The sequence below is a fragment of the bacterium genome, from assembly GCA_030693425.1.
Taxonomy (GTDB): Bacteria; Patescibacteriota; Minisyncoccia; order Minisyncoccales; family GWA2-46-15; genus GWA2-46-15.
Genome location: JAUYAM010000002.1, coordinates 279,939 through 336,301, shown reverse-complemented (window position 1 = coordinate 336,301; position 56,363 = coordinate 279,939). Strand labels below are relative to the sequence as shown.

The 56,363-nt window shown below is 44.3% G+C and carries 57 protein-coding genes and 1 tRNA gene (1 of these 58 only partly in view); 45 read left to right on the top strand and 13 right to left on the bottom strand.

Annotated elements, in window-relative coordinates; translation table 11 throughout:
• Position 1: 1 nt before the first annotated feature.
• From Q8N16_02260 to Q8N16_02210, 11 genes are all read left to right on the top strand, one after another.
• The gene (locus Q8N16_02260; GenBank protein MDP3093564.1) at positions 2–502 is read left to right on the top strand and encodes a DUF1097 domain-containing protein; all 501 of its coding nucleotides are present in this window, start codon (positions 2–4) and stop codon (positions 500–502) included.
• Positions 503–544: 42 nt separating this feature from the next.
• A complete protein-coding gene (locus Q8N16_02255) occupies positions 545–1,102 on the top strand; it encodes a nucleotidyltransferase family protein (protein ID MDP3093563.1) in 558 nt (185 codons plus the stop codon).
• Positions 1,090–1,692 (top strand): 4-vinyl reductase, encoded by a 603-nt coding sequence (locus tag Q8N16_02250; GenBank protein ID MDP3093562.1) that lies wholly within the window; start codon positions 1,090–1,092, stop codon positions 1,690–1,692. Before Q8N16_02255 ends, Q8N16_02250 begins: the two co-directional genes overlap by 13 nt.
• A 160-nt stretch (positions 1,693–1,852) precedes the next feature.
• Entirely contained in the window at positions 1,853–3,649 is a 1,797-nt protein-coding gene (locus Q8N16_02245; protein MDP3093561.1) for an ABC transporter ATP-binding protein, read from the top strand.
• A gap of 226 nt (positions 3,650–3,875) precedes the next feature.
• On the top strand, positions 3,876–4,202 hold the full coding sequence (locus tag Q8N16_02240) for an RNA-binding protein (GenBank protein MDP3093560.1): 327 nt from the start codon (positions 3,876–3,878) through the stop codon (positions 4,200–4,202).
• Positions 4,203–4,268: 66 nt separating this feature from the next.
• Positions 4,269–5,474 carry an MFS transporter gene (locus Q8N16_02235; GenBank protein ID MDP3093559.1) on the top strand — a complete coding sequence of 402 codons (1,206 nt, stop codon included), beginning with the start codon at positions 4,269–4,271 and terminating at the stop codon, positions 5,472–5,474.
• A gap of 159 nt (positions 5,475–5,633) precedes the next feature.
• Positions 5,634–6,044, top strand: coding sequence for a hypothetical protein (locus Q8N16_02230; protein MDP3093558.1), 411 nt, complete (start codon positions 5,634–5,636; stop codon positions 6,042–6,044).
• A 261-nt stretch (positions 6,045–6,305) separates the two neighbouring features.
• Complete coding sequence (locus Q8N16_02225) at positions 6,306–6,503, top strand: cold shock domain-containing protein (GenBank protein MDP3093557.1); 198 nt, start codon at positions 6,306–6,308, stop codon at positions 6,501–6,503.
• 746 nt (positions 6,504–7,249) lie between these two features.
• Positions 7,250–7,954 (top strand): phenylalanine--tRNA ligase beta subunit-related protein, encoded by a 705-nt coding sequence (locus Q8N16_02220; GenBank protein ID MDP3093556.1) that lies wholly within the window; start codon positions 7,250–7,252, stop codon positions 7,952–7,954.
• Positions 7,955–7,957: 3 nt separating this feature from the next.
• A complete protein-coding gene (locus tag Q8N16_02215; GenBank protein MDP3093555.1) occupies positions 7,958–8,803 on the top strand; it encodes a GRP family sugar transporter in 846 nt (281 codons plus the stop codon).
• A 7-nt stretch (positions 8,804–8,810) separates the two neighbouring features.
• Entirely contained in the window at positions 8,811–9,455 is a 645-nt protein-coding gene (locus Q8N16_02210; protein MDP3093554.1) for an endonuclease, read from the top strand.
• Here Q8N16_02210 and rimI read toward each other — a convergent pair.
• Both rimI and Q8N16_02200 read right to left on the bottom strand, forming a co-directional pair.
• Positions 9,452–9,904, bottom strand: a complete 453-nt coding sequence (rimI, locus tag Q8N16_02205; GenBank protein ID MDP3093553.1) for a ribosomal protein S18-alanine N-acetyltransferase — start codon at positions 9,902–9,904, stop codon at positions 9,452–9,454. The genes Q8N16_02210 and rimI overlap by 4 nt on opposite strands.
• Before the next feature lie 11 nt (positions 9,905–9,915).
• Positions 9,916–10,950 carry a GNAT family N-acetyltransferase gene (locus Q8N16_02200; protein ID MDP3093552.1) on the bottom strand — a complete coding sequence of 345 codons (1,035 nt, stop codon included), beginning with the start codon at positions 10,948–10,950 and terminating at the stop codon, positions 9,916–9,918.
• Positions 10,951–11,050: 100 nt separating this feature from the next.
• Here Q8N16_02200 and Q8N16_02195 point away from each other — a divergent pair, with 100 nt between their 5' ends.
• From Q8N16_02195 to Q8N16_02170, 6 genes are all read left to right on the top strand, one after another.
• Positions 11,051–11,914: a hypothetical protein gene (locus Q8N16_02195; protein MDP3093551.1), complete on the top strand. Its 864-nt coding sequence runs from the start codon at positions 11,051–11,053 to the stop codon at positions 11,912–11,914.
• A 25-nt stretch (positions 11,915–11,939) separates the two neighbouring features.
• The gene (locus Q8N16_02190) at positions 11,940–12,731 is read left to right on the top strand and encodes a lycopene cyclase domain-containing protein (protein ID MDP3093550.1); all 792 of its coding nucleotides are present in this window, start codon (positions 11,940–11,942) and stop codon (positions 12,729–12,731) included.
• 121 nt (positions 12,732–12,852) lie between these two features.
• Positions 12,853–14,016: a methionine adenosyltransferase gene (gene metK / locus Q8N16_02185; GenBank protein ID MDP3093549.1), complete on the top strand. Its 1,164-nt coding sequence runs from the start codon at positions 12,853–12,855 to the stop codon at positions 14,014–14,016.
• Positions 14,017–14,180: 164 nt separating this feature from the next.
• Positions 14,181–14,900, top strand: coding sequence for a sulfite exporter TauE/SafE family protein (locus tag Q8N16_02180; GenBank protein ID MDP3093548.1), 720 nt, complete (start codon positions 14,181–14,183; stop codon positions 14,898–14,900).
• An 87-nt stretch (positions 14,901–14,987) separates the two neighbouring features.
• Entirely contained in the window at positions 14,988–15,941 is a 954-nt protein-coding gene (locus tag Q8N16_02175) for a glycosyltransferase family 2 protein (GenBank protein ID MDP3093547.1), read from the top strand.
• Positions 15,942–16,931: a glycosyltransferase gene (locus Q8N16_02170; protein ID MDP3093546.1), complete on the top strand. Its 990-nt coding sequence runs from the start codon at positions 15,942–15,944 to the stop codon at positions 16,929–16,931.
• A 396-nt stretch (positions 16,932–17,327) separates the two neighbouring features.
• Here the strand turns inward: Q8N16_02170 and Q8N16_02165 are convergent, their stop codons facing one another.
• From Q8N16_02165 to Q8N16_02140, 6 genes are read right to left on the bottom strand one after another with little or no spacing between them, the layout of a single operon-like run.
• Positions 17,328–18,968: a tetratricopeptide repeat protein gene (locus Q8N16_02165; protein MDP3093545.1), complete on the bottom strand. Its 1,641-nt coding sequence runs from the start codon at positions 18,966–18,968 to the stop codon at positions 17,328–17,330.
• Positions 18,955–19,779: a class I SAM-dependent methyltransferase gene (locus tag Q8N16_02160; protein MDP3093544.1), complete on the bottom strand. Its 825-nt coding sequence runs from the start codon at positions 19,777–19,779 to the stop codon at positions 18,955–18,957. The genes Q8N16_02165 and Q8N16_02160 overlap by 14 nt, the downstream gene beginning before the upstream one ends.
• A 7-nt stretch (positions 19,780–19,786) precedes the next feature.
• Complete coding sequence (locus Q8N16_02155) at positions 19,787–20,902, bottom strand: glycosyltransferase (protein ID MDP3093543.1); 1,116 nt, start codon at positions 20,900–20,902, stop codon at positions 19,787–19,789.
• Positions 20,899–21,513, bottom strand: coding sequence for a class I SAM-dependent methyltransferase (locus Q8N16_02150; GenBank protein MDP3093542.1), 615 nt, complete (start codon positions 21,511–21,513; stop codon positions 20,899–20,901). Before Q8N16_02150 ends, Q8N16_02155 begins: the two co-directional genes overlap by 4 nt.
• A complete protein-coding gene (locus Q8N16_02145; GenBank protein ID MDP3093541.1) occupies positions 21,510–22,577 on the bottom strand; it encodes a glycosyltransferase family 1 protein in 1,068 nt (355 codons plus the stop codon). Before Q8N16_02145 ends, Q8N16_02150 begins: the two co-directional genes overlap by 4 nt.
• Positions 22,574–23,563 carry a glycosyltransferase family 2 protein gene (locus tag Q8N16_02140; GenBank protein ID MDP3093540.1) on the bottom strand — a complete coding sequence of 330 codons (990 nt, stop codon included), beginning with the start codon at positions 23,561–23,563 and terminating at the stop codon, positions 22,574–22,576. Before Q8N16_02140 ends, Q8N16_02145 begins: the two co-directional genes overlap by 4 nt.
• Before the next feature lie 92 nt (positions 23,564–23,655).
• On the opposite strand from Q8N16_02140, the gene Q8N16_02135 reads away from it, so the two are divergent.
• On the top strand, positions 23,656–24,708 hold the full coding sequence (locus tag Q8N16_02135; GenBank protein MDP3093539.1) for an SPASM domain-containing protein: 1,053 nt from the start codon (positions 23,656–23,658) through the stop codon (positions 24,706–24,708).
• Between the two features lie 315 nt (positions 24,709–25,023).
• Here Q8N16_02135 and Q8N16_02130 read toward each other — a convergent pair whose 3' ends face one another.
• Both Q8N16_02130 and Q8N16_02125 read right to left on the bottom strand, forming a co-directional pair.
• Complete coding sequence (locus tag Q8N16_02130; protein ID MDP3093538.1) at positions 25,024–25,248, bottom strand: hypothetical protein; 225 nt, start codon at positions 25,246–25,248, stop codon at positions 25,024–25,026.
• A 201-nt stretch (positions 25,249–25,449) separates the two neighbouring features.
• On the bottom strand, positions 25,450–26,430 hold the full coding sequence (locus Q8N16_02125) for a glycosyltransferase family 2 protein (protein MDP3093537.1): 981 nt from the start codon (positions 26,428–26,430) through the stop codon (positions 25,450–25,452).
• A 92-nt stretch (positions 26,431–26,522) separates the two neighbouring features.
• Here Q8N16_02125 and Q8N16_02120 point away from each other — a divergent pair, with 92 nt between their 5' ends.
• Positions 26,523–27,986 (top strand): radical SAM protein, encoded by a 1,464-nt coding sequence (locus Q8N16_02120; GenBank protein ID MDP3093536.1) that lies wholly within the window; start codon positions 26,523–26,525, stop codon positions 27,984–27,986.
• Between the two features lie 60 nt (positions 27,987–28,046).
• On the top strand, positions 28,047–28,292 hold the full coding sequence (locus Q8N16_02115; protein MDP3093535.1) for a hypothetical protein: 246 nt from the start codon (positions 28,047–28,049) through the stop codon (positions 28,290–28,292).
• Positions 28,293–28,350: 58 nt separating this feature from the next.
• On the opposite strand, the gene Q8N16_02110 is transcribed toward Q8N16_02115, so the two are convergent.
• Entirely contained in the window at positions 28,351–29,376 is a 1,026-nt protein-coding gene (locus Q8N16_02110) for a PIG-L family deacetylase (GenBank protein MDP3093534.1), read from the bottom strand.
• A gap of 117 nt (positions 29,377–29,493) precedes the next feature.
• Here Q8N16_02110 and Q8N16_02105 point away from each other — a divergent pair, with 117 nt between their 5' ends.
• From Q8N16_02105 to Q8N16_02080, 6 genes are all read left to right on the top strand, one after another.
• Positions 29,494–29,937, top strand: a complete 444-nt coding sequence (locus Q8N16_02105) for an NUDIX domain-containing protein (GenBank protein ID MDP3093533.1) — start codon at positions 29,494–29,496, stop codon at positions 29,935–29,937.
• Positions 29,938–30,013: 76 nt separating this feature from the next.
• Complete coding sequence (locus tag Q8N16_02100; protein ID MDP3093532.1) at positions 30,014–30,775, top strand: PD-(D/E)XK nuclease family protein; 762 nt, start codon at positions 30,014–30,016, stop codon at positions 30,773–30,775.
• A gap of 75 nt (positions 30,776–30,850) precedes the next feature.
• The gene (locus tag Q8N16_02095; protein ID MDP3093531.1) at positions 30,851–33,298 is read left to right on the top strand and encodes an HAD-IC family P-type ATPase; all 2,448 of its coding nucleotides are present in this window, start codon (positions 30,851–30,853) and stop codon (positions 33,296–33,298) included.
• Between the two features lie 128 nt (positions 33,299–33,426).
• Positions 33,427–34,125 carry a hypothetical protein gene (locus tag Q8N16_02090; GenBank protein ID MDP3093530.1) on the top strand — a complete coding sequence of 233 codons (699 nt, stop codon included), beginning with the start codon at positions 33,427–33,429 and terminating at the stop codon, positions 34,123–34,125.
• Positions 34,126–34,308: 183 nt separating this feature from the next.
• Positions 34,309–34,626, top strand: coding sequence for a hypothetical protein (locus tag Q8N16_02085; protein ID MDP3093529.1), 318 nt, complete (start codon positions 34,309–34,311; stop codon positions 34,624–34,626).
• Between the two features lie 142 nt (positions 34,627–34,768).
• Positions 34,769–35,131 (top strand): MTH938/NDUFAF3 family protein, encoded by a 363-nt coding sequence (locus Q8N16_02080; protein MDP3093528.1) that lies wholly within the window; start codon positions 34,769–34,771, stop codon positions 35,129–35,131.
• A 56-nt stretch (positions 35,132–35,187) separates the two neighbouring features.
• Here the strand turns inward: Q8N16_02080 and Q8N16_02075 are convergent, their stop codons facing one another.
• The gene (locus Q8N16_02075; GenBank protein MDP3093527.1) at positions 35,188–35,427 is read right to left on the bottom strand and encodes a hypothetical protein; all 240 of its coding nucleotides are present in this window, start codon (positions 35,425–35,427) and stop codon (positions 35,188–35,190) included.
• A gap of 188 nt (positions 35,428–35,615) precedes the next feature.
• On the opposite strand from Q8N16_02075, the gene Q8N16_02070 reads away from it, so the two are divergent.
• The gene (locus Q8N16_02070) at positions 35,616–38,453 is read left to right on the top strand and encodes a UvrD-helicase domain-containing protein (protein ID MDP3093526.1); all 2,838 of its coding nucleotides are present in this window, start codon (positions 35,616–35,618) and stop codon (positions 38,451–38,453) included.
• A 28-nt stretch (positions 38,454–38,481) separates the two neighbouring features.
• On the opposite strand, the gene Q8N16_02065 is transcribed toward Q8N16_02070, so the two are convergent.
• Positions 38,482–38,763 (bottom strand): hypothetical protein, encoded by a 282-nt coding sequence (locus tag Q8N16_02065; protein ID MDP3093525.1) that lies wholly within the window; start codon positions 38,761–38,763, stop codon positions 38,482–38,484.
• A 183-nt stretch (positions 38,764–38,946) separates the two neighbouring features.
• Here Q8N16_02065 and ychF point away from each other — a divergent pair, with 183 nt between their 5' ends.
• The 18 genes from ychF to Q8N16_01975 all read left to right on the top strand — a co-directional run.
• Positions 38,947–40,020, top strand: coding sequence for a redox-regulated ATPase YchF (gene ychF, locus Q8N16_02060; protein ID MDP3093524.1), 1,074 nt, complete (start codon positions 38,947–38,949; stop codon positions 40,018–40,020).
• Positions 40,021–40,069: 49 nt separating this feature from the next.
• Positions 40,070–40,345 (top strand): ATP cone domain-containing protein, encoded by a 276-nt coding sequence (locus Q8N16_02055; GenBank protein ID MDP3093523.1) that lies wholly within the window; start codon positions 40,070–40,072, stop codon positions 40,343–40,345.
• 50 nt (positions 40,346–40,395) lie between these two features.
• Entirely contained in the window at positions 40,396–40,965 is a 570-nt protein-coding gene (locus tag Q8N16_02050; protein MDP3093522.1) for an RNA polymerase sigma factor, read from the top strand.
• 24 nt (positions 40,966–40,989) lie between these two features.
• Positions 40,990–41,763, top strand: a complete 774-nt coding sequence (locus Q8N16_02045) for a hypothetical protein (protein ID MDP3093521.1) — start codon at positions 40,990–40,992, stop codon at positions 41,761–41,763.
• A 73-nt stretch (positions 41,764–41,836) separates the two neighbouring features.
• Complete coding sequence (locus tag Q8N16_02040; GenBank protein ID MDP3093520.1) at positions 41,837–42,640, top strand: peptidoglycan-binding protein; 804 nt, start codon at positions 41,837–41,839, stop codon at positions 42,638–42,640.
• Between the two features lie 78 nt (positions 42,641–42,718).
• Positions 42,719–42,985, top strand: coding sequence for a DUF5661 family protein (locus tag Q8N16_02035; protein MDP3093519.1), 267 nt, complete (start codon positions 42,719–42,721; stop codon positions 42,983–42,985).
• A gap of 25 nt (positions 42,986–43,010) precedes the next feature.
• The gene (locus Q8N16_02030) at positions 43,011–45,020 is read left to right on the top strand and encodes a beta-propeller domain-containing protein (GenBank protein ID MDP3093518.1); all 2,010 of its coding nucleotides are present in this window, start codon (positions 43,011–43,013) and stop codon (positions 45,018–45,020) included.
• A gap of 145 nt (positions 45,021–45,165) precedes the next feature.
• Positions 45,166–45,237, top strand: a tRNA-Cys gene (locus tag Q8N16_02025).
• Between the two features lie 8 nt (positions 45,238–45,245).
• The gene (locus tag Q8N16_02020) at positions 45,246–46,232 is read left to right on the top strand and encodes a hypothetical protein (protein MDP3093517.1); all 987 of its coding nucleotides are present in this window, start codon (positions 45,246–45,248) and stop codon (positions 46,230–46,232) included.
• A gap of 196 nt (positions 46,233–46,428) precedes the next feature.
• Positions 46,429–48,090: a hypothetical protein gene (locus Q8N16_02015; protein ID MDP3093516.1), complete on the top strand. Its 1,662-nt coding sequence runs from the start codon at positions 46,429–46,431 to the stop codon at positions 48,088–48,090.
• A gap of 389 nt (positions 48,091–48,479) precedes the next feature.
• A complete protein-coding gene (locus Q8N16_02010) occupies positions 48,480–49,286 on the top strand; it encodes a glycosyltransferase family 2 protein (GenBank protein MDP3093515.1) in 807 nt (268 codons plus the stop codon).
• A 26-nt stretch (positions 49,287–49,312) separates the two neighbouring features.
• Positions 49,313–50,965 carry an efflux RND transporter periplasmic adaptor subunit gene (locus Q8N16_02005; protein ID MDP3093514.1) on the top strand — a complete coding sequence of 551 codons (1,653 nt, stop codon included), beginning with the start codon at positions 49,313–49,315 and terminating at the stop codon, positions 50,963–50,965.
• Between the two features lie 2 nt (positions 50,966–50,967).
• The gene (locus Q8N16_02000; GenBank protein MDP3093513.1) at positions 50,968–51,846 is read left to right on the top strand and encodes a DMT family transporter; all 879 of its coding nucleotides are present in this window, start codon (positions 50,968–50,970) and stop codon (positions 51,844–51,846) included.
• The gene (locus tag Q8N16_01995; GenBank protein ID MDP3093512.1) at positions 51,843–52,529 is read left to right on the top strand and encodes an ABC transporter ATP-binding protein; all 687 of its coding nucleotides are present in this window, start codon (positions 51,843–51,845) and stop codon (positions 52,527–52,529) included. Before Q8N16_02000 ends, Q8N16_01995 begins: the two co-directional genes overlap by 4 nt.
• A gap of 7 nt (positions 52,530–52,536) precedes the next feature.
• Positions 52,537–53,775, top strand: coding sequence for an ABC transporter permease (locus Q8N16_01990; GenBank protein MDP3093511.1), 1,239 nt, complete (start codon positions 52,537–52,539; stop codon positions 53,773–53,775).
• A gap of 15 nt (positions 53,776–53,790) precedes the next feature.
• On the top strand, positions 53,791–54,834 hold the full coding sequence (locus tag Q8N16_01985; GenBank protein ID MDP3093510.1) for a YbhN family protein: 1,044 nt from the start codon (positions 53,791–53,793) through the stop codon (positions 54,832–54,834).
• Positions 54,835–55,254: 420 nt separating this feature from the next.
• Positions 55,255–56,133: a slipin family protein gene (locus tag Q8N16_01980; GenBank protein ID MDP3093509.1), complete on the top strand. Its 879-nt coding sequence runs from the start codon at positions 55,255–55,257 to the stop codon at positions 56,131–56,133.
• A gap of 1 nt (position 56,134) precedes the next feature.
• Positions 56,135–56,363, top strand: the 5' portion of a protein-coding gene (locus Q8N16_01975) for an EF-Tu/IF-2/RF-3 family GTPase (protein MDP3093508.1). It continues 29 nt past the right edge of the window; the window shows 229 of its 258 coding nt (coding positions 1–229); the start codon lies at positions 56,135–56,137; the stop codon falls past the right edge of the window.

Here is a 56,363-nt window from a genome sequence, read left to right as displayed (position 1 = left end):
GATGAGATTTGTCCAGCTTTTGCCAACGGCCGTCGCGATTGCCCTAACAGCCGCTGTTTATGTTTTAATCGCTCAATATTTTCAAGTCAGCGCCCTCTGGCTCCCATTCATCAGCTGGGCATTATATTTTATCGCTGGCGGGAAACCATCTGAACTGCCCAAAGAAATAGCCGGGCTTACAAACGGAATGATCTTCGGCTATTTAACGCTGATTGCCGTTCTCCCCATCTCTAATTTAACCGGGGAAACCCTGGCGATGCCTGTGGCGGTATTTTTTGCGGCTCTATTTATCCTATTGCTGGAACCGATCAAACTGTTTAGCATGACGCCCGCCTATTTCCTCTCTTATACGAGCTATTTTGCTTATTTTTTCGGCGGGTTCGGAGGAGAGAAAGCGACTTCGTTTAACATCATACCCATGTTTTGGATATTATTGATGGTTGGCCTTGGATTGGGATTTTTTACCGCCGAATTAAGAAAAAAGATTTTACCTCGTATCTAAAAAGACTAAAAATCTTTGGCCAGGTAAAATCGATATTGAAATATGCGAAAAAGAGAGTTAAAAACGGTAATGGAGGCAAAAGATGTCCTTGATACCGTAAGACTGCTGGAGGCTAAAAATATTGATGTCTGGCTCGACGGCGGCTGGGCCGTTGATGCTCTTTTGGGCAAGCAGACGCGCTCCCACAGTGATTTGGATATAGTCGTTCAGCGCAAAGACGTGCCAAAACTGCGTGGCCTGCTTGAAGAGCGCGGCTACAAAGACGTGGAAAGAGACGATACCAGCGCCTGGAACTTTGTCTTGGGCAACGATAAAGGACGCCAAGTAGATGTACACGCGATTGCTTTTGACAAAAAGGGCAACGGACTCTACGGGCCTAAAGAAAAAGGGATGATGTATCCGGCGGCCTCGCTTGCCGGATCGGGCATAATTCGAGGGTATGCCGTAAAATGCGTTTCGGCAGAGTATTCAGTTAAATCCCATACCGGTTATAAGCTTAAAAAGGATGATTTCAAGGACGTCTACGCCTTGCACAAGCGTTTTGGAACAGCCTTGCCAAGCGAATATAATAAATCTAACAAAAACATATGGAAAAAATAGTCTCTAAAGAAGAAGCAAAAAAATTTATGGAAATTCCCGGCGAGGTTAAGGGTCTTTTTCTTATGACCAAGGCCGATTACATCCAAAAAGACCAAGGCGAAGAGGGGGTAAAAAAACTTGAGCAAGCCATGGTTGACTTTGACTATCCCCTAAAATACAAGGAAATAAAATCAACGAGTTTCTACCCATTGGGATTATTTATGTTTCATTTTACCGCTCTTCATAGACTTTTTGGCTATGACGAGAAAAGATTTTCGGAAATGGGAAAAGCAGAAGCTAAAAATTCGTCACCCCTGATCAGAATATTTTTAAGCCATTTTGCTTCTTTAGAGCGCTTGGCTCAAGTAGTTCCGAAAATGTGGAGGGATCAGTTTTCGATCGGCAGCCTCAAAGCAGTAAAAATAGACAAGAGCGGAAAGCAGTTTATAGTTAGGCTAAATGATTTTACCGGCGACCCGTATATGTGCTCAAGCTTGATGGGATATTTTTCTGGCATACTCAGCATGGTGGTTGGCAAAGCTGTCAGTTGTGAAGAGGTAAAATGCGTCCACCGAGGAGATTCTCATCACGATTTTTTGTTAAAATGGTAATGCAAGAAAAGGGGTCAGGTACCTTTTTAGGCCATGCGAGAAGCACGAGGCATTAAGAAAGTATATTATGCATTAGTCAAAAAAGGTACCTGACCCCTTTTCTGTCGCATTGACGAAACCCTTGATTTAGAAAAATGACATTCTCCGCTTGTCTTGGCCTATGAAATCTAAAAAATCTAACATAATCTATCCGGAAGTACATATTACAGATGTATTGTTTTTCTTGTGGCAAGTAGCGCGCAAACATTGGATTTCATTATTTTTGACTATATCCGGAGTGGTTGCCGCCAGCCTCTTTGAGGTTATCATCCCAATTTATTATAAACACTTCTTTGACATCCTCTCTTCGGGGCAAAACAAAGAGATTATCGCTTCTCAACTTTTTCGTGCCATTTTCGTTATTTTAATTCTGGGTGCTGGCGCTTGGACGTCTTGGCGCATCGGCTCGTTTGCCAACAGTCATTTTGAGGCAAAAACAATGGCCGGGCTAAGGCAGCAAGCTTATGATTATCTGACATACCACTCATACAGTTTTTTCATTAATAATTTTACAGGGGCTTTAGTCCAACGAGTCGGGCGTTACGCCCGAGCCTTCGAGCGCATTACCGACCGTATCGTTTGGGATCTTTTATCTCTTCTGGTTCGCATTGTTGGAATTACCATTATTACCTGGACGGTTAAACCAGCTCTCTCTATCTTAATTATCGGCTGGACAATCTTGTATTTAATCATAAATTATTTTTATTCAACCTGGAGATTGAAATACAGCCTTAAAATGACGGAGGCAGATTCACGGACAACGGCCATGCTTTCTGACGCCATCGCCAATCAAAACAATGTCGATGTTTTCTGGCGTCACAAAGAAGAATCCCGCCGGTTTAAAAGAGTGACGGAGGATCAGGCAAAAATAACTCTTTCAAATTGGAATACTGATGCCGGGCTTGATTCCATTCAAGCGGCGCTCATTGTCTTGATAGAATTCTTTATCTTTTATTTTTCTATTCGTTATTGGCAGCAAGGCATAGTAACGCTGGGCGTCTTCGTCCTCATCCAATTATATATTATCGGGCTTGGTTCTAGATTATGGGGCTTTAGCCGTATTATCCGCGATTTTTACGAAAGTTATGCTGACGCAAAAGAAATGGTGGAGATCATAAAACTCCCGCATGAAATTAAGGATACGCCGCTCGCGAAACCTCTCGACATCTCTTCGAGCGAGATAATCTTCAAAGACGTCAGTTTTTCTTTCAATAAGACCCGACAGGTGCTGAAGAAAATAAATCTAAAAATCAACCCGGGCGAGAAAGTGGCCATCATCGGTCCTTCGGGAGCCGGGAAGACAACGCTCATCAGATTGATGCTGCGTTTTTACGATTTAACCAGCGGCAAAATCACCATCAACGGACAGAAGATCCATCATGTGACATTAGAAAGCCTAAGGGGAAATATAAGCCTGGTGCCGCAAGATCCTTTGCTTTTTCATCGCACTATTATGGAAAATATAGGATATGGCAAGCCGTCGGCGACAAACAAAGAAATTATTGAAGCCGCGCGCCTGGCCCACTGCGATGAGTTTGTCGAATACCTGCCCAATAAATACGAAACTTATGTGGGCGATCGGGGGATTAAGCTCTCCGGCGGAGAACGACAGCGCGTGGCTATCGCCCGCGCCATTCTTAAAAATTCTCCGATATTGATTTTAGACGAAGCGACCTCTAGTTTGGATTCTCATTCGGAAGGTTTAATTCAAAACGCCCTTGATGTTCTCATGAAGGGTAAAACGGTTATCGTTATTGCTCACCGCTTGTCGACGATCAGAAAAATGAACAGAATTGTGGTTATAAAAAACGGTTCGGTTTTCGAAGAAGGCACTCACGAAGATCTGATCAAAAAAGATGGCAGCCTCTACGCCAAGCTTTGGAATATTCAAGCGGGCGGCTTTCTTCCCAAAAACTGATTATGACGAAATAAAATGGTGTCAACTCTAGTTTTTGACGCCATTTGGCTGGTCGCAATCGGGCGGTTGACTAACGGCTTGCTTTTCTGGAGGAAAAGATGTAATATATCAAACGTGAGTAAGTTTCTATTGAATTTCTTTCTTGGGTTTCTGTTAGCAGTAAGCCGTAGAATAGAAATGAGATAGCAGGTCGGCTTACTGATAATAAAACTATTAAAAGATCAACATGGCAAAGAAGTTATACGTAGGCGGGCTGTCTTATGACACTACCGACGCGACTTTGAAAGAGACTTTTGCTAAAGCCGGGACCGTTGAAACAGCGACCGTGATTATCGATAGAATGTCCGGTCGTTCAAAGGGATTCGGGTTTGTGGAAATGTCGTCTGACGAAGAGGCCCAAAAAGCCATTGAAATGTTCAATGGCAAGGATATCGACGGCAGGAACGTTACCGTGAACGAAGCTCGTCCGATGGAGCCGAGAGCTCCCCGCCAGGGCGGAGGATTCAACCGCGGCGGCAGAGGATTTGGCGGAAACGACAGAGACCGCTGGTAATGATTACTAAAGCAAAACCCCTTAATCGGGGTTTTTGCTTTGTGGGTTTTTTGGTAGACTGATTATATGTTAATGAACCGCAAAACTTTCAACACTGTCCATCTTTATTACGCCTTCAGCTTTTTTAAGGCGTTTTCCCTGTTTTCGGCAGTCCTCATTCCCTTTTTCACCGTCTGGGGAGGAATATCTTTGTTCAGGGTTCAGCTTCTTCAGTCGTGGTTTATGTTCTGGATCTTCATCTTGGAGATTCCCACCGGCATTGTTGCGGACCGTTTTGGGCGTAAATATTCCCTTGCCGCAGGAGGAGTTATTGTCGCCCTTGCAGCCATACTTTACGGAAGCTTTCCCCGTTTCGAAATGTTTCTGGCGGGGGAGTTTCTTTTCGCGATCGCAATAGCGTTTATGTCCGGAGCTGACAAAGCTTTATTGTACGATGCTCTTAAGGAATCTAACCGGGAAGAAGACAGTAAAAAAGTTTTCGGTCGAGCTAAATCTTTTGAGTATCTAGCCATGTTTGTATCCGCTCCTTTGGGCGGTATTGTTGCGGCCAAGTTCGGGTTAAATGCGCCGATGCTGTTTTCTTGCATTCCTTTTCTTTTGGCGGCAATCATTGCTTTTCTTATAAATGAGCCGAAGCGATATCAAACAACTTTAGAATCAAGGCGTTATTTAGACATTGCTAAAAAAGGAATTTCATTCCTGCGTCATCATAAGAAATTAAGAATTATTGCCATTGACGGAATCCTGGTTGCCGCTGCCGCTTATTTTGTTGTTTGGTTTTATCAAGCCTTGCTTATTCGTCTTAATGTCCCTGTTTTGTATTTCGGCTATTTCCACGCATTTTTGGTTGCCACAGAAATTATTATAACCAGTAATTTTGTTAGACTTGAAAAACTGTTTGGTTCTGGTAAAAATTTCTTGAAGTTCGGAACATTGGCTACCGGAGCCACCTTTTTATTAGTGGCGGTTCTGCCCAATGTCTTTACGGTAATATTATTCTTGCTCTTTGCCGGCGGTTTCGGGTTGACAAGGCTTGAACTCATGTTTGTCTACATGAACAAGCTCATTCCTTCTGAACAAAGGGCGACGATTCTGTCGTCAATTTCTATGTTCAAAAGATTTATGCTCGTAGCGCTAAATCCACTTGTTGGCCTTATAGCAGATAAGTCCTTGACCATAGCTCTGTTTCTTGTCGGGGCATTGTCACTGGGCCTGTTTATACTTTCTCCTCTTAAGAAAGAAACGCTAGAACCCTTAAATGAAAATGGGTAGACTGTTCCTCCTGCGGACAGGCAAAGCGTCCCGTAGGCAAGATAAACGAGTTTATTAGTATCTTAGTAATTTAGCGATTAGAGTGATCGCCCCTATGCTTTACGGGCCGGGCGGTTTTTTGATAGAATAGAAAAAGATAATTAACTAACGTTAAAATCTATGAAATGTTTCAATAAAGGAATCGCGCCAATTTTAATAATTTTAATGATCGTTGGAATTTTAGTCGCGGCCGGGGGAACGTATTATTTTTTAGGAAAGAAGGCTCAAAAATCAGGCGCTTGCACGAAGGAGGCAAAAATTTGTCCCGATGGGTCTGCTGTTGGCCGCACGGGCCCTGATTGTGAGTTTGCGCCCTGTCCTGAATACGAAATAGAAGAAGGCGTTTCCTGCGGAGGATGGAATACATTTGGAGATATTGTCTGCGAATGTTCCGGACAGCTTGAAAAGTTCACTTGTCCTTCGGGCGTAGTATGCGACAGCGGTACGGATATTTGCCATGGAACATGCGGGGAATGCAAGTGTTATCAAGGGCCTGCTAAGGACAAAATAGAAGCGCCTTGTAATGAGTAAAGAACATTTGAGAATTTAGCTATTTAACATCTTGTTGTTGGTTTTTACTCTAATCAATAGGTTTAGATTGACAGATTGGTTTTTAGGTGCTAGGATTATTTATGTAAGATAGGTACCTTATATAAACAAGTTTGAAAGCTTGCTTTAAAACGTAGTTTTCAAGCTTCGCTTATAAAAACTTCGTCGAGTTTATTAAGGGAACTAAACTTTAGGGTAAAACCTTAAAATATTAATTAAATTAATTTATATTTAACTGTGACCATGGAAGGAACAATTAAAAATCTTACAGACAGAGGATTTGGGTTCATTACCGTTGATGGAGAAGAAAAAGACTTGTTTTTTCACAGGAACGAGCTCAAAGACGTGGCCTACGAAGATTTAAAAGTAGGCGACAGAGTCTCTTTTGAAAAGACCGATTCTCCCAAAGGGCCCAACGCCACAAACGTGACCAAAATTTAAGAGTTGGTCTACCAAGATTAGACAGAAACCAAGCCCGTTCTCGGGCTTGGTTTTTTGTCGCCAATCCTTCATACGACTTAGGACAGGTCCTTCATACGACTCAGGCCTTCGGCTCTGAGGCTCAGGTCTTCGACTCCGAGATCGCTCAGATCTTCGATTCCGAGATCACTCAGACATTCGTCCCGAGGACTCAGTCCCGAGGGATTCGAGGAACTCGAGGAGCTCGAAGAGCTCAGGACAAGGAGGCGGTTTTTAGTTTCTACTAGACTAGACAAAAATCTTTTTACGTTGTAAATAAGAATTGGAAAGGAGGTATGTCCATGGTAACAGTAACCTTAGTAGGTTCACTATTATCCGACACTGTACAAAAGGGCGAACGGTGTCCATATGACGGCTCAACGCTTCGTTTGTCTCGCCACTGGGGGACTCTTTGTCTGGAGTGCAGTTTGCACCCTGGTGAACATTACCGAATGGCGAATACTGACGAAGTGGCGTCGATGGAGCAAGGAACAAGCTATAGTGGTCTTTGACAATCGACGGCATTCTAATGACACGGTTCTTTTTGCGTCCTTGATAGAACCGTGTCATTTTTTATTGCACCAACAAACAGGTTCTAACATCGTTCTATGGGCGGAGCCAGGAAAATCGCTAAAGAGGCGGCCTGCCCCGTAGCGTCCCGCTGAAAGCGGGACTGCTGCGGGGTTTTTTGCTTGCCCTGAACTAATTGAAGGGGTAGGATAGAAAATATGAAGCTGATGGTAAACAAAGCGATTTTTAAAAGGTTCCCCCAGCTAAGCCTGGGGATTTTGGTTTTAAAGAATACAGACAACCGAGGAAGCTCTCAAGAGCTGGCCGAGATGATCGTAAAAGAAAGTTCAAGAATTAATTCGCAGTTTGGTCTAGAGGCCCTGTCTGAAAATCCGAGGATAGGCGTCTGGCGTGAGGCGTATAGGAGCTTTGGGGCAAAGCCGAAAGATTACAACAGTTCTGTAGAAAGCCTTTACAGGAGAATACTCAAAGGGGAAGCGGTCAGGCACATAAACAAGATAGTCGATATCTATAATTACATTTCCATCAAATATATGGTCCCTGCCGGCGGAGAGGATCTGGACAAGATAAAAGGCGACGTTCATCTGACTATTGCCGGAGAAAGCGAGCCCCAGGTTTTGCTCTTAGGAGATAAAGAAGAAAAATCTCCCCATAGAGGGGAAGTCATTTATAAGGATGAAGTTTCGGCAATTTGCAGAAGGTTTAACTGGCGGGAGGCAGACAGGACAAAATTTACGGAAGAGACCAAAAATGCCGTTTTGGTGGTAGAGGGACTGCCGCCGGTCGCCAAAGAAGAAATAGGGCAGATTCTAGGAGAACTGAAGGAGTTAATCGGGCATTATTGCAGCGGCGTGATTACTCAATTTATGCTGGATAAAGATAATCCAGAGGCTAAATTCTAAGACATGAACTGGTTTTTCTACGCGCTTCTTTCAGCTGTCTTCATAAGCGTCTTTTCGGTTTTGGCAAGGGTTTTTCTCAAAGGGAAGGGCGACGCCGTTGCCTTTGTCTTTCTCATTGATTTCCTGTCGGCATTTTTTCTGATTCCGATCGTTTTCCTTGAACAAAAATATTATCGATTGGACCTCAATCTTCTTGTCTTTATCATTTTTGTCACTCTAATCTATGCCGTTACCGATATTCTTTTCATCAAGGCAAGGCAGATGGAGGAAGTTTCAACAGTTTCGATGGTGGTCCAGGCAGGGCTGGTCTGGTCTCTTTTCGGAGGGGCGATATTCTTCAGAGAATCCCTTTTATTAAACAAGATAGCCGGCGTCTGTTTGATTGCCGCCGGCAATATCGTCGCTCTCTGGCAGGGCCAGGGAATCAAGCTGTCGAGGGGATTAAAGCTCCTTTTCTTGGCCACTCTGCTTTTTACGGTCAGCTCCCTGATCGATAAATACATGGTCGGTAATGTTTTCTCGCCGGCTCTCTACAAAACCTTCACTTTTCTGATTACTTCTTTCTGGATTTTCTGCTTTATGCCAAACAGAGTCAAGAGAATCAAGGACGAGCTGAAGCTCCAGAAATGGACGGTCGTTCTGACCGGATTGTCTTTCTGCCTGGGGATATTTTTCTTTATAAAGGCCCTTCAGGTAGGCGAAGCTTCCAGGGTTTTGCCGGTCCAGAATATTTCTTTGATCCTTTCGGTTTTAGCAGGAATTTTCATTCTTAAGGAAAAAGAAAGGCTGTGGCAAAAAATTGTTGGCCTCTTGGTCGTTTTTATCGGAGTCCTATGCTTAACTTTTTAGCTTATTTATGATGGCTTTAAACAGGATTTACCGGCTTTATCTGGAGCTTTGCGGGAAACACGGCGATCCTAAAAGTTTATGGCCTCAATGGTGCGCGGATAAGAAAGGTTCAAGGTTGAGAGAGATTATTGCCATCGGGGCGATCCTGGCCCAAAGAACAAGCTGGCATAATGCTGATCTGGCTCTAAAAAATCTTAAAAAAGCCAGGCTTCTTTCTTTGGAAAAGATCGCTTCTTTAAAAGACCTTGATGTTTTGAAAGAATTGATAAGGCCAGCCGGCTTTTATCAGACAAAACCGAAACGTCTCTTTGGCCTGGCCCGTTTTATCGCTAAGGAGTGCGGGAGTTTAAAAAACTTTATCAGAGAAGATTTGAAAGCTGCAAGAGAAAAGCTGCTTAATCTTTACGGCATTGGTCCCGAGACGGCTGATACGATTCTTCTCTATGCAATGGACAAACCCTCTTTTGTCATTGACGAGTACACTAAAAGGTTGGCAGGGGAGCTGAAGCTGTCAAAAACACTGACTTACGATTATCTGAAAGAACTCTTTGAAAAGAGTTTGCCTAAAAGCACAGACATTTATCAGGACTTTCATGCCCTGATTATTATCGATCAGAGGGGCAGGAAAGCCTCGGCGATGAGAGCCGTCTAAGACAAAGATTTTTCCATCCGATAGGCGCCTTGCCCGTCTTTGTAGAACTTTTTTATGGTTTTTTTGATCTTAAAACCAATCTTTTTATAAAAAGACATGGCTTTTCTGTTTGTCATTCTGACTTCAAGAAGAGCTTTTTTGAAACCACGGTTTCTAAAACGTTTGAAAACGGAATTGATCAAAAGACTGCCGATTCCCAGATTCCGGTGACTTTTGTCTACGGCTATCGAGTTGAAGTCGACGAAGCCTTTTTTGCCGTAAGCGATGATGTAGCCGACAATCTCGTTCACCTTTTCGGCGACGATGAAGTCTTGAGGGTGTTTTCGGTAAAGGCATTGGAATCTCCTTTTTGAATAGGCGTCGACGCTAGAAAATGACGATTTCTCTATTCTCAGGATGCGGTCTAGGTCTGAAATCCTGAATTTTCTCAATTTGATGTTAAGAGCCATAATGAAGTCCTTTACTTTTTATACTGGACTAGGGGAACTTGTTCGAACCATCTCTCTTTCCACTCGTAATTGTTCTGGAGGAAATCAATCTTTTTCATGCCGAGCTTGATGGCGTCGTCTATCTCAATGACGTTCATGAAGTTCCCGATTCCGGAAAAATTTTTAACGTTATAGCCGCACTTGACGGCAAAATAGGTATCTTGGTAAAGGCAGATCAGGTCGACTCCGGCGGTCACCCCCTTGATGTTTATGGTGATCATTCTCGTTTCGTAGGACCGGCCCCCCAGGTTTATCACTTCTTTGAAAGCTTGTATTCTTCTTGGATCTTCCCAGTCGGTTTTTTTCCCTTTGTCCTTGAATCTTTCCTTTGACAGGGAAACCAACTGGTCTATGTCATCAAAGTTATTGATGACGATTTCCGGATTCTGTCTTTCAATTCTCCTTCGGTCTTTCCTCAGGTCGTGCCGGCGGTTCTTCTTTAGGGTCATCAGGAAATCTTCGTGGCTGCCAAAATTCTCCAAATTGAGGATGTACTTTGGCAAGTCTTCGGTAAAATTAATGCTTGCCATTAACGGTTCCACCGGCCTTCTCGAAATGGCGTTCAAGAAAAGAGGCGAGGGGGCGGCCGAGAGAAGGGTAGGGACGAGATTTAAGTTTCTGGCAAAAAAGCTGATTTCCTCCTGCCAGTCGCTGCCGAACCAGGTATACCTTTTTTTGTCCTCGTCGTACCAGAGAGGCAGAAGAGCCAGGTTTCCAAAGTTGTTTTTCAGAAGGAGAAAATAGGGCTTGAATTTGTAGGCCCTGTAAAAGGCGTATCTGAACTCCCAGGTGTCAAAAAGGTTGGCTTTTAGGCTGAATTGTTCGAAAAGAGAGTGGCATTCCTCGATATCGGAGACGACTTCGGTAACCAAAAAAACCGGCTCTTGAACAGAAAAAGGACCGGTCTGATCTTCAGGTTTTTTTAAGGAAATCTTCCCGTTTAAGGAGGCAAAACTGGTACTCGGAGGCTCGTCACTGTTTTTATCGGACGGATTTGAGTCTGTCATTTTCTTTTCCCAATAAGACTGATGTTAGCACGTTCTTGGTGGCCGTCAAGCTCGGCGTGGAGTCGTCAAAGGCGCCGTTTTTTAGTACAATGAAGTTAATATGGAAGAAAAACACATGGGAAATCTATATGTTTTAAACTCTGGCGGAGACAAAGAGTCCTTTTCCCCGCAGAAAGTATACAGATCTGCCAGGCGGGTTGGAGCTTCGAGAAAACTGGCTCAGCAGATAGTTGAGGCGATTGAAACGGAAGCCTATCCGGGAATGAAAACCTCAGAGATTTTCCAAAGAGTTGAAAACTTTCTTCACCGAGAGGCTCCGGCAGCCGCCGTCAGGTTCAATTTAAAAGAAGGCATGAGGAGATTGGGGCCGAGCGGTTTCCCTTTTGAGAAGTTTGTCGGAGAGGTCTTCAAAAGGCTGGGTTTTGCAGTCGAGCTCAATCTCTACTTGCCTGGTTTTTGTCTTGGCGATTATGAAATAGATTTCCTGGCGCAAAAAGACAACCTGGTTTATGTCGGCGAGTGCAAATACCGCAATGTCGCCGGCGAAAAGGTCCATACTGACGATGTTCTCGCCAACCACGCCCGTTTTCTGGATCTTTTAAAGGGTCCCTATTTCAAGAGCAGGAGCTTTAAGGGCTGTCAAATCAGGCCAATGATGGTTACCAATGAAAAATTTACTGCCAGGGCAATTGCTTACTGCTTTTGTCAGGGGATTGAGCTTTTGGGGTGGAAGCACCCAAAGGGCAGGGGTTTGGAATCTTTAATAGAGGAGAAAAACCTTTATCCCTTGACCATCTTGTCTTCGTTAAAAGGCTATTTAAAAGATGTTCTTGTTTCCAGAAACATTATGCTGGTTGAAGATCTTTTAAAGACAGACCCGGAGACATTTTCAAGAAGACTGAAACTATCGCCAAAGCATCTTTATTCTATAATAAGAGAAGCCAAGCTCTTATTGGGGAGCTAGAAACAAACTTAAACAGTAAAGCCAAATGTCGACTAAGTTTTTAAATAAAAGAAGGAGAGATTTATTATTGCTCTGCTTTTTTCTTGTCATAGCCAGATTCCTTTCCCTGGGCTTAAATGTTTCCTATTTACTATCCACGCTCTTCTTTTTCGGGATCCCGGCTGCTTATTTGTCTTTAAGGGTGAGTAAGGGACAGATTAAAAAAGCCCTTGTTTTCGCTTCTTTATGCTTAATCCCAGCAGTCACTGTAGATATTTTGGCTGTTTCTAGCGGGGCCTGGATTGTGCCCGAGACTGTTTTTCCTTTTCGTCTCTTTCAGATTATCCCCCTAGAAGACTTAATCTGGGCTTTTTTGATGGTTTATCTGTTAATCCTTGTTTACGAGTATTTTTTAGACGAGGGAAAGAATCTCTTTCTCATAAAGAAGCCATTAAAATATTGCCTATTATTCTTGGCTCTTTCTGCGATTTTTAGCATTCTCCTCATTTATCTGAAACCAAGGTTATTATATGTGCCATATTTTTATTTCGTCATAGGCGCTGTCTTTGCTTTGGCGCCAATGCTTCTTTTCATAATCCTCTATCCAAAACTAATTTCTAAGTTTTTCAAAGCAGGAATACTCTTCTTTTTACTGCTTATTGTTTTTGAACTGACAGGGCTGACTCTTCACCACTGGGAATTTCCGGGACCTGATTTTGTCGGCTGGATTAATGTCTTTGGCCAGAGATTTCCAATAGAGGAATTTGTCTTTTTCGTGATTTTGTTCAGCTCGGCCGCCCTGTCTTACTATGAATTCTTGTATGACGACAGGAAATAAGGATGATTTCTCGGCAAAAGAAGTCTCGCCAAAAGACAAGCTTTTGCTATAATGAGCGAAATGCTCGATATGTCGGACGTTAGTCCGCTATAATGAGAGAACGTAAAAATAATTGTTCAACATGAAAAAACACTTATTGACGTCGGAGTCTGTCGCTCCCGGCCACGTAGACAAAGTGGCTGACCAGATTGCCGACGCCATTCTTGACTCGATTATAAAAGACGACAAACACGCCAGGGTTGCCTGCGAGGTTTTTGTCAGTCGGGGATATGTCATTGTCGGCGGCGAAATCACCACCAAGACCTGGGTCAATATTAACGAAATCGTCAGAAGGGTCATTCTTGGTATCGGCTACGATAAGCCGGAATACGGATTTGACGGCCATACCGTCGCCGTTCTAAATACCATCAACAAGCAGTCGCCCGACATCGCTTTAGGGGTGAAAAAAACCGCCAGCAGAAAACAGGGAGCTGGTGATCAAGGTTCAAATGTCGGTTACGCCTGTTCAGAGACTCCGGAGTTAATGCCCTTGCCGATAATGACAGCCCATAAACTTGTCAGGAGGCTGGCTGAAGCCCGCCAAAAAAAGATTCTATCCTATTTGAGGCCGGACGGAAAATCCCAGGTGACTTTTGAGTATGAAAACGGCCGGGCTAAAAGGCTGAACAATGTCGTTATTGCTGCCCAGCATGATCCAGACGTTTCATCAGAAAAGCTTAAAAAAGACATTATCGATAAAGTGATAAAACCGGTTTGCAAAAAGTATTTAGACAGCAGGACAAAGTTTTTTATAAACAACACTGGCAGGTTTGTCATCGGCGGCCCGGTTTCTGACACCGGCATGACTGGCAGAAAAACCGCGGTTGACAGCTATGGCATTGGCGTTCCTGTCGGCGGAGGTTCGTTCTCCGGCAAAGACCCGACCAAGGTTGATAGATCGGGAGCCTACATGGCCAGGTACGTTGCCAAAAACATAGTGGCAGCGGGGCTGGCAGAAAAATGCCAAGTTAGGTTAGCCTATGTTATCGGTGGGACAAAACCCACAGAAACAAGCCTTGAGACTTTCGGAACTGGCAAAGTGTCCGAGGAAAAGCTGACAAAAGCTGTTTTAAAGGTTTTTGACCTTTCGCCTGGCGGCATAATCAGGGAGCTTGATTTGCTGCATCCGATTTACGAAAGAACCGCCTGCTATGGCCACTTTGGCCGAACAGGATTTTCTTGGGAAAAGACCGACCGGGTTGAGAAATTGCTTAAAGCTTTAGCTGGCAAGAAAAATATTAAATAATTTATCTTAAAACTGAAATCAGATAAATCGCCATTTCGGCGATTTAAAAAAAACAAAGGAGGTCCGACCTCCCACGTTTGCCTTTTTGCCCATGGTTTTCTTGGCCATTGGCAGTTATCTTTTTTCAAGGATCGAGGCTTAATTCCGCCATTTCGTTTAGGAAGATGGAAATCTTCTTTTTTATAATCATAGTCATTTTAGCCAGTCTGGTTGGGGGAACCGTTGGTTTTGGCTCCAACTTAATTGCCATGCCCTTGATACTGACCTTTCTGGCCAAGGAACCGGCTATTTCCTCTATGGCTATCGCCAATATTGTTTTAGGCGGGTTTTTAATCAGGAAAATTCCCGGAAAGGCAAACTTAAGGCTGGGAGCCATCCTCTTTTTATCAAGCTTGGCCGGCATGCCAATCGGGATCTGGATTTTAAAAGTCATCCCAATGGAAATAATGAAGGTTTTGGTCGGCAGCCTGGCGATTTTCTTTGTTCTGGCTGTTTGCTCTGGAAAAATTAGATTGCCCAAAAGTGTTTTCTTAACGTCAGTTGCCGGATTTTTCAGCGGCCTTTTGAGCACCAGCACCAACATGAGCGGCCCTCCGGTCGTTCTTCTGCTGATGGGCCAGGACATTCCCAAAGACGAGTTTCGCAAAACGCTGACCGCATTTTTTCTTTCAATAGGAATAGTTTCCCTTCTTCTTTTCTTTGCAAATCAAATAGTCAATTCCCAGGGAGCGGTTCTCGGCCTGATCGCCGCTCCTTTTGTGATTTTAGGCGCTTTCTTTGGGAATATGATATCTGAAAAGCTGCCTCAAAAATTGTTCAGATTTCTGGCGATGGCAATCGTTCTGCTGTCCGGCGCTTGCGGCATCTTTTCTGGGCTGAGATAGAAAATCGCCATTTCGGCGATTTAACCGTTCGGCTTTTGAGCGGCTTTTTTGTTTGCGCCGGGCCTTTTGGAGTGTTAGGATGAAGAAATGCCAGATAAAAAACTAATTTCAATCATTGTTCCGGTCTACAACGAGGAAAAAAACTTGCCTTTGTTTTATCAGTCATTGTCAAAAACTACGAGTAGCCTGGAAGATAGATATGATTTTGAGGTCATCTTTGTCAATGACGGCAGTACTGATAACTCAGCCGAAGTTCTGGAGAAGTTATCTGCTTCTGACTCTCGGGTAAAATACATTGAGTTTTCGCGCAACTTTGGCAAGGAAATCGCTTTGACCGCAGGCCTCGGCTGTGCTAAAGGTCAGGCAGTTCTGACTCTCGACGCAGACTTGGAGCATCCGCCAGAAATAATCCCCGAATTTATTTCCAAGTGGGAAAGCGGGATAGAGGTGGTCATCGGCGTCAGGGAAAAAAGCGATGACCAAAACTTGGTCAGAAAAGCCGGCTCTTGGTTGTTTTACAAAATCATGGATTTGATTGGCGAAACTAAGATTATTTCCGGAGAAACAGATTTCCGCTTACTCGACCAGACAGTAGTTAGAGAATTTAACCGCTTCACTGAGAAAGGGAGAATTGCCAGGGGCTTGATTGATTGGCTGGGTTTTAAAAGGGACTATATTTTCTTTGCGGCCGGTAAAAGAAAGTCCGGCAAGACCCGCTACGGGTTTTTAGATCTTGTCCGACTGGGATTTTCTGGGTTTATTAGTCATAGTTTATTTCCTTTGAGATTGGCTGGCTACCTGGGGATTTTGATCACTGTTTTTTCCGGGATTTTAGGTCTTTTTATGTTTTTAAATAAGTTTGTTTTTAGAGACCCCTGGGGCCTGGCTTTTTCTAACGTGACCATGCTGGCGGTTTTCACCACCTTTTTGATCGGCATAGTTTTGATTTGCCTGGGGCTGATTGCCCTTTACATCGCCAATATTTATCAGGAAGTGATAAATCGGCCGGTCTATGTGATCAGGAAAAAGAAAAACCTTTAAATGGCAGATTCTTTTTCTCCTTTAGTTTCGATCATTATTATCACTCGAGGTTTCTGCGATTATTTAAAGCAGGCAATTTTAAAGTGTCTGGAGTTAGATTACGAGAACTTTGAGATTCTGGTTCTACCAGAAGAGCCGTTTTCAGAAGTTTTTGAGAGAACTGCGGTTATTCAAAGCCGGCTTGGCCCGGCGGCAAGAAGAGATCTGGCGGCAAAGCTCTCAAAGGGGGAAATCCTGGCTTTTCTCGACGATGATGCTTATCCCTCAAAAGGCTGGTTGAAAAACGCCTTGCCTTACTTTAAAGACAGGAAAATTGCCGCGGTTTGCGGCCCGGGAATGACGCCGCCAGAGGATTCCTTGCGGCAGAAAGCTTCGGGCTGGGCTTCCTCTTCTTTGCTTGGCGGCGGGACTTTGAATTTTAGGTTTTTGCCGAAGAAAAAAAGAGAAGTTAGGGATTTCCCGACAATGAATTTTTTAGTTAGGAAAACCGATTTTAACAAGATTGGCGGTTTTGATACCAGCTTTTGGCCCGGAGAAGACACCAAGTTCTGCCTTGATCTGACAAAGAAATTGAAAAAGAAAATTATTTACGACCCCAAGATTTTAGTTTTCCATCACCGCCGGCCGCTTTTCAAAGATCATTTGGAACAAAATATCAGCTATGGTCTGCACCGGGGGTATTTTGCCAAAATACTGCCCGAGACCTCAAGAAAGCCGTTTTATTTTGCTCCCATGGTTTTTACCATTTTTGTATTTGGCCTGCCGATATGGATGATTTTTGTTCCTCTCGGCCGCAGTTTTTTACTTTCCCTCTATTTTGGGGTTTTGGGTTTCTATGCCCTGCTTTTACTGCTGACCGGATTCTGGGTTTTATTCAAAGCCAAAAACTTAAAGATTGCTTTCTGGACGATGCCGGGAATCTTTTTAACCCATATCTGCTACGGCCTTTGTTTTTTCCGGGGCTTGCTCGCCGGGAACCTTAAGCGTTAATCCGTCTGACCAATATTCTTATTTGATGAACGGCCGTTCACGAAATAAGAAAGAAGATGTTGTAGATCGGGCGGGGTTTACAAAGGGCAAGAATAGTATTTAGATAAACCTAGAACGTTCTCCTTTAGAGAAAGGACTGAATGATATGGAATGCACCTGTAATTGCTCCCGGTGCCAGGATCCAGGCATGTATGGGCATTGCCGTGCATGCTTGACTGGGCGCCGCGGCGGCCGGGCAGCGCCAAAACTGCCGCCAAAACCAGTGAGCCAGGCTCCTTCCACGGAAAACGTGGGGGTCGATCCCGCCTTACGGTGGGAACGCACCTTTGGGGTTAAGCTTACGCCAACGTCAGGGGCAGGCAAGTAAAAACGCCTGCCTTTGTCATGTTAGTGGACTTACTGAGTCAGAAGGCTCTGTTTTAGTTTAGGATCCAGATCAAAAGCTTTCTGGAATTCCATATTTGCTTTTTCCTTTTCGTTATTCTCGGCATAAACAACTCCCAGATTGAAATAAAGAGAGGCGTTTTCGGGATTGACTTCAATAGCTTTTTCTAGATATTGGCTGGCCTGGACCAAGTCTTTCTGTTGAAAATAAATTAAGGCCAGGTTTTGGTAAGATTGCCAGAGGTAGGGGTTGAACTCAACAGCCTTTTTATAGTTTTCAACCGCCAGCTCTTCTTTCCCCATCAGCTGATAGGTGTTGGCGAGATTGTGGAAAGCGTCGGCGTATCGGGGATTCAGCTCAATCGCCAACTTGAACTCCTGGACGGCTTTTTCTAGGTCGCCTTTTCTGCCGTAAAGATCTCCCAGATTGTTATGATTCTGGGAGCTGGAGGGCGAGGTTTTGGCAGCCGCCAGCCATAAACTATCTTGATTCTGCCAGTCATTATTTCTGACAATGGTTCTTATTAAAAGAAAAATGACAATTAAAGAGGAAAAAATGAAGATAGCGGTTTTCAGCTTTTCTTTTTCAGCCAGCTTTTTAAGCAATATGGCAAAGGCAACTACGATTCCCAAAGTTCCCAAATAAACATATCTTTCCGCGACGATCCAGGAAATTCCAAAAGGAGTGAGGACGGGCAAAAGGGAAATCAAAAAGAACGACAGCCAGAAAAATACTTGAGATTTTTTCTTCAGAGAAATAAAGATAATTGTCAAAAGTAAAATAAGAACAAAGAGGCAGGTTAAATATTGTGTTTGTGAGAAAACCATTTCTGAATGATAAAGGGTCAAATCTTTTGGCCAGAAAATCAGTTTTAAGTAAGAGCCAATGGCAATGGGAATTTGCAAAAAGGGGTCTAAGATTTCAGCTGGCTGGGGGCTCTGTATCTGCAGAGCTGCTATTCTTTTGGGAATGGCAAGAAGATAAAAAAGAGCCCAGGCAGAGCTAATAACAATAGGAGTAATTAGTTTTTTCCAATCTTTGAAAGTATCTTTAAAAAAGATGAAAAATGCCAAAAGAACAAAAGGAAAAACTACGGCTTTTTCTGAAGAAAGCAGGGCCATGACAAGGCTAGCCAAAGAGAGGAGGTAGAACTTTTTACCCTTAATTGAAAAAACATAAAAGAGAAGCGTCAAGATTATGAAAAAGCTATATTGGGCATAAAGACCTCCGGATATCCAAGCCACTCCTTCAATCAGGATCGGGTGGACGGCAAATAAGCAGGCAGAAATGAGAGCTGTTATCGGATCAAGCAAAATCCAGATTAAAAGATAGCTAGTTAGAACCGTTCCTAAGTGGAACAAAATGCCGATTAATCTATAGGGGGCAGGATTTAATCCCCAAACTTTGTTGGTTGAGTAATAAAATAAGTTTCTGACAAATGCTTGGGGATTAGACGAGACATAACTAAAATTGTTTAGATTTTCGTTCTGGGGTATGGCGGCGATGTCGTCAGAGACAAAACTGTTGTCCAGAGAATTAAAATAGGCGGCAAAAACAAGGGCAATCAGGAGAATAATGACCAGCCGGTTTTTGTTAAACCAGCCCCAGAAGCTGAAATTAAGAATTTTTTCCCTGAGATTATCTTTGAGCATACATTTCTTTGTTGGCAATGACGCAGACGGCCGCCCCGTCTGGCCCGCTGATTTTGGATTCAAGAAACTTTTGATAAATTTTCTTTCTGAAAAAGATTCTATAAATGAGGCCGGAGTAGATTTTGTCGGTCAGGATCTCAAAAACAGAACTTAACCGCATCAGAAGAGAAAAGGGCAAGTAGAGTATCAGCAGAAAATCCCAAAACTCCAGCACTTTTTTGTCTAGATAATAATATCCGTCGGTTTTTTTAAGATTGAATTTGGCTAAGATTGAAGACCAGTCCTCAAGGGAGTGGCTGTGGTAGTGATGCTGCCTTCTGTCTCTTAAGTTCCCGTAGATTTTCGCCAAGGTTTTCAGTTGCAGAAAATCGAGGAAACTGTAGTTTTTGAAGTTATGGCTAGGGGTAGTGAAAATAAAAAGGCCGCCCGCCATCAGTACCCTGGAAACCTCTTTCAAAACCAAATCCAGGTTTTCCATATGTTCGAGCGAGCAATTGCAAAAAACCAGTTTTAAGCAGTTGTCCGGCAGGGGGATATTTCCGGCATCGGCAAAAATCGTTTTTCCATAGATGCCGTCTTTTTCTGCCGTTTTTAGAGCTTCAGACTCGTTGTCCAGGCCGTAGTCGATTCTTCCGTCAAAAACCGCTAAAGCGGCGGTGCCGTCGCCGCAGCCAAGATCTAAAGCCGGTCTGCTGGGTTCGAGAAGATGGGCGATTTTTTCTCTGAGGAGCTTGATCTCGATGCTACGGAACAAGATTGTCGGCGGCACTTTATATTTTTCTACTTTTAAAAAAAGTTTTTCTAAGTCCATTTTAGTTCTAGAAATTATCGGACTCGATCCCGGCAATTCTATCATAGCGGTATTTGTTGGACATTAGCAATTTCAATCCGGCGGCGTTCTCAAAGTTTTTTTCGTCCAAGATGCCAATCACTTTTTCTGAGAAGCTTTTGATGTCGCCGATCGGAACAGTCTCCAATTCGTTGTTCAGATAAATATTTTTGTAAGCCGGCAGGTCGTAGGCAATGGCTTTGCGGCCGCTGCAGATGGCTTCCAAGAGGGCGACGCCGAAGCTTTCGTCCAGGCTCGGAAAAAGGAAGATTCTGGAATTGGCCAAAAGCCTAAACTTTTGCGTACCGGAAACGTAGCCCAAAAACCTAATATTCTTTTCCAGCCCCAGGGTTTTTACAAGTTCTCGCAGCTTTTTTTCCTGTTTTTGATGGCCGGTTCCGGCAATCCCCAGGCTAAAATTGGGGTATTTCTCGACCACTTTCCGGCAGATTTTAATCAGATCAAAAACGCCCTTTGCCTCTTCCAGCCTGCCGGCGAACAGGCCGTCGAACTGGGACTCTCTTTTCGAGATCGCCTTTTCTATTTCCGTCTTGTCGACGGCGTTGCTGGTAACCACAATTTTTCTCTCATTGATTCCCGTTTTAATTAAAACCGATTTCAGGTCTTCGGTAACGGCAAATATCCTGTCGGCTTTCTTCAAGAGCAGCAGGCTTATCCGGTAAAAGACCCGGGCCAAGATGCGGACAAAAATATTGCCCGGCCTTTTCAAGGCCACTTCGTTTTCGAATAGGGCGACCCAGGCAATCCTTTCGTCGAAGATTTTGATGAAAAAAGGCAGTAAGAGTTCGTCCAAGACCGACGAAATAGAATAAAGAGTGTCGGCTTTTGCGATTTCAGGAAAGAAAAAGCAGGCGATCAGGGAGCGCTTGAGGAGTTCAAAGATCAGCGTGAATTTGTTGCTGACCGGGTGGCAAAAAGGGATTCTGATATATTCAATATCGCAGATCAACTCTTTAAAGGCGGGGACGGCGTATTCCGGGCAGGCCATCTTTATCTTCAGCCCCTGGCTTTGCCAGAAAGCCATTTTCTTTGCCAGCAACTCGGTGTTGCCGACGCCGATGTTGTAAAGGCAAACGGTCTTCATTGTTTTTTCTCTGCCGCCAGAAGAATCTGTCCGCCCAAGCTGGTCAGAGAGATTATCTTGTTATAGAGAGGGAAGCCGGTGTCAGAAATAGTTTTGGAAACAATTGTTTTCAGCTCAAACCTCTCCAGTAACGGAAACAGAGAGGACCGGGAATAGAGGACTTTATGGGTTTTGTCTTTGAAGGCAAACCAGTTGGATTTTTGGATGAGATGCGAAAGGGAATTGATGTTTGGAGTTGAGAGAATCAGCAGCCCTTTATTTTTCATAATAGAAACAATGTTTTCTAAAAACTTATCAGGGTTTTCCAAGTGTTCGATGATATCAAAGGCAAAGACGACGTCAAAGCCCCGTTCTTTCATTTCGTCTCTGGAAAGATCAAGATAATAGACGTTTGGAAAAGCTTTCTTTGCCTCGGCGACAAAGCTTTCGGAAACGTCAAAACCATAAAGATTTTCTTTTGTTTTTCCAAAATGCTCTTCGATCACTTCCAAAAGCCGGCCCTCGGCGCATCCAAAATCTGCGAGTTTTTCGCTCCGCCTTATTCTGTCGATGACTTTGGGCCCGAGATGATGCAAATATCTTTTAATGGCAGATTTGTCCTTTAGAATCATGGCTTGAGGGAATTAAAAATGCTAATCATTTCTTCTGCGGCTTTCCGCCAGGTGAATTTCCCCAGAATTTCCCGGTAAGAGCCGATTAAGAGCTGCTTTTTTGAATTTTCAATATCCAAGTAATACCTTATCTTTTCGCAGATCTCGCCTATCGCCAAGGGATTAAATAAAAGGTTGTCATCAGCGACAATTTCCCGGACCGGAGGAATGTTTGAAGCGAAAACGAGGCAGCCGGAAGCCATCGCCTCCAAAATCGGCAAGCCAAAGCCTTCGTATAAAGAAGGATAAATAAAGATGTCGGCGATCTGGTAAAGGGCTCTCTGCTCTCTGATGGGGAGGTAGCCGGCAACGGTTATCTTGGCTTTGTTGTCCGGATTGATCAGGCTTTGGAAGGTGGTTTTGCCGGTGGCTCCGGCAATTACCAGGTCAGCATCTTTTAAACGATCGCTGTTTTCAACGAACGCGTTTACTAGAGAGTCGATGTTTTTCCTGTTGCAGTGGGCGCTGTTGGCGAGAACAACTTTCTTTCCCTTAAGCCTATATTTCTTTCGGATATCTTCCAGGTAAGGTTCAACTTCTTTCTCAAGATAAAACTCGTTCAGGCCTAGAGGGGCGACTCTCAATTTTTGGTCTTCAACTCCGTAATAATCTTTAATCTCCTGTTTGACGAAGAGAGAGTCGGCGACGATTAAATCGGCCTTTTTGATAATATTCTCAAAAACAAGATTATAATAAACGATTTCTGCCTTCGGAGTCCATTGGGGAATGGTTTTGAATCCCAGATCGTGGATAGTGGAAACGTAGCAGCAGCCTTTTGGCCCCAAAGGGAGAATAGAATTTGCCGCATGAAAAATATCTATCTTGATTTTTTTTATTTGGTTTCTGACCAAAAGGTTATTGTAGAAAACGTTCAGAAGCCGGCTGCTCCCGAGCCCGTCATCAAGAAAAAAGTATTCATTGTCTTTATCGGCGGAAACTATCGCTTTATATAAGTTGGAGATATAGGCTTGGATTCCAGTGTGGTATTTTTCCCGCAACAATTTTGCGTTGACCCCGATTCTCATGTTTTTTTGCCCCTTGTTTTTAAAAAGCCAGTGGCAGTTCCCAGCCAACCGGAAAGCCAGCTCAGGTTTTTAGTCTGAATTGCTTTGGCGAGCCAGTAAAAATTGAGAAAAATAACATAAGCGGTAAAACTGAATATATAATCAGGGCGGGATTTAAAGATATGGCGGAAATAAAACCTGAAAAAATTTTCCATCCTTTCTTTGGCAAAAGTTCTTTTGGGAAAGGCTCCTTGCCGGGAAATGACGTGGTCAACCCGGACGTTAGCGTTAAAAACCAGCTTATTTCCGAGCTTTTTTATTTTCTGGGCCAGATCGATCTCGCACCATTCAGCCGTCCCCTGAAAGCCCAAATCAAAGCCGCCAGCTTTTTCAACGAGATTTCGACGCAGAGTCATATTACAGGCCTCAAGGTAGTCAACTTCTTTCAGGCCCTTGATTTCAAGACTTTGGGAGAAATTGGCTCCCGGAGACCAAGCCCCGCTTTTAAGAAGCTTGCCCGGTTCGTACATTTTTCTCTCAAGGAAGAAATAATTCCAGAATTTTCCCAGAAGACCAACCAATCCCTTTTTGCCGTAGAAAAAGAAAACATCACGGTTCTTTAAAAGATTTTCCTTGACGATTGTCGGGCCGCTGACTCCGGCAATGCCAGGGTTTCCGTCTAAGGTTTTGACTATGGATTGAGCCCAGTTTTCGCAGACGACGACGTCGTCGTCAATCCAAGAAACCAATTCTCCTTGAGAAGTCCGCCAGCCCAAATCCCTGGCTTTGGCCAACTCTTTGCCGTTGTCAGAAACCTTCTTGACTCTTAACTTTTGGCAATAGTCGTCAATAATCTCGGGGGTCTTGTCGGTGGAGCCGGCGTCGACAATGATGACTTCAAAATCGGCAAAAGTTTGTTTTGTCAGGCTTTCCAGGCATTCTTTCAGATTTTCAGCCCGGTTGAAAGTGCAGACAATTATTGATAGCTTTGGTTTTAATTCCGCCATCTTTTTACTATAGCAAAACAAGGTTTTGATATATCACTATGTGTTATAGCGGACAGAATGCCCGGTATATCACCATGTGTTATAATACCATAATGGCCGATAAAATCATTCGTTGGGCAAAACTTATTTATTCGTCTTTGCCCCGGGTTCGAGGGCTGGCAAAAAAAGTCAGCGCCTCAAGGGCCTACTATAAGATTGTCAGGGCCGGGATCGAAAGCCGGGTAAGAACGAGCGGGAAGGGTCCGTTCAATTTGGTGCTGGAAACGAGCAATTTCTGCCCAGCTCGCTGTCTGATGTGTCCTCATAGTTCAATGAAAAGGCAGAAAGGAGTAATGAACGACGAAGTTTTCTCAAAAATTATTGAGAGGGTAAAGCAAGAAAGCCTGCCCATTAATAAGGTTTTTTTCAGCGGCTTGGGAGAACCCTTAACCGATCCGCAAATTATCCCGAGGATAAAAGCATTCAAGGAAATGGGTTTTTCGGTCAAGCTCTATAGCAATGCTTTTTTATTAACTTCGGCCATCAGCCAACAGCTGGTTGATCTTCAGATCGAAGAAATTAACATTAGCTTTAACGGGGCCAGTCCCGAAGACTATCAAGAAATAATGGGCCTGGATTTTGACAAAACCAAGGCAAGCATCGAAAACCTTATCAAAATCAGGAAGGAAAAGAAGAGTTCCTTGCCTAAGATTTTAATTTCTTCTGTTTTGACTAAGGACAATAAAGACATCAACCAGCATATCAAGAACTGGTCTAAAAAGGTTGACTCGGTGACTATTTCCATTGCTCATGAATGGGGCGGGGGAGTACAACTAAATTCAAAATTTCCCGCCAAAGGCGGGTCCGCCTCTGGCGGAAACGTTCAAGGTTCAAAGTTGACCTATCCTTGTCGGTCACTTTGGCATACTTTTATGGTTGATTGGGAAGGCAACTTTGTAATTTGCTGCCGGGATTTTGAATCTAAATTTGTTTTGGGCAATATTTTAACTCATTCTTTCTCGGAGACATGGAAATCTCCGATACTGGAAAGTTTCCGCCAGACGCACTTAAACTTTTCAGAAGAAAAACTGCCTGCCATTTGCCGACAGTGCAACTTTCCTTTTCAGGACGGCATTGAGTGGTTTGTGCCTCGCTCCCTTGATTAAGCTGTTTGATTAGCACTCAATTAAGTTTTCCGAACAAATCATATCGATAAACCTACGATCGTAGGTTTATCGGTTGTTGGACAAACTGGTTTTAAAAAGATTTAGCCATTTTTTATTTGCGGTTGCTTAATCAAGTTACAAGTTAAGCAACTCCGTGTTAAGCAACTCAGGTCGTTGGACTGACGCCATGGTCCTGCCTGCGGAACGACGCTAGAATCTTGTGTTTCTTTAAGTAAAGCCTAAACGCATCTTTGATAATAAAAACCTGACAGTGCCTTATGCTTACTGTCAGGTTCTCTTCCGCGGAGATGAAGCTTAGCCGTGTTTGATTGTGGTACCGCCTGGCATTGTCCAATACCATTCGGTTCTGGGACCATCCGTTTTCGCAAAACTGACGGTTTGGCCCGCACGGCGTAAGTCCGTCACCTCTCCCGGGATATAAGCCGCTCCGTTAGCGATATCTTGAGCGTCTCCATCAGGCATTGTCTGAGGAGACAGAGCGTTAACGAGGGCGGCAAATCCAGCGAACTTGTTGTCCATAGGATCCTCCTCCAAAAGGGATTTACAACCGTTTACTTTATAACATAAATATCTATGAGTGTCAACCTTTTGTACTGGTTCAGTGACTTGGATATATTACTTTGATTTAAATAACCCCCCCCATTTTCTATAGGGGCAGTGAGTAAAATCTAGGTTAAAACTCCTTATCCAACATACAAGAGTCTGACTCCAGTACTTTTTTTAAATTCGGAATTTGTTTTTGACTACCGCCCAAAAGTAAATCCAAAACATCATAAAACAGACAATCGGGTGCAAAAACCAGGCGAGGTCTTTGATTTTTAAATAACCGCGGAGAGCGTCAAAAATCGGACCAACTAGGGTCAGGGAATAAAGAGAATAGGCAAATATCTTTAACTTGTCTTTTTTCGGATTATAGAGGAAATATCTTCTTTTTGAGGAATCTTTCAGGTAAAGGTTTTCCATGTACCTTTTTCTTTTCTGAAAGAATCTCCAGAAACCTTCGCCGCTGGCATGAACAATGTCGTTTTTGACAACAGCATATTTATTATAGCCTTGGGAAACCAGATCGTGATTGACGTCAATGTGAAAAAAGTTGTTGGTATCAGCCTTCATCAGCAGATCTCTTCTGATCAGGAAGCCGTTGGCGCCGACAGTCGGCAAATTCTCCTGATTGAACTCGACCAGAAAATAGTCTCCTTTGTCCAGGGCCTTTCCGGAAAGAGCCCAATTCGAATTAAGACACGATTGGCGGTCGGCCCTGCCAAAAAACCAGGCGACCGGGTCATTGGCGCCAAAAAGGGAGAAATAGCGGTTTAGGATTTTATCCTCTTTTCTGTATGTGTATCTCCAGGGATAACAGCCGGCGATCTCTGGCTCTTTGTCAAAACAGGAAACCATTCTTTTCAGCCAGTTTTTTTCCGGCAAGATATTGTCGTCGTCAATCTCAAGAATAATTTCATTCTCGCTGTAAGATAAAGCAATGGCTTTGGCTGCTTCCGGGCTGCCCGTGTTTTCATTGATTGTCTTTGCGCCGTACTTTCTTGCAATTTCAATGGTCTGGTCGGTTGAGCCGCCGTCGGCAACAATTATTTCGATTTTTCCCTGGTCGTAATCTTGAGTCCGGACGCTTTCCAGGCATTGTTCCAGGATAAGGCCGCTGTTTAGAGTGGCCAGAATAACGCTGACGGTTTTCATAGACATATTATTCAATTATATAGCAGAAAATGATAGAATGTACCAACATGAAAATTACTAATCGTAATTTTCGGACCGTAAACTAATCAAAGAATACAGTGAAAATTGCTATTTCCTATCCGCCGCTAGAGTCAGAGAAGGGGATTCCTTTGCTAGCCCAAAATAGGCAGTTTCAGTTTGCCCACAGCCCCTGGACAGCTTATCCGATTATTCCGGCTTCAGCAGCTACTTTATTAAAACAGGCGGGTTTTGAGGTTTTTTGGGACGACGCCATAAACGAAGGCCTCAAGTTTGAACAGTGGCAGACCCGGCTTTTGAAAGAAAACCCGGATATTGTTGCTATTGAAACCAAAACTCCGGTAATAAAGCGCCACTGGAAAATCATTAATGAACTAAAAACTAAAAACTATAAACTAAAAACTGTTTTGATGGGGGACCACGTCACCGCCTTGCCCCAAGAGTCAATGGATAATTGCCGGGTAGACTATATTTTGACCGGAGGCGATTATGATTTTATGCTTTTGAATCTGGCCAATCATTTGACCAAAGGAGAAAAGCTAGAGCCGGGCTGGTGGTTTAGAGACGGAGGCAATTTGAAAGACACGGGCCAGTTTGTTTTAAACCATGACCTTGATTCTTTGCCCCTGATCGACAGAAACCTGGCAAAATGGAAATTGTACGCCTTTAAAAACTCAAACTTTACTTTGGTTCCCGGCACTTTTTCCATGGCCGGCCGCGACTGCTGGTGGAGGAATAAAGGCGGCTGCAGTTTTTGCTCTTGGACAGCGATTTTTCCGCAGTTCCGCGTCGTTAAATCGGAAAGATTATTAGACGAAATCGGCCAGCTGATTGAACTGGGCGTCAAAGAAGTTTTTGATGATACTGGCACTTTTCCGGTAGGCCCGTGGCTTGAGGATTTTTGCCGGGGGATGATTGACAGAGGTTATAACAAGAAAATCAGGTTTGGCTGCAACATGAGAGCCAATGCCATTGTCGACCAGGAGACTTATGACTTGATGGGGAAAGCCAGCTTTGGATTTATTCTTTACGGCCTGGAATCTGCCAATCAGGAAACTTTGGACAGGCTCAACAAGGGGGAAAAAGAAGGAGATATTGTTGAAGCCGTCAAAATGGCGAAAAGAGCGGGCCTGAATCCTCACGTCACCTGCATGATCGGCTATCCCTGGGAGAAAAAAGAGCAGGCTCAAAAAACGGTTGACTTGACCCGTCAGCTTTTCAAACAAGGCTATATTGACAGCCTTCAGGCAACCATTGTCACTCCTTATCCGGGAACAGCTCTTTTTGCCGAAGCAGACAAAGAGGGTTGGCTCAAGACAAAAGATTGGGACAGGTATGATATGAGAGAGCCGATTCTTAAGACAGAAATGGCGGACGAAGAAACTCTGGCGCTGGTCCGCAGCCTTTACAAGAGCATTTTTTCTTTTGAGTTTTTCATTCGCAAGTTGAAAGAAGGGCTTTCCAGCCCTCAAGTTTTTTCTTACTACTGGCGGCTGAGCTTGAAGTTTTTCAGCAAGCTGGCTGATTTCCGCCAAAGGCCTTGAAAAAAGGAACTATTTTTGCTAAGCTCTTACTAGCAAACCAATTTCTCATAAGGAGGAACAATGAAGAAAACTTCCACGGTTGCAACGACCGGGATAGTTTACCAGCTTGCTGTTCCCGGCTCTTCAGTCGTTAGTATCTATGCATACTACGACTTTCAGACGGCCCTGCTTGAGGTTGATGACCAAGTCAAGGGTTACGAAAAACTGAAATCGGCCAAGGTTGGCGAGCGGATAAAGATTATGGCCGAGGTCGTCTGCCGTAAAAAGACGGGGTGGTTGCCGTCAAAAATTGTCGAAATCAGATGACATTAAGCAGCCCGGCAAGGAGAACCGGGCGGCTTTTTTTTAGACAAGAGCTTGTTGCTCACTCAATTTTCTCAAATATTTCGTTCTGCCTGACAAAGTTTCTCAAGAAAAAGGCCGAGGCGTCAATCGTTCTCAGCTGGGAAGCGTTCTTGTTGACCGCTTCCAGTTTTTTCTCTACTTGTTCCGGCAATAAATCAAAACTGTGCCAGCCTTCCTGGGAAAAGAGTTTTTTTGGCGGATAAAGAAAATCGTCTTGTTTTAATTTCCTTTCCAGGGGATAGAATCCGAAATGGATCAAATAGGCATACTGGCTCGGTTCGGCGCTTTTTTCATTGATAACTTTTTCCCAGAGATAGAACAAGGATTTATGGTCTAGGTTATTGTCTCTCGGGTGGGGAACAATGGCAATAGTCGGCTTAAACTTATCAACGATCTCGTTCAGGTCAGCCGCCAGATTGGCTCCGGTATAGAGTTGTTTTTCCCTGTAAGTGCCTTTGTAAGGATTGTAGTTAAACCTGGTTCCGGCCGAAGTATAGGAAGTTTCCGAGTCAAAGAAATGGTAAAGCATGTGGTTGAGGCCGCAATCAGGATAGCCGAGGAAAATGGAATCTTTTTGCGTCAGTCCCAGAGCCGCCGTCGCTTTCCCGGCTTCAATCATTCTTTTTTCCCCAAGATCAATGAAATCGTTCGGGTCAAAGGTTGTATTTTTCCCAAGGACAGAGGCCAGATGGTTGTCGCCGTTGGTGGCGTAGACGATCAGGATTTTCGCTCCAACACTGATCGTTTCCTGGATAATTCCGGCGCAGGCAATGATTTCGTCGTCTATGTGAGGCGCCAGAATGAGGACCCGGTCGGTTTTTTCAATGTCCGGGAACTTTGAAAGAGAACCTTCGGCCAAGAGCCGACCGCTCCAGACTCCCAGCCCGAAAGCCCAGACATACCAGGCCGCTAAAGAAAGGGCGATGATTTTCATTCCCGTTCCCAGGCCAAAAATCCAGAGAGAAACGATAACAAGAGCAATGACAAAAACCCTTCTGTTTTTCAAACTGAATTTTCTAATATTTTTTATCAGGTTTAAAGCCATTCCTGCATTATAACAAAATGGCTTGGCAAAGCCATTATTCTAATAGGATCTTGAGGAAATTGCCGCAGAGCCGCAGCCGGTTGGTTCCAAGACAGCGTTTTGTGGTATAACTAAAACATGGATGATTTAAACAAAAAACCAGGGATTGGAGTCGGAGTGATGATTTTGAGAGATGATAAGGTTTTGCTCGGCAAAAGGCATTCTGATCCTCAAAAAGCTGATAGCGAGCTCCACGGGGAAGGCAGATGGACAATGCCCGGAGGCAAGCTTCATTTTGGTGAAAAACTGAAAGAGGCGGCTTTTAGGGAAACTTTTGAGGAAACCGGCATCAGAATCAATCAGGAAAAGCTGGAAATCATCAGCGTTGCCGATGACATGGTTGAAGATGCCCATTTTGTCACCATTGGCTTTCTCTGCAAAGATTTTGAAGGAGAAGCAAAGGTTATGGAGCCAGACGAGATTACTGAATGGCAGTGGTTTAGCTTAAACAACCTGCCCGAGCCGATCTATTTTCCCAGCAAAGGAATTATAGAGCATTATCTTGAAAAATCCTTGATTTAGCTCTTCTTTTTGCTGCCGAAGTTCGGTTCCGAATTTTTACATCGCCACCAGGGCGATTTTCTGTTAGAATAAAACTATGAACAAATACTATAAAAAAGAAAAAGGGCTCTACAATTCAAATTCCAAAGAGCTTTTTGCGATCAGCAGGTCTAAGATCGACCTTTTCCTGGGATGCCCGAGATGTTTTTATCTGGACAGAAAGCTGGGATTGGGCCGGCCGAGCCTGCCGGGATGGGCGTTGAACAGCGCCGTTGACAAATTATTAAAGAACGAATTCGATCTTTTGAGAAAAAAGGGCGAGTCCCATAAATTGATGATTGCTTATGGTATTGACGCCATTCCTTTTGACCACCCGGATTTAAAAATCTGGAGAGATGACGTTTACCAATACGTTGGCGCCTGCGCTATCCATCAAAAGACCAATTTAAAGGTCTGCGGCATTATTGACGACGTCTGGATAAATGAAAAAACCAAGGAATTGTTTCTTGCCGACTACAAAGCCACCAGCACTTCAAAAGAGATTTCTTTGGAGGATGAGTATAAGCAGAGCTACAAAAAGCAGATGGAGATTTACCAGTGGATTTTCAGACAGATGGGCTTTAAGGTTTCAAACACAGGCTATTTCCTCTTCGCCAATGCCGGAAAAAACAGGCCAGAGTTTGACGCTAGACTGGAGTTTGAAACCTCGATCATTCCTTATCAGGGCGATGACTCCTGGGTGGAACCTGCCTTATTTGAAATAAAGAAATGCCTTGAATCAGATATAATGCCCAAAGCCAGCGAGGAATGCGAATACTGCGCCTATAGGGGATTAATCGGCAAGGAAGAGCCAAAGTAATTTCTTTAGAGAAAATGGCGGCGCTTCTATTTTTATCCCGTCGTCAGCCCGGGCTTTTTTTGATAGAATGGGAAAATGAAACACATCGGTCTTTCTTCAGCAAGAGTCAAAGAGCTTAAGGCTAAATACGGGGCCAATGTTTTGCCGGAAGGCAAAGAGGTTTCTCCGATCAGGATCTTTTTGTCCCAGTTTGCCAACCCCCTGATTTTTCTGCTTTTGTTTGCCGGAGTCATCTCCCTTCTTTCCAAGGAATATCTTGAGATCGCTTTTATATTCTTGGTGGTGCTTTTAAACTCTGCCTTTGGCTTTTTTCAGGAATACAAAGCCCAAAGGACCATGGCAGCCTTGAAGAAGCTGATCAGGCCGCTGGCCAGGGTTATTAGGGACGGCCAGAGGCAGGAGATTGAGGTTTCAGATCTTGTTCCCGGGGACATTGTTTTTCTTGCCGTCGGCGACAAGGTCCCGGCAGACGCAAAAGTTTTGGAAGCAGTTTCCCTCTTTGCCAACGAGGCGATTCTGACTGGCGAAAGCGAGCCAGTGGAAAAAAATCCCGGGGACGAAGCCTATATGGGAACAATTATTGCCGGCGGTCGGGCTGTCATCAGGGTGACAAAAATCGGCCTGACCACCGAGATGGGGGAAATTGCCTCGGCCCTCGAACAAACGTCTCAGCCCTTGACGACTCTCCAGCTAAGATTGAAGAGATTTACGAGATCCATAGTCTATTTTTCGGTTTTCCTTTCGTTCTTGGTACTCGTCTCCGGATTTCTGGCCGGCAGAGACTTTTGGCAGATGGTTCAGACAGCTTCTGTGATTCTGGTAGCCATTATTCCCGAAGCCCTGCTCATAGTTGTTACCTTGATTTTGGTCATTGCCACGCAGAAGATCTTGAAGAGAAAAGCCTTGATCAGGAAGCTTTTGGCGGTTGAGACTCTTGGGTCGGTGACGACTATTTGTATCGATAAAACCGGGACCCTGACAGAAGGGGAAATGAAAGTCAGCGAGGCAGATTTTAAAGACCGAGAAAGCAGCCTCCTGACAATGTCCCTTTGCAATGACATTTCCAGTCCGGAAGAAATCGCTATCTGGGACTACCTGAGGAGCCAGAAAGGTTTTTCTCCTGAAAACGTTTCGGATAAATACCAAAGGATTTCTGAGATTCTTTTCAGCAGCGAGCATAAGTTTATGGCCACTGTTAACTCTTCGCCGGAAGAGGGGACCTTTTTATTCGTCAAAGGGGCTCCAGAAATAGTTTTGGCGATGACGAGTTTAGCCGAAGGCAGCCGGCTGCAGGTTTTGGCCAAAATGGACGAATTGGCAGGCAAGGGCTTGAAAGTTATCGGCCTGGCTTTTCAAAAAGTTTCCTCTGCCGAGGCAAAAGAAATTAGCTTAGGAAACATGCCCTCTCTCCAATGGGGCGGCATGATCGGCCTTTGGGACCCGCCCCGTAAAGAAGCCAAAGAAACCATTTTAATCGCCAAAAAAGCCGGCATTAAGATAAAAGTGGTTACCGGAGACTATCGCCGGACGTCAGAAAAGATTATGGAGTTTTTAGGCATGAAAGTTGAACCGGATGAGGTTTTGGAAGGGCACGAGATGAGAAAACTCAGCGACGAAGATTTGCGCGCCAGGGTGCCCGGCATTCTCTTGTTTTCCCGGGTGACGCCCAACCAGAAGTTGAGAATAGTAAAGGCTCTTCAGGAGCTCGGGGAAATAGTGGCGATGACCGGAGACGGCGTCAACGACGCCCCCGCCCTTAAAAAATCAAACATCGGCATTGTGATGGCCGAGGCTTCGGAAGTGGCCAAGGAAACGGCGGACATGATTCTTTTGGACAGCAATTTTAAGACTATTATTTCTGCCATTGAAGAAGGAAGGGTGGTTTTCGAAAATCTTAGAAAAGTTATCTTTTTTATGCTTTCAAATTCCTTTGCCGAGATCGTTTTGATTCTGGGGTCGATTTTCTTGGGTTGGCCTTTGCCCTTGACTATTGTCCAGATTCTCTGGCTTCATTTGCTGTGCGACGGACCGGAAGACGTTGTTCTCGGATTTGAGCCAAAGGAAAAAGAGGTGATGGCTGAGGGGCCAAAGGCAATTGCAGAACCCATTCTCAACAGATTCAGCGTTTTCCTGATTTTCCTGGTTTCCTTTTTATCGGGTCTTTTTAGCCTGGGACTGTTTTGGTATTTCGGCCTTCATCTGGGGATGATAGAGCTTGGCCGGACGATGGCTTTTATGGCAATTTCTTTTGAATCGGTTCTTTACATCTTTTCCTGCCGGACTTTCAGGAAGCCTTTCTGGAAATATGAGAACTTTTGGTCCAATAAATGGCTTTTTGCGGCCGTCTTTGCCAGCTTGGGCCTGCAGATTTCCATTACCTACCTTCCTTTGACCCAAAGGCTTTTGAACATCGTTCCCTTGAACTTGGTTGACTGGGGCCTGCTTCTGGCGGCGGCGGCCATAATCATTATAATTATCGAATTGGCAAAAGCGGTGAACCAATCCAAAAAGAAGTTGTTTTAATGAAGCTCCACGCGCAAGCGCGTGGTATCTTCTCCGCTACGGGATTCCTCCCACGCTTACGCGTGGAGCGGAATCCCGCACCGTCCTGCTAAAAGCGGGACTGGTGCGCGGATAAAGCGCGCAAGAAAATGGACAAGCAATCTTTTTCAAAACGCATACTCTTGGGGATTACCGGCGAGGTAAGCTCTGACTGGAAAGCAAAGCTGGACGAGATCAACGAAATGAAGATCAGCGAAATTGCTGTTTTCCTCGAGCGTTTCAATAAAAGAGAGAGGGAGAACTTTTACCCATTTCTTTTGAAGTCCTCGATTAAGAAGGTCCCTTTTGTTCACTTGACAGCCGACACTACCAAAGAAGAAATCAAGTTTTTCATTAATAAGTTTCAGACAAGGTATTTCAACATTCACGAGTCAGACTTCGACGATTTGGATAAGTGGAAGGGCTTTTGGGACAAGCTCTACCTGGAGCTGGACTATAGCGACCAGGTTGCTAAAGAGGTCAAAGTCGAAAGAATTGGCGGCTTTTGCGTGGACCTGTCTCATCTTAAGGCATCCTTGGCTAGGGGCGGAGAAGAAGCTTATTACATTTTTCTGAGAAAAAATAAGGGGAAGTTTTCCTGCAATCACCTCAACGGCTACTCGCCCGGCCTTATGACAGACATCCATACTATTTCCAGCTTGCGTGACTTTGACTATCTGACGAGTCTGCCAAAGTACGTTTTTGGGAAAGCCATTGCTTTAGAGGTGATGAACAGCATCAAAGAGCAATTGAAATTCAAAGAATATCTAAGCAGATTGCTGGATGATTATTTTGCCGCAATTAAATAACCGCTTTTATGGTGAAAATATCGGTCATAGTCCTATTTTATGAGTTCGACGACATCAGAGACGAATGACAGGTTTTGCGCTATAATTATCTGTAGGAAATCCTAGCGTTGTTTACAGTTTGAGACACAAAAGTGTAAACAACGCTCGTAAATCTTACAAATAATAAGATAACCAAATCAAATCATGTACTTTTCTATCCTAGTTGCCGGGTTTGGAGGCGGCCTAATCAGGGGACTGGTCGGTTTTCTAAAATACTATTACTCTTATAAAAACACTCCTTTTAATCCCCTCTACTTTTTTGCGACTTCTTTTTTGTCCGGAGTGGTGGGCTTGCTGACCGCAGCGGCGATCAAGCAGTCGGGCGTCATCATTTCTGGCCTGGACACTTTAACCCCACCCCTGGCCCTGATTGTCGGCTATGCCGGAGGCGACTTTCTCGAAAATCTGTACAAGATTATTTTCAAAAAAACTTTTATCTTTCCCGGCAAGAATGCCCCGTAGAAAAACGCAGGGGTTTTCGTGGAATTTTCAGGAAGCGAAATATCTTCATTCTAAAACCCCTCTAACTATTTTCAAACAATGTCTTATGATATATGAAAGCTTAAACGTTTTAACCACGGAAGATATTTAATTTCCTACGGGGATGCCAAAAATTGATTCAGTTGATTTTGGTTCAATTGTCATTGATGGCAAGAAATACCATCAGGTTTTAATTGTGGGCTCTGAAGTTTTAGAAAGAGACTATAAGAGGCTTGAAGAGCTGTTTGGCACTTCTCATAAGATAGGCGATTGGGAGGCAGAAAAGCTGTTTGAAGAAAATCCCGAAATCATTGTTATTGGAACCGGCTGGCAGGGGGCTCTGGAGGTCGGAGAAGATTTCGTTGGCCTGGCCAGGGAAAAGGGGATAATCGTTATTGCCTTGCTGACGCCAGAAGCCATCAAGTTTTATAATGAGAAAGCTGGGTTGGGGCAGAAAATCAACGCCTTGATCCATACAACCTGCTGATTTTAAGAATCTTAAAATTAAACGCCGGCAGGGCAAAGCCCTGTCGGCGTTTTTAGTCACGATTCCGTGACGGTGACATCTATTTCTTCAAAATGTTCTTTTAGCCATTCTGAGAGAGAAGTCGGTTCCCTGGCTCTGCGGTCCACTAACAAGTATTCTGTTTTACTGCCGGGGACCGATTGAAGGGAAAAATTACCTCCGGGCGCGATGTTGATGAGGTGCTGAACCTTGGCGCAAATCCTTGAGAACGCGATAAAGTCGTTAGGATCAACGTTGAGGATGATTTTTACGGCCATTATTTAACCTCCTTGAATGAACTGGATGGATAGTAAGGTTATCTAACTAAAATAGAATCATTTTGTCAATAACTTGTACTGGCCCATGACGCATGGATATACTTTGTGTTTCATGCGGACTACGCGACCCGGCGGCGTAGTTGAGAACGGTTTTGGGGCGAAGGCTGGAGGCGTGTTATGATAATCAAATGTTTGCCTCTTCTTTATCCAAACTCAACTCAAAGCAAAAACAGGCTGTCACCTTTGGCCGAGGCCCGCTTTTGATCGTGGCGGGGGCCGGCACCGGCAAAACTACGGTCATTACCAATAGGATTGCCTACCTGATCGAAAAGAAAAAGGTTAGACCTAAGGAGATTCTTGGGCTTACCTTTACGGACAAAGCAGCTCAGGAAATGGTTGAAAGAGTAGATCGGCTTTTGTCCTGCGGCTACAGCGATCTTTGGATTTCCACTTTCCATTCTTTTTGCGACCGGGTCTTGAGAGAACACGGTTTAGATATTGGATTATCTACTGATTTCAAATTAGTTGACCAGACCAGCGCCTGGCTTTTGATTAGGCAGAACCTAGAGAGGTTCAAGCTTGATTATTACCGGCCTTTGGGCCAGCCGACAAAATTTGTCCATGCTTTAATCGAGCATTTTAATCGTTGTAAAGACCAGCAGATTTTGCCAGAGGACTATTTAAAATACGCCCGCAAAGCCAAGGGCGATGACCGGGGCCGGCTTTTGGAAGTGGCCCGGGCTTTTCAAACTTACCAGGAGTTGCTTTTAAAGTCAGGGGTTTTGGATTTCGGCGATTTGATAAATTACTGCTTGAAGCTTTTCCAGAAACGGCCAAAGATTCTAGAAAAATACCGCCGGCAATTCAAGTATATTTTAGTTGATGAGTTCCAAGATACAAATTTTGCTCAGTACGAGCTGGTTAGGCTTTTGGCGGCGCCAGAGAACAACCTGACTGTTTGCGGCGACGATTTTCAGGCGATCTACCGCTGGCGGGGCGCTTCTTGGGGCAATCTCATCCAGTTCAAAAAGGATTTTCCTCGGGCAAAAGAAATTGCCTTGGCGGAAAATTACCGCTCTTTCCAGAATATTCTCGACCTGGCCCATAAATTTATCCGGCTCGATGACTCATTGAGGCCCGACTGGCTGAATAGAATCAGCAAAAAACTGAAAGCGGCGAGGGCGGGCAAAGCTGAAATTGCCCACCTTCATTTTAAAACCGCCGAGCAGGAGATTGCCGGCGTTGTCGCCAGGATTGGCCGGCTCTTGAAAACAGACAAGAAAGCCTGTTTCAACGATTTTGCCATTTTGGTCAGGGCTAACAATCAGGCGATGCCTTTTGCCCGATCCTTTGAAAGATCGGGCGTTCCCTACCAGTTTTTAGCTCTCAAGGGATTATATTCAAAGCCGGTGATTTTAGACATCATTTCCTATTTTAAGTTTCTGGACAATTATCATGAGAGTTCGGCCTCTTTTCGGATTCTCAGCCTTCCCTTTTTGGGAATTAGCCCCCAAGACATTGCCAGAATCAACCAGTACAGCCGTCGCCGGTCAAAATCGATTTATGAAGCTCTTCAGGAACTGCCCCTGATTGGCGGCGTCTCCGGCAAGACTCAAAAAACCGTTATTAGAATCTTGGTCCTGGTGGAAAAGCATACCCGGATGGCTTTGGAAAAAAACGTTTCCGAAATCCTCTTGGCTTTTCTTGAGGATTCGGGCTTTCTTGAATATTTAGTCAGGAAAGAAAGAAAAGAGGATCTTGACCTCATTTTCCAATTCCATAGCCGGATAAAAGCCTTTGAAGAATCTCATCTGGACGCAAGGTTGAAGAGCTTTATGGAGGAGCTGGATATGGAGCTGGAGTCCGGGGAAGAGGGAAGACTTAGTTTTGATATTGAGCAGGGGCCGGAAGCGGTTAAAATCATGACCGTCCATTCGGCCAAGGGTTTGGAGTTTAAGTATGTTTTTCTGATCAATCTTGTTGACAAAAGATTCCCGAGCATTGAAAGGCCGGATCCGATTGAAATTCCAAAACCCTTGATTAAGGATATCCTTCCCAAAGGGGATTTTCATCTCCAGGAAGAAAGAAGGCTTTTTTACGTGGGGCTGACCCGCGCCAGAAACGCTTTGTTTTTGACTTCGGCTGAAAGTTACGGGGGCGTTCAGGCAAAAAGGCTGTCTCGGTTTTTGCCGGAGCTGGGATACGACGGCAAGATTATTTCAACCAAGGAAATTTCTCTTAAAGTTGAAAGAAAAGCGAAACCGGCAAAACTGGAGTTGCCTAAAAGGTTTTCTTTCACCCAGCTGATCGCCTTTGACAAGTGCCCTTTACAGTACAAGTTTGCCCATATTTTAAAGATTCCTGTCAGGGGCAAAGCCATGTTTTCTTTTGGCAAGACAATGCACAATACCTTGCATAGTTTTGCTTTGGCTTTTGCCTCGGGAAATAAGCCCGGTTTTAAGGAGCTGCTGGCGATTTACGAGAAAGAGTGGCTGGACGAATGGTATGAAAGCCCGGAACAGAAAAAAGACTATTTTGAGTCGGGAAAAAAAACGCTTAAAAGTTTCTACGAAGAGCTTATGGAAACAAAGCCGAAAATATTGCTGGTTTCAGGTAAGCCGGCTTTGGAGCAGGATTTTAATTTAAAAATCGGCAGCCATACTCTCATTGGCAAGATAGATAGGATTGACGATTTGGACGGAGGAGTGGAAATCATTGATTACAAAACAGGATCTGCCAAGGAAAAATTGCGGCCCGAAGACAAAAAACAGCTTTTGATTTATCAGATGGCGGCTGAAGAGGTTTTAGGGTTAAAGCCAAAAAAACTGACTTATTATTATTTAGACGAGGGTAAAAGCGTTTCTTTTTTGGGCGGCAAAGAAGATATCAAAAAAGAAAAAGAAAAGATTGTCAAAGAGATTAAAGAAATCCAGAAAAGCGATTTTAAACCGACTCCGGGCTGGCAGTGCCAGTGGTGCGATTTTAAAGGGATTTGCGAGTATGCAAATAAAGGGCCGGCTCCTTGATAGAACCGGTCCTGAGAGCAATGCTCTCTTAGACGTCCTCGATCTTGATGCCGGGAATTTTCTGAAAGTGGGAGTGGCTAACCGTCACCGGTCGGTTACCATCTCCCGCCCGCCCGTGGTCGGTGAAGCGGAATGTCCCGTTAGGCCCGTCCTCGAGCCGTTCGGACAATCTCTCCGCGGCGTGCCGGATGCGTCTCGCGATATCAGCCCTTTTGAACGAGTCTTTCTCGGTGATGGTGATAACTGTTTGCATAATGTACTCCTTTTCTATGAACGAGCGGATGGGTAAAGCTCTTTTATGCTGCGGCAACTTTAGATTTTTGTCAAATCGAATTAAGCAAATAAAAACTCTCGGTAGGCATACTCAAATAACGTTACGTCGAAAGAAATTTAAACAGAAGCAGTTTAATAGTTGCTTAACCAGGTTAAATAACTAGCCTTTATTTTTGTCCAGCTTTTTGTCAAATCCTTTGTTTTGCTTTAGACTGGAGTAATGGCTTCTCATTTATCCATCGGAATTGTTGGCTTGCCTAATGTGGGAAAGTCCACCTTATTTCAAGCCCTGACCAAAAAGCAGGTTGACTGCTCGAACTATCCTTTTACCACCATTAATCCCAATGTCGGGGTGGTTGAAGTTCCTGACCCGAGGGTTGACGTTCTGGCTCAGCTGACCGGCTCGGCAAGGAAAATCTATGAGACAGTGGAGTTTGTTGATATTGCCGGTTTGGTTAAGGGCGCCCACCAGGGCGAGGGTTTGGGAAACCAATTTTTATCGCACATCAGAGAAACAGTGGCGATTATTTATGTCCTGCGCGCTTTTAAAAACAGCGATATTATCAACACCAGAAACGTTGTTGATCCGGTTGGCGAAAAAGAAATCTTGGACACCGAGCTGGTTTTAAAGGATATGGAAACCGTCAGAAAAAGAATTGAGAGCGTTGGCGGCGAGGCCAGGTCCGGGAAAAAAGAGGCCCAGAAAGAAGCGGAACTGCTGTTAAAAATCAAAGCTGTTTTGGAAAAGGGGGAGATTTTGGCAGAAAAAGACTTTAGCGAGGAGGAAAACCAGATTCTTAAAAACTACCAATTGCTTTCTCTCAAACCCAGGCTCTGTTTTTTGAATGCCAAAGAAGAAGAATCAGAGCAGGAAGCAAAAGAGGTTTTCCGGAAAAACAATTGGCCGTTTCTGATTGTTGACGTTTTGGAAGAACTGGGGGCAGCCGGTTTCACCAAAGAAGAGAGGCAGTCTTTGGGATTGCCTGCAGACTCAGGCCTGGATCTTTTAATCAAACAAGCATATTCTTTATTGAATTTGATCACCTTTTTTACTACGGTTTCCCAACAGGTCCAGGCCTGGCAGATCAAAACCGGGACTAAATTGGCGCGGGCAGCCGGCACGATTCACACTGATTTTGAAACTCATTTTATTAAGGCCGAAGTTATTAATTATAAGGATTTGGTTGCTATAGGCAGTTTTGCTCTGGCCAGGGAAAAAGGCCTGATCCGCACCGAGGGCAGGGACTATGTTGTCCAAGACGGCGACGTTATAGAAATCAAACACGGAGCTTAAAATAAGAATTGTTTAAAGGTCGGAGAGATAATCATTTTTAAAAAATTTTATGATTAAATTTGTTGTTAAAAAAGACGGCAGCAAGGAAGCCTTTGATCCAGAAAAGGTCAAGAAAGGAGTTAGATTAGCGGCTCGGGCGGCTAATCTTGCCGAAGACAAAGTTGAAGAACTGGCCGCGGCTATTCTCGCCAAAGTAATTGGGTTTGCCGGAGACAAGGAAGAAATCACCAGCCCGGAGATAAGGGAAGTCGCCCTGAATGAGCTCGATATTATGGATCCGGTCGTTTCTGCGGCCTGGAGAAATTACGGCCAGAAAAAAGCGTAGTTTGCATAGATTCAGCGGTTGCATCTGGCCGTTACGGACCAAGCCTTTTAATGACTTCGGAAGAAGAAAGAGATTTAGCCAAAAAAGCGAAAACAGATCCCGAAGCCTTCGGCCGGCTTTACGATCAGTATTATTCCAGGATTTTCGGCTATGTTTTAAAAAGAACCGGCAATTTGGAAACGAGCCAGGATGTAGTTTCCGAGACTTTTCTCAAAGCCCTAAAAAACGTCAGGAAGTTCCAGTGGCAGAGTTTTTTTGGGAGAAAGCCTATGTTCGGGGCCTGGCTCTACCGGATCGCCTCAAACGAGATTGCCAACTTTTTCCGCAAAAAAAAGCCGACTATCTCCCTGAATTCGGTCTTAGATCCGGTCTTTGAAAAAGATCTTTTTGGAGAAGTTGTCGCTGCTGAGCAAAGGCTGAAAGATTGCCAGGATTTTCTTTGCATCCAGAAAGAGATTATGACTTTGCCGGAAAAATACCAGCAAGTTTTGGTTTTGAGGTTCTTCGAAAAAAAGCAGATAAAAGAAATAGCAGAAATTTTAGGCAAGAGAGAGGGAACGGTTAAGTCCCTGATTCACCGCGGTTTAAAATACTTAAAGGCAAAAATGCCACCAACTTAGGATTTTAACGTTATGACTTAGGACATGGAAAATCAGGATTTAGAAAAAAAACTGGAAAGAGTAAAAGTTCCCGAAATCGAACTTTTAGGCCACAAACAGAAATTGAGGGCGGTTTTGCTCAAAAACTATGCCAAAAAAGAAGTTTTTAGCCCATTCAGAAGCGTCGCCTTGGGATTTGCCTTTGTTGTCCTGTTCGCCCTGGTTTTAAGAGTTCCCACTTTTCAGAGGCCGGATATTGCCCTGGCCAAGGAGATCGCTTTGAGAGATTCCAATTTTAGATCATTGATTGAGCAAGGGGGCATCATTGGAGAGACCGAGCTTGCCGGCTCCAGGGGCTATATGCTGGTGCGCCTGGGGAAATTAGCTAAAGAGTCGGAAATGCCGGAGTCTATACCTTTATTTTCAGATGTCGGCAGTGCCCAAAAATTAGCAGCGCCTCAGGCTGTATCCGGTTCGGCTTTTCTGGTCGAGGTCGATTTTAGAGGGAAAAAGGTTTCCCAGATAAAAGAATTGCCTCAACCGTCTTTGTCTTTCAATCAGGAAGAAGAGGAAGCGGTTAGGGAAATCAGCGAACAGAGCCAGAGAGTCAGGAAAGAAATTCCCCTTGAGGCAGAAATCAAAGAAATTAGACCGGTTTTAATCCAGCTCAAACTGGTTAAAAAAGGAAATAAGATAGAAGTTCTGTCCGGAAAAGAAGCGGCCGTAATTTACAAGAAAAACGGCCAGAGCTGGGAAGGCAGAATTGATTTGGAATCGGCCAGCGTCAAAAAAATTGAGCTGGTTGATGTAAAAGAGTAACGCAACGATTCTAAAATTCCCGCGTTCTCTTTGAAGAAAGGTCGAATCGATTAACAATTAAAAAACATTGAATATGAAAAAAACTTTAATCATTTTCCTTTCAATCCTGGTTTTAGCTGCCGGAAACAGCGCTTTAGCAGGAGTTTCCATCGGCACCAGGAGCGAAGAAGTCAAGAACATCCAGGAAGCTTTGAGAGCAGATAGCACCATTTTCCCCGGACAGGCAACCGGCTATTTTGGGCCAGTGACCCAAAAGGCAGTCCAGAAAGTCCAGGTAAAATGCAATTTGCCTCAAACCGGAGTTGTCGACGACGAAACCTACAAGTGTATTTTCCCGGTTGACTATAAAGTGACCGTGGTTTCTCCGAATGGCGGGGAAATCTGGGATAGAGGCCAGATTCAGACCGTTAAATGGAGCGTTACTTATCCTATAGAACTGAAAACCAATAATGCGAAAATTATGCCGCCCCATTGGTCAAAAGCTTCAATTGACCTTTTCAGAAGATCTTCAAACACAGACGATCCTGGCTATATCTTTTTTGTGAAACATATAGCAACAGTTAATCTGTTTGCCAACTCTTATTCCTGGAAGATTTCCAGCGACATCCCCAACGGTTCTGATTACGTCGTCAGGATCAGCGTCGGTCAGGGGACTATGACTATTTATCGCTCCGAGAGTGACAACACATCTATAAAGCCCGATCTGATTTGGCCGTCGCCTTCAATCAATTGGGACGAAAGCGACAACCCCTTTTCTATCACCGGCAGCCAGACGCCTCCGAACGAAGACCTGAAAGAGCTTCTGAATATTTTAGAAGAGATGTCCAGGCTTTTGGCAAAGGCGATCCAGGTTCTCCAGGGAATCATTTCAAAGTAGTTATTGAAAGCCCGAACAGGAAACCCTCTGATCCAGGGTTTCCTGTTACGGCGGAAACTTATTAAAATAACGGTAATTATGAGCGAAAACCATTTTTCTTTAGAAGAAGTTAAAAAAGTCGGTGACGCCCTGGACCTTGACTGGCAGAGATTCGACGTTGACCAATTCAGACAAGGCATGGATGTCGAGCTGGAGCACGGCAAAAGAGATTCCCTTACCAATGTCACTAACGACGACCCTCTTTTAACCGGCAAGATCGCCTTAGCTCACTTGAACGAATTTCCCGATTATTATACCCGTTTGCATAAAATGGAAAAGGAGGCTGACGAGTTCTGGGGCAAATAAATTTGAAATTAAAAAAACATTTAACATGATCAACTTTAAAAAAGAGGTTGGCAGTAAGTTATCGTTTTTAGTTTTAAGCACAGTTTTTCTGCTGGCTCTAGGATTTATCTGGATGGATTCTCAGGGCTTGCTGCCGCAGCTGTCTATTTACTTTCCAAAGCTTCCCAGAATCGTTTTGCCGAGGATTCCCGGGCAGCAAATGTCTTTGAAAGATATCAAAAAGTTTGTTTCTGAGGAAGATTTCAGGAGTTATCTTCAACTGGCCAGCGAAGCGAGCACTTCTTTTGACAATATGGTTGCCCTAAAAGAGGCAATGCCTATGGCTGTGCCCGGCGGCCTCGGGTCAGGAGCCGCAGAAAGGGTTTCTGAAACAACGGTCCAGGTGACCGGCATTGACGAGCCGGACATTGTCAAGACCGACGGAAAGGAAATCTATTTTTCTCAGGAGCGTTCGTGGTGGCCAATGATGGAAAATCTTGGCAGGCCTTTTCTAGAAGATGAAATGTATCCACCGGAATTCCGTTCCACCACCAAGGTTATCAAAGCTTTTCCGCCGGCAGATTTAAAGCTTGACGCCGAGATTGAAAAAAACGGCAATCTTCTTTTAACAAAGAATACCTTGGTGGTTTTCTCCAATCAGGAGATCGTAGGCTATGACGTTTCTGACCCCAAAAAACCAAAAGAAAAGTGGAGCTTAAAGCTTGATAATAATGTTTGGCTGGTCGCTTCGAGATTAAAAGACGGCAAGATTTATTTAGTGACCCAGACGAATATTAATCAAAATAGCCCTTGCCCAATCGAGATCTTGAAAGCTGGAGAGACACCGTTGAGTATTAGATGTCAGGACATTTACCACCCCGTAGACCCTGTTCCCGTTGACACCACCTTCACGGCCATGATCCTAGATCCCTCATCCGGCAAGATAGAAGAGAATGTTTCCTTTGTCGGTTCTACCGGAAGTTCTGTTGTCTATATGTCGGGAAACGCAATCTTTGCAACCTATTCTTACTTTGAGGATACGACCAGGTTTTTCTTGAGTTTTCTTAAAGAAAAAGCCAAAGACCTTTTTCCTTCGTGGGTTGCTGAAAAACTGGAGAAGTTATCTGGCTATGATTTGAGCCAGCAGACAAAAATGATGGAGCTTCAGATGATCCTGGAAAAGTTTCAAAGCTCTTTAAAAGATGATGAAAGATTGAAGTTTGAGAACGAACTGACAAACAGGCTGGGAGATTATTTAAAAGAAAACATGCGGGATTTGGAGAAAACAGGCATTGTTAAAATAAGCCTGTCTGACTTTAAGGTTGCGGCCGTCGGCAGCATTCCCGGCCATCCTTTGAATCAGTTTAGTTTGGATGAATACCAGGGCAATTTGAGAATTGCCGTCACTATTGGCCAAAGGTGGTGGGGTTGGGGATTCGGCTCTGGAGGAAATGAAATGGCAAACGACGTCTATGTCTTAGACAAAGACCTGAAAATTACCGGCTCTGTAAAAAATCTAGGATTGACTGAAAGGATCTATTCTGCCAGGTTTGTTGAAGACAGGGGCTATCTGGTTACTTTCAGGGAAACCGATCCCTTCTATGTCTTAGACCTGGCTGATCCCAGGAATCCGGCCATGAAAGGGGAGTTGAAGATTCCCGGCTATTCGTCTTATCTCCAGCCAATTTCCAAAGACAAGGTTTTGGGCATTGGCAAGGAGGGTTCTCAAGTCAAGGTTTCCTTGTTCGACGTCAGTTCTGCTTCAAATCCCAGAGAAGTGGCAAAATACACTTTGGACGAGTACTGGTCTGACGTTCTTTCAACCCACCACGCCTTTTTGCTAGACACAAAGCATGAGGTTTTCTTTTTGCCCGGAAGCCAGGGAGGCTACATTTTCTCTTACAAAGGAGACAACCTAGAAATGAAAAAGGCTGTCAGTAATATTTCTGCCAAAAGAGCCATCTATTTGGACGATTATCTTTACATTATCGGCGAAGACAAGATCGTCGTTCTTAACGAGCTTGATTGGGCAAGAATAGGGGAACTCAGCTTCTAAATTAGAAACTAAGTTTCTAAGTTAAAAACAAAGGACAGAGGAGGTCCGACCTCCCACGTTTTCTGATTTTATCGCCAAAGAGGCGGCTTGTTCCGTATACAACTCTGTTGTTGTACGGGGTTTTTTGATAGGATAAAGACGGTTTGATGCGGTAGCCGAGTGGTTCAGGCACCTGCCTGCAAAGCAGGGTACGGAGGTTCAAATCCTCCCCGCATCTCTTGTTTTATGGAAATACAAGAATATCTTTCAACCAAGTTAAAGAACTGTACATCCTACGAATATACAACGGAAGATAAAAAACTTCTTGATGATTTTGGTATTGAGGAGTTTATATATAAAAAACTGACCTCAAAGAAATTTAGAAAATACGCTCTCTCGCCCGATTGTCAAAAACACATAATGAGCGTTATCCATAAAAGCGTAGAAACCAGACAAAAAATATCTTTTGTATGGGTTTTTGGAGGGTATAAGCTCTGGCGGTTAGCCGAATCTCCCGAGCCGGATTGGGCAGAGCTGTTTAGTATGATTTATTTTATTGACTGGTTGAAACCTATAATTGCTGCTTATCCGCCAGGCGTCCATTTTGATTTTTTCTCCGATGACGTCATTGTCCCCATAATGAATAATATTCCTCAAGAGGATACCAAGCATTATATTGCAGGCTTTAAAAACCTTTTAGATTTCGTAAAACCACATATTCCTTCCAATTTTTTATTTACCCTGAGCCGCGTTGAAGATCAATACGAAAGCCATGAAGATTTCAAAAAGGATCTTGAAATAGAAATAGCAAAACGTACCGGAGAACTGGGAGGAACGGGGAAGTTTCCGTCCTTAACACCAGAGCAGATCCAAGCAATTGAGCTTAATGTGAAGTCCGATACCGAACAGGTAAAAGATCCTTTTTGGCGGGAAAGGGTGCAAATTATTCATGACTCTTATGTGCAGATTTCAAAACGCCGGCCGTATTACCGAAATGAGAATACAATTATGGTAGTAAGCACTTCTCTTCCCGTGACTATTGCCGTAGGATCGACGAAAACCTCCGTCGTTAAATTTTGGGTCGGAGCGGGAGCGTTAGAGAGGCGCAATGAGAGTTATGCCGAATGGATTTTTTCTCCGAAACAAATTGCCAGTAGAAACTTTTCCATCGAGCCAATAGAATTGGAAGGATTAACCGGAAAAAACTTTTCTCAAATCCGCGTTCTCAAGTAGAGAATAAAAAAAATCAGCGAGAATCAAGAAGCTTAGCTCCTTTTTTAATCTTTGAGGATTTCTGCGACTGCTTCAACTAAGGGCTGGTAGTTAAAATAGGAAAAAAGCTGTTTTTGCCAGTCTTTGTAAATAGAGCGTATTTACCAACCTTTTTAGTTGAGGTAAGATATATTATTAAGCAACTAATTTTAAAAACATGATTACCCGCGAGCTAGTCGAGCATATTAAAAAACAATTGGCAGAAGGCAAGACCAGGGAAGAAATCAGAAGCGTCTTGATCACCAAGGGCTGGCCGGAAGCCGACATCAGCGGCGCCATCAATATGGCCGGCGCTTTTTCTCCGCCGCCTCCTGCGGCAGCCGTCAGGCCGGCACCAGCCGGGCAGCCGGTGATGACAGACGATGATTTAACCGATGAAGAAACGGCCCGGATTTACGGTTCGCCCCCGAAGCCGCCTAACAAAAAGCTGATTTTCGTGGTTTTAGCGGTAGTGGCAGCCTTGTTAGTCGGCGGGGGAGCATTCGCCTATATCTATTACTTCCAGGCGCCGGAAAGAATTTTAGGAAAAATGATGGAGAAATCGGTTCTGGTTAAATCAGAAAGCTTTTCGGGAACCGCCGAAATAGACCTTGAAGTAAAAGCCGACAGCCAGTCAGTTAAGCAGCTGCCTGAATTGCCCTTTTCATTCGGAGCGGGGGTAAACTTAGGTTTTGTCGTCAACTTTGAAGGCGCTTCCAGCGACCAGGATAAGGCTTCATATTTTTCATTTGACCTGACGCCAAAAGGCTGGGTAGGCGGATCAGAAAAGCCGTTTGCCATGGAATACCGGGGAATCGATAAAGTCGCCTATATGATTATCAAGGGGCTTTCGCTCCCGGCAGATTTTCAGATGGATTTGTCGACGCTGAAGAACCAGTGGGTCAGGATCGACTTAAAGGAGATCAAAGAAACCTTAAAGGGATTTGGAATGACCGAAGAAGATCTCGCCGAGCTTGACCAGGCGCAGAGCGTTCCGGAAATTCCTCCGGAAAAGATGCTCGAACTGTACCGGAAGTTTAAGCCGGTGCAAATTACAGAAAAACTCAAAGCTGAGAAAATCGACGGCCAAAACACTTATCACTATAAATACTCGGTGGATAAACAAGCTTTGGCAAAGTTGTTTCAGGAAATAGAAAAGATCGAGGGGCTGGAATTTTCGTCCGAAGAAAGCCTTTCCCAGGGAATTAATGATTATTTGGAGAGAATAGACGGTGAGATCTGGATCGGCAAAAAGGATTTCTTGGCCCGTAAGACGACAGTCAATTTTGTGGCGAAAGTCGATCGCGAGGGCGTCGTGGTTTCGAGTACCGCTAAACTAACCGTTTTTTCAAAAGACTTTAACAAACCAGTTAAGGTTGAGGTTCCGGCGGATGCCAAATCCCTTGAGGAATTTATCGGTTTAGTCCTGCCGAAGATAATAGGCGGCTTTGGCGAAGATTGCGAGGCCAAGACCGGCGAAGACAAAGATAAGTGCTATCTGCAGTCGGCCCTGTTCAGCTTATCCAGCAAAGACTGTTTGAAAGTGGTTTCTCTGTCGAAAAGGAACGACTGCTATTACGGGATCGCCAAGGAAAAAGGCGACGAAGCCGTCTGCGCCGAAATAAAAGGAACGGGATCCCAAGGATGGAAGGATGAGTGCTATCGGGCAGTGGCCGAAGCCACCGGAAAATCGGCTTTGTGTGAAAAGGTTTTCGGCTACGACTGGAAGAATTATTGCTATGCCGGGGCCACCAGGGAAGCCTCTTACTGTGACAAAATCAAGAAAGCGAGCACTAAGGAAAAATGCAAAACCGGATTATTGGAAGCGGCAAAGATTTGACCCTTAAGAAACTAAGTTTCCAAGCAATTCACTTAGAAACTTAGTTTCTAATTCCCTGATTAAAAGCGTCCCGCTGAAAGCGGGACGCTTTGGTTCCTAATGCTTTATTTTTCTTCTTTCTTTTTTTCTTCCTCCTTCCTATTTTTTTCTCTGCAGGTCGGGCAGAGCCCATCCCTTTTTATTTCCGCGAGCTCGATTTCGTCGGGAAAGAGCTCGCAACCGCAATCACTGCAATGAGCTGTGGGCATTTTTCCTTCTCCTCGTCAGAATTTTTAATGCGATCCTTATTAAATCACAGCTAGGTATTTTTGGCAACGCGCCCCGGCGGCGTAGAGAGTAAGAGTTGCCATATAGTTTTCTTGAGAATATAATGGACAAATATAAATTTTATGGAGCAGAAAACTATTTCCATTGTCATTCCGGTTTTCAATGAAGAAAAAGCCGTCAAAGGGTTAGTTGAAGCGGTTTTGGGTTCTGGATTAGCATCAGAAGTTATCTGCGTCAATGACGGTTCGTCAGACAGCACCCAAAAGATTCTTGAAAGCTTTGGCGGTAAGATAACTTTAATAGATCTTAAAAGAAACCACGGCAAAGGTTTTGCTTTGGTTGTCGGCGTCAGAAAAGCCAAAGGCGAAATCATAGTCTTCCTGGACGCAGATCTTCTTAACCTGAAAAAAGATCACCTCGAAAAGCTGATTGCTCCTCTTTTGGCAAATCAGGCAGAAGTTGTTTTGGCTAAGATATCCTTATCTCCGTCTTCCAATTTCGAACCAAGTTTGCCCTTTACCGGTCAGAGAGCTTACTGGCGCAAAGACCTTCTGCCTCACTTGAAGCAAATGGCCAAGACGAGATACGGCGTCGAGGTTTATCTGAATGAGGTTTTCAAGAAAAAACGAGTCAGAGCCATTAAATTAAAAGGCCTTTATTATTTGCAAAAACGAAAGAAAATGGATTTGTCCTCGCTGCCTTTTGTCTATCTGGCTCAGACTTGGGAAATAGGCAAAACTCTTGCTGGGATTGAGAAGACAAAGCTGAAAAAAAATGGCTTGCTTTTGGATCGTAAAGACAGCTTTAAATTAACCGATTCGCCAAAGATTCTGAAAAAGCTCAAGAGTTTAAAACTCAAAGACCAAAGTTTTTCCTACCGGCAGCTGGTCGAAATGTTCAAAAACTGGTCTGCCGACAAAAAGAACTGATTCTAAACTAACTTTTAAACTTTATTATGGCAAAACTTTTGTCTAAAAAATATATTTTTGTCGTCATCGCCATTATTGTGATAATTTCGGGCAGCTTTATCTATTTTAAGGGGAAAGGGAAGCCGAAATACAATTTTGTCCTGGCTAAAAATGGAACCCTGTTTCAAGAAGTGAGCGTTTCCGGGAAGATAAAGCCTGCCCAGAGCCTTGACTTAGGATTTGAAATCAGCGGCAAAGTCAGCTCTGTCTACAAAAAGATCGGAGACAAGGTTTCTGCTGGAGAAAGAATCATCGCTTTGGACAACAGCCAGACTCTGGCCGAGCTCAATCAGGCAAAGGCCAACCTGGAGGCGGAAAAATCCAGGTTAGAAGAGCTTAAAAAAGGAACCAGGCCCGAGGAACTGCAGATGGCTGAGACCAAAGCAGAAGGTTTGGAAAAGGCTTTGGTCGAAGCGAGCCTGAATCAGCAGACGGTCAAAGACAAAGCCCTGGCCGACCTTGATAATGCCTACAGCAGCGCCTTGACCAGCCTTCAAAAAGCGGCCAGTTCTGCCAAAACTTCTCTTCTTTCACTGACCGACATCCAATACAATCATTTTATCCAGAACGATGACCTGGCTGGCGCCAAGGCCAAAGCGGTTCTGGCCTTGCTTGGTGCGGAAAACGCCGGCAAATGGACTTCTCAGGCTCTCAACGATCTTGACGGCGGCGCCTTCAGCCTGGTCCAGAAAGCGGTTTTGAGCCAGGCCCAGGCAGACATAGATTCGGCCTTGTCAGAAACAAAACAAGCTTTGCAAAAGACAAAAGACAGTCTGGACGCGGTCCCTTTCAGCAATGAGCTGACTTCGACCGAAAAAACAAACTTGAGCGCCGAGAAAACCAGCATTCTTTCAGAAATTGCGATTGTTGCCGGCAAAGAACAAACAATATTGGTTCAGAAATCGACCAACGCCTATAACTTGGCTGCGGCTGGAGCAAGTCTTACCGCAGCTCAAAACAGCCTTGATCTTGCTCTTGATGACTTGGCCTTGAAGCAAGCCGGAGCGACTTTAGAGCAGATTTCCGCCCAGGAGGCGAGAGAGGAATCGGCCGGAGCAGCGGTTGAAAATATCAGGACCAGGTTGGCCAAAAATATTCTTTTTTCGCCGATTGCAGGCATTGTTACCAAAAGAGAAATCGAGATCGGCGAAAGCGTTGTTCCCGGAACGGCGGTAGTTTCCTTGATTTCTGCCTCCGGGTTTGAAATCGAAGCCAAGGTTCCGGAGGTTGACATTGCCAAGATAAAGATTGGAGATTCTGCCAAAGTGACCCTGGACGCTTATGGCTCAGATCTTATTTTTGAAGCAAAGGTAGCCAAGATTGATCCGGCCGAAACCATGGTTGAGGGCCTGCCGACTTACAAAGTCAACCTTCAGTTCCTAGAGGATGACGGCCGCTTGAGGTCCGGGATGACGGCCGACGTCGAGATTCTGACCGCCGAAAAGCAAGGAGTGATCTTAATTCCCCAAAGAGCGATCATTTCCACAAACGGAGACAAGCTAGTCAGGGTTCTGGGAAAAGGAAACGAGGTTAAAGAAGTTAAAGTCAAGACTGGACTAAGAGGATCCAATGGGGAGATAGAGATTGTCGAAGGCCTGTCAGAAGGGGACAAGGTGATTACCTCGATGCCCGAAAAATAGGTATGGACAAAAACAAAGCCCTCGGCATTATTTCTTTAGTTTTTGCCGCTTTCCTCTGGAGTTTGTGGGGAGTTTTTTCAAGACTACTTGGTCTTGGTTTCGGCATTTTTTACCAAGCGTTTTCCAGGGGCTTGATTCTTTTTTTAATTTTATTCGCATGCCTTCTTTTGACAAGAAGCTGGAAAAGGATTTTGCCGACAGACTATAAATGGTTTTTAGGGATGAGTTTGTCAGAGTTATTATCAGTGGTTTGCTTTTTTGTCGCTATTAACTATCTGGCCATTGGCTTGACCTTATTTGTCTTTTACGCTGCCTCGACCCTCGGCGGCTATTTCTTAGGGTCTGTTCTCTTCCAAGAAAGACTGACGAGAATTAAAATCATTTCTCTTCTGATTTCTTTTGCCGGACTTTTTGTGATATTTTCTGCGACTCTTGAACAAACAAACCCCCTCTATTTATTATTGTCGGCCTTGTCCGGTTTTGGGTTCGCTGGTTGGCAGGTTTTTTCCAAAAAAGTTTCCAGTCAGTATTCCTTGATTCAGGTTATGGCGATAGACAACTTGATTTTTACCCTCGCCAGCTTGATTTTCGTTCTTGCCTTTAAAGAAACAATCATTTTGCCGAGCTTTTCTTTAGTTTGGCTTATACTAATTTTATTCGCTTTTCTGGTTCTCGGCGCTTCTTTTTTAAATATTTATGGTTTCCGTCGCCTCGAGGCGCAAAAGGGCAGCCTGATCATGCTTTCAGAGGTAGTTTTTGGAGTTTTCTTCGGCTGGCTGTTTTACAAAGAATTCCTGACAATCTATTCATTAATCGGCGGGGCCCTGATTCTTTTTGGAGCCGCTTTGCCGAACATTAATTTAGAAAAGAAAAGCAAATGACTCTTATTGAAATAAAAAACTTAAATAAAACCTATATTACCGATGATGTCAAAACAGAAGTTTTAAAAGACATCAGCCTTTCAATTGAAAAAGGGGAGTTCGTCGCCATTATGGGGCCTTCAGGGTCGGGCAAATCGACTCTGCTCCATATCCTCGGCTTTTTGGACAAGCCGACGAGAGGACATTATTCTTTTGAAGGCAGGACATCCGACGATTATTCAGAAAGTGAGCTGGCCCAAATCAGGAACAAGAAAATGGGTTTTGTTTTCCAGGCTTTTAATCTTCTAGCCAGAACTACGATTCTGGAGAATACCAAGCTTCCTTTGTACTATTCCGAAATCAAGGAATCTTTATGGGAGGAAATGGCTTTAAAAGCGATCGGCGAGGTCGGCCTTTCCTACCGCCAGAGCTACCGGCCGTCACAGATATCCGGCGGAGAGCAGCAGAGGGCTGCCATTGCCAGGGCTTTGGTTTTAGGGCCTCAGGTGATTTTTGCCGATGAACCCACCGGAAATCTCGACACAAAATCAGGTCAGCAGGTGATGGCTATTCTCAAAAATCTCAACCAGGAAAAAAGCCACACCATCATTCTCGTTACCCACGAACCAGACATAGCCAGCTTTGCCAAAAGAATCATCTATTTGAAGGACGGCAGAATAGAAAGCGACCAAGCAAGTATTTAATACGACTATGACTTTTAAGTACAGTTTCATCACCGCCCTGAACGGCTTGAGAGCGAATAAATCGCGCTCGGCTTTAACTATCTTGGGCATAGTTATCGGCATTACCGCCATCATCTTGATTATGGCTATCGGCCAGGGCGGCCAGGATTTGATTTTAAACCAGATCAGAGGAATGGGGTCGGCAACGATCGTCATCCAGCCGGGGCGGGAGCCGAAAGGCCCTTCTGATTTTGCTTCGTTCTTTTCGGATTCCCTGAAAGAAAGGGATTTTAAGGCCCTGAAAGACAAAAATAATGTTCCGAGCGTAGCCGAAGTCATGCCCGAAGTCATGACAACCGCCACTTTCAGCTACCAAGGAGAGACGAAGCAGGCGACCGTAATCGGCGCCTCCGACCTCCTGGCGGATATTCTCGACATCTATCCGACAGAAGGGGCTTTTTTCACTGAAGAAGATATTAATGCCAGAGCCAGCCTGGTGGTTATCGGGTCTGAAATCAAAAAGGATCTTTTTGGGATGTCTGAAGCCGTCGGCCAGAAACTGAGAATAAAGAACCGCGATTTCAAAGTGGTTGGCGTTCTCCCGGCCAGAGGCCAGGCTTCGATGCTAAATCTTGACGAGATGGCGGTCATTCCCTATACGACCGCTCAGGAGTATTTATTGGGAACCAGTTATTATCACGAGATTGCCCTGAAAGCCGTTTCTGAAGAAGCGGTTCCCCGGGCGGTTGAAGAAATCAAGGCGACGATGAGGGAGATGCACAACATCACCGATTTTGAAAAAGACGATTTCCATGTCCATACTCAGGCGGATTTGGTCCAAAGAGTCAGCGTTGTCACCGACGTCCTGACGGCTTTGCTTCTTTCGGTAGCGACCATTTCTTTGATTGTCGGAGGCATCGGCATCATGAATATCATGCTGGTGTCGGTGACCGAAAGAACCAGAGAGATCGGTTTGAGGAAAGCGGTCGGGGCTACCGAAAAAGACATCTTAAGGCAGTTCCTTTTGGAAGCGGTTCTGCTGACAGCCATTGGCGGCATCATCGGCATCCTGGCCGGAGCGGTTTTTTCGTTCCTAGTTTCTTTGGTTTTAAGCAAGGTCGTCGGCTTGGACTGGAGCTTTACTTTTCCTCTTTCAGCCGCCCTTGCCGGCTTAATCGTTTCCGCTGTCGTCGGCCTAGCCTTTGGGCTTTATCCGGCCAAGAGAGCTGCGGCTAAAAACCCGATCGAGGCTTTGAGATACGAATAAATCTGAAATCTTTTTATGCGCTATCTTAGATACCTGTTCGTCGTTATTCTGATAGTTGTCGCTTTTTCTCTCGTTTCCTCGAAATTCCGCTCTTCTTACCACGATATTCCCGCTCTTTTCAACGAGGCCAGAAAAGAGCTGTTTTTGATATTGATTTTGGCCGAAGGAGTTTTCTATCTGACTTACGGCTTACTTTCAAAAACCCTTTTGGAGATCGCCGGCACCAGGATATCTTTGAAAGAAACGGTTAAAGTTGGAGCTTTGATAACTTTGGGTTTTCAGGTGGCCCCTTTTGTCGGCGGCGCCGTTCTTGCCTATCTTTTTTACAAAAAGCACAAGATTTCTTCCTCAACTTTCTTATTCTTAGCGACGGTTTCTTCGATTTTAAACCTTTTGAATTACATTATTTTTTCTTTCGTTTCAATAATTCTTGTCCGCCGGTCTTTCCCTTCCCTCGTCCCCCAGAAAGAGATTTTAAGCATTCTGATTGCGGTTATCTTTGTCCTGCTCTCAGGGTATTTTTTATTCAGAAATAGAGCAAAAAACCTGATTCTGCTTTTATGCCTGGCGGCAAAACCGATCGATAAAATCGGCGGAGTTTTTGCCAAAAGGGAACTTCTTGGGCAAGAGAAAATCAAGGGGATTATCGGGGAACTTTTGAGGGATCTAGGCTTGGTTTTGCAGAGCCGGGCAAAAGCTGTCAGGGTCCTAGTTTTTTCCCTGTTGCTTTATACTGTCAATCTTTCTGTTATTTATTTCTCTTTTTTTGTTTTTGGCTACCGGCCCAGCATTCCCTTACTGATCCTCGGCGTTATCCTCTCTTACCTGCTTTCGGCTTTAAGCCTGTTTCCCGAAGCTCCCGGGGTCATGGAAGCTTCGATGGTGACGGTTTTCATCAGTCTGGGCTTTCCGGCCCACGTTTCCTTATTTTCCGTCCTCTTATACAGGCTTGTTTCTTACTGGCTGCCCATGCCTTTCGGCCTCTTGGTTTATCTCAATTTGAACGGCCATCTGCCAAAAGGCCGCAAAGACCTTTTTGAGAACGGGGAAACCCCGTAGGAAAACGCAGAGTTTTCCGTGGCTAACCAAGACGGCAAAAATATTTTTATCAAGAAAACCCGTTTAAATAATTTAGTATTTATTTACCCTTTTACATTATCCATATCCTCGTTAACATTGCGTACGCAATTTTAACGAGGACGCCGTAGATATCATAATATAGTTAATTAAATAGATAACAAAGGTTAAAATTAACATCAAGAAAATATTTCCCGCCTGCCAAAGCCGCCCAAAATTTTAATGTAAAGACAAGAAGCATTTAATTTACACCGCATATAGATGTGAATTAGATTGTCAAATTATTTACTCTAAAATTTTGGTTTATTCGGCGGGCAGGTAATTTCCTACGGGGAAAGTTGACAGAGATTTTTCAAAAGAATATTATGAATTAACAATTATCAACAGTTTAATTTTAAAAACATGCAAGAAATACCGCAGTCGGGTAATCCCATCGGTTCTTTAATCAGCATTTTGCTTTTCTTGGGCTTTGGCGGCTGGTTTCTGGTCCAAACAGGGATTATTTCCGGAGGATTATTATCTTTAGGAGGAGTCGGCTTCATTCTTTTTATACTTTTGGTCGCCGGCTTAAAGATTATCGACCAGTTTGAAAGGGGAGTGGTTCTGACTCTGGGAAAGTACAGCTCAACCAGACAGCCTGGTTTGAACTGGATCTTTCCGGGAATCCAGAGGATGATCAAAATTGATATGAGGATCATCACTACTAATATTCCCCAGCAGGAAGTGATTACCAAGGATAATGTGCCGGTCGGAACCAATGCCGTCGTCTATTTCAGGGTTGATTCTGCCGAAAGGGCGATTTTAGACATTGAAAACTTTTCCAAGGCAGTTAGAGAGTATGCCCAGGCGGCCTTGAGGGATGTTATCGGCGGCATCGAATTGGACACTTTGCTGGCAGAGAGGGAAAAGATTGCCGACGAGATCACCAAGATTGTTGACGAGGCAACCGAGGCTTGGGGAGTCAAGATCACCGACATCAAGATCCAGGACATTGAGCTGCCGGCCGACATGAAAAGGGTGATGGCAAAACAGGCCGAGTCAGAAAGGGAAAGAAGGGCGGTCATTATCCGGGCCGAAGGCGAATACACCGCGGCGGAAAAGCTGGCTCAGGCAGCCGAAAGATTGAGCCAAGTTCCGGGCGGCCTTTCCTTGCGGACTTTGGCGACGATTGAAAAAATCAACCCCGATCCCTCAAAGACCGTAATTTTTGCCTTGCCGGTAGAGGTTTTAGAAGGGATAAAATATCTGGGAGACGCTTTTAAAGATAAAAAGCAGGGATAGTATGGATTTAAACCAATTTATCGTCGATGATTCTTTTTCGATTCTGGGAAAAGGGACTGTTTTTGTCGGCAGAGTTTTGAGAGGAACAATTAAGGCTGGAATGAAATGCACTAATTTTCCCGACAGAGAAGTGATCATTAGGAAAATAGAAAAACCCCTGGGCGGGGATCAGGAGTCGGCTTCAGCTGGTCAGTCAGTCGGCTTGATGCTGGAAGGACTGGACTCGGCCG

Coding starts and splice junctions, on each gene's coding strand:
- Q8N16_02260 (MDP3093564.1), top strand. CDS start 2: ATGAGATTTGTCCAGCTTTTGCCAACGGCCGTCGCGATTGCCCTAACA.
- Q8N16_02255 (MDP3093563.1), top strand. CDS start 545: ATGCGAAAAAGAGAGTTAAAAACGGTAATGGAGGCAAAAGATGTCCTT.
- Q8N16_02250 (MDP3093562.1), top strand. CDS start 1,090: ATGGAAAAAATAGTCTCTAAAGAAGAAGCAAAAAAATTTATGGAAATT.
- Q8N16_02245 (MDP3093561.1), top strand. CDS start 1,853: ATGAAATCTAAAAAATCTAACATAATCTATCCGGAAGTACATATTACA.
- Q8N16_02240 (MDP3093560.1), top strand. CDS start 3,876: ATGGCAAAGAAGTTATACGTAGGCGGGCTGTCTTATGACACTACCGAC.
- Q8N16_02235 (MDP3093559.1), top strand. CDS start 4,269: ATGTTAATGAACCGCAAAACTTTCAACACTGTCCATCTTTATTACGCC.
- Q8N16_02230 (MDP3093558.1), top strand. CDS start 5,634: ATGAAATGTTTCAATAAAGGAATCGCGCCAATTTTAATAATTTTAATG.
- Q8N16_02225 (MDP3093557.1), top strand. CDS start 6,306: ATGGAAGGAACAATTAAAAATCTTACAGACAGAGGATTTGGGTTCATT.
- Q8N16_02220 (MDP3093556.1), top strand. CDS start 7,250: ATGAAGCTGATGGTAAACAAAGCGATTTTTAAAAGGTTCCCCCAGCTA.
- Q8N16_02215 (MDP3093555.1), top strand. CDS start 7,958: ATGAACTGGTTTTTCTACGCGCTTCTTTCAGCTGTCTTCATAAGCGTC.
- Q8N16_02210 (MDP3093554.1), top strand. CDS start 8,811: ATGATGGCTTTAAACAGGATTTACCGGCTTTATCTGGAGCTTTGCGGG.
- rimI (MDP3093553.1), bottom strand. CDS start 9,904: ATGGCTCTTAACATCAAATTGAGAAAATTCAGGATTTCAGACCTAGAC.
- Q8N16_02200 (MDP3093552.1), bottom strand. CDS start 10,950: ATGACAGACTCAAATCCGTCCGATAAAAACAGTGACGAGCCTCCGAGT.
- Q8N16_02195 (MDP3093551.1), top strand. CDS start 11,051: ATGGAAGAAAAACACATGGGAAATCTATATGTTTTAAACTCTGGCGGA.
- Q8N16_02190 (MDP3093550.1), top strand. CDS start 11,940: ATGTCGACTAAGTTTTTAAATAAAAGAAGGAGAGATTTATTATTGCTC.
- metK (MDP3093549.1), top strand. CDS start 12,853: ATGAAAAAACACTTATTGACGTCGGAGTCTGTCGCTCCCGGCCACGTA.
- Q8N16_02180 (MDP3093548.1), top strand. CDS start 14,181: ATGGAAATCTTCTTTTTTATAATCATAGTCATTTTAGCCAGTCTGGTT.
- Q8N16_02175 (MDP3093547.1), top strand. CDS start 14,988: ATGCCAGATAAAAAACTAATTTCAATCATTGTTCCGGTCTACAACGAG.
- Q8N16_02170 (MDP3093546.1), top strand. CDS start 15,942: ATGGCAGATTCTTTTTCTCCTTTAGTTTCGATCATTATTATCACTCGA.
- Q8N16_02165 (MDP3093545.1), bottom strand. CDS start 18,968: ATGCTCAAAGATAATCTCAGGGAAAAAATTCTTAATTTCAGCTTCTGG.
- Q8N16_02160 (MDP3093544.1), bottom strand. CDS start 19,779: ATGGACTTAGAAAAACTTTTTTTAAAAGTAGAAAAATATAAAGTGCCG.
- Q8N16_02155 (MDP3093543.1), bottom strand. CDS start 20,902: ATGAAGACCGTTTGCCTTTACAACATCGGCGTCGGCAACACCGAGTTG.
- Q8N16_02150 (MDP3093542.1), bottom strand. CDS start 21,513: ATGATTCTAAAGGACAAATCTGCCATTAAAAGATATTTGCATCATCTC.
- Q8N16_02145 (MDP3093541.1), bottom strand. CDS start 22,577: ATGAGAATCGGGGTCAACGCAAAATTGTTGCGGGAAAAATACCACACT.
- Q8N16_02140 (MDP3093540.1), bottom strand. CDS start 23,563: ATGGCGGAATTAAAACCAAAGCTATCAATAATTGTCTGCACTTTCAAC.
- Q8N16_02135 (MDP3093539.1), top strand. CDS start 23,656: ATGGCCGATAAAATCATTCGTTGGGCAAAACTTATTTATTCGTCTTTG.
- Q8N16_02130 (MDP3093538.1), bottom strand. CDS start 25,248: ATGGACAACAAGTTCGCTGGATTTGCCGCCCTCGTTAACGCTCTGTCT.
- Q8N16_02125 (MDP3093537.1), bottom strand. CDS start 26,430: ATGTCTATGAAAACCGTCAGCGTTATTCTGGCCACTCTAAACAGCGGC.
- Q8N16_02115 (MDP3093535.1), top strand. CDS start 28,047: ATGAAGAAAACTTCCACGGTTGCAACGACCGGGATAGTTTACCAGCTT.
- Q8N16_02110 (MDP3093534.1), bottom strand. CDS start 29,376: ATGGCTTTAAACCTGATAAAAAATATTAGAAAATTCAGTTTGAAAAAC.
- Q8N16_02105 (MDP3093533.1), top strand. CDS start 29,494: ATGGATGATTTAAACAAAAAACCAGGGATTGGAGTCGGAGTGATGATT.
- Q8N16_02100 (MDP3093532.1), top strand. CDS start 30,014: ATGAACAAATACTATAAAAAAGAAAAAGGGCTCTACAATTCAAATTCC.
- Q8N16_02095 (MDP3093531.1), top strand. CDS start 30,851: ATGAAACACATCGGTCTTTCTTCAGCAAGAGTCAAAGAGCTTAAGGCT.
- Q8N16_02090 (MDP3093530.1), top strand. CDS start 33,427: ATGGACAAGCAATCTTTTTCAAAACGCATACTCTTGGGGATTACCGGC.
- Q8N16_02085 (MDP3093529.1), top strand. CDS start 34,309: ATGTACTTTTCTATCCTAGTTGCCGGGTTTGGAGGCGGCCTAATCAGG.
- Q8N16_02080 (MDP3093528.1), top strand. CDS start 34,769: ATGCCAAAAATTGATTCAGTTGATTTTGGTTCAATTGTCATTGATGGC.
- Q8N16_02075 (MDP3093527.1), bottom strand. CDS start 35,427: ATGGCCGTAAAAATCATCCTCAACGTTGATCCTAACGACTTTATCGCG.
- Q8N16_02070 (MDP3093526.1), top strand. CDS start 35,616: ATGTTTGCCTCTTCTTTATCCAAACTCAACTCAAAGCAAAAACAGGCT.
- ychF (MDP3093524.1), top strand. CDS start 38,947: ATGGCTTCTCATTTATCCATCGGAATTGTTGGCTTGCCTAATGTGGGA.
- Q8N16_02055 (MDP3093523.1), top strand. CDS start 40,070: ATGATTAAATTTGTTGTTAAAAAAGACGGCAGCAAGGAAGCCTTTGAT.
- Q8N16_02050 (MDP3093522.1), top strand. CDS start 40,396: ATGACTTCGGAAGAAGAAAGAGATTTAGCCAAAAAAGCGAAAACAGAT.
- Q8N16_02045 (MDP3093521.1), top strand. CDS start 40,990: ATGGAAAATCAGGATTTAGAAAAAAAACTGGAAAGAGTAAAAGTTCCC.
- Q8N16_02040 (MDP3093520.1), top strand. CDS start 41,837: ATGAAAAAAACTTTAATCATTTTCCTTTCAATCCTGGTTTTAGCTGCC.
- Q8N16_02035 (MDP3093519.1), top strand. CDS start 42,719: ATGAGCGAAAACCATTTTTCTTTAGAAGAAGTTAAAAAAGTCGGTGAC.
- Q8N16_02030 (MDP3093518.1), top strand. CDS start 43,011: ATGATCAACTTTAAAAAAGAGGTTGGCAGTAAGTTATCGTTTTTAGTT.
- Q8N16_02020 (MDP3093517.1), top strand. CDS start 45,246: ATGGAAATACAAGAATATCTTTCAACCAAGTTAAAGAACTGTACATCC.
- Q8N16_02015 (MDP3093516.1), top strand. CDS start 46,429: ATGATTACCCGCGAGCTAGTCGAGCATATTAAAAAACAATTGGCAGAA.
- Q8N16_02010 (MDP3093515.1), top strand. CDS start 48,480: ATGGAGCAGAAAACTATTTCCATTGTCATTCCGGTTTTCAATGAAGAA.
- Q8N16_02005 (MDP3093514.1), top strand. CDS start 49,313: ATGGCAAAACTTTTGTCTAAAAAATATATTTTTGTCGTCATCGCCATT.
- Q8N16_02000 (MDP3093513.1), top strand. CDS start 50,968: ATGGACAAAAACAAAGCCCTCGGCATTATTTCTTTAGTTTTTGCCGCT.
- Q8N16_01995 (MDP3093512.1), top strand. CDS start 51,843: ATGACTCTTATTGAAATAAAAAACTTAAATAAAACCTATATTACCGAT.
- Q8N16_01990 (MDP3093511.1), top strand. CDS start 52,537: ATGACTTTTAAGTACAGTTTCATCACCGCCCTGAACGGCTTGAGAGCG.
- Q8N16_01985 (MDP3093510.1), top strand. CDS start 53,791: ATGCGCTATCTTAGATACCTGTTCGTCGTTATTCTGATAGTTGTCGCT.
- Q8N16_01980 (MDP3093509.1), top strand. CDS start 55,255: ATGCAAGAAATACCGCAGTCGGGTAATCCCATCGGTTCTTTAATCAGC.